Here is a 54,344-nt window from a genome sequence, read left to right as displayed (position 1 = left end):
ATTGAAGCCGGGCGGCTGCGTCTTGTGCTGTATGCCTATTGTTGTAGATCGCCGATTTAGCCGTTAAATGGCGTAGTTTTTGGCGAAATTTGGCGTTTATGACGGCCGATGTTGTGCTCATGATCGGGTTTTGGCCCCGCTTTGCCTAGTCGGGTGAACCCGACAATGTTGCGCTGCGGTGAGGTGAGATCGGGCGGTGGTCGCGGTATGCTTTCAAGCCCGAACCGGAGCGAGATGAAGAACGTGCAGGCCTTGTTGAATGAAGATCAGTGGTTGCCACGACTGGTAATCACCGTGGTGATGGTATTGCTGTTTGTGATTGGCCGCCGCCTGGCGACCCGTTACATGCGTGGCGGTGCCGAGGTGCTGGACGCCTCGCGTCGGCGCCGGGTGTTTTACGCGCGCAGCGCCTTCAACCTGGGCCTGGCCGTGGCCTTGCTGGTGATCTGGCTGGGGCATTTGCAAGACATCATGCTGTCGTTGACCGCGGTCATCGTCGCGGTGGTGCTGGCCACCAAGGAAATCATCATGTGCGTGAGCGGCTTCGCGCTGCGCACCGGCACCGGGTTGTATTCGGTGGGCGACTGGATTGAAGTTAACGGCGTACGCGGCGAGGTCAGCGACTACAACCTGTTATCGACCACCTTGCTCGAGCTCGCACCGCCAAAGCGCGGACACGGCTACACCGGCAACCTGATCGTCATCCCGAACAGCCTGTTTCTGACCCATTCGGTCCGTAACGAACGCCTCAGCCGTCACTACGTGCTGCATCCCTTCGTTGTGACGGTGGAGCCCGTGTTGAATGTGGGTGAGGCGCTGGCCTGGTGGACGACGCAGGCGGCGTCGGCCTGTGCCGATTTTGCGGAGGAGGCCGAGCGGGTGAGCATGGCGGTGGATCGCGCCTTGTCGGCCGATGTGCAAGGGCCGGCGCCGCTGGTGCATGTCGGCACCTCGGATACCGCGCGGGTCAATTTTCAGATCCAGCTGTTTTGCCCTGCCGCGCGCGCTCACGCGCTGGAGGTTTCCCTCACCAGCGATTTTCTGAGCGCGGTGGCGGCCGGGCAGTTCAGCCCGGCGACGCCTGAAAATGCGCTTGGCTGATTACTCGCACTGTGCCACGCAGGGGCCATCGGCCGGGCAGGTGCCTTCAGCCGGCACGGTGCACTTGGTGCGCGAACGCTGCACAAAATACGTGCCATTGGAGTAGTCGCAACGCAGCATCGTGATGCCCTTCTTCTGGCTCACGCTGATGCTCACCGGCTTGGCCTTGGCCATCTCGTCCTTGGGCATGTCGCAGGACAGGTAGTTGGCAAATTGGCCATCGGTCGATTCCCACAGCGCAATGTCTTTGAGCTTGCGGTAGCTTTCAAAGCTCTCGCAGGTCGTGTCCAGTGGGCTGTAGAGCCGGGCGTTGCTACCGCAGTAGCCGTCAAAGGTGTACTGAAGCTCTTCGGTCGTCGGGCAGGCATTGACTTGTTTGACGGTGGCCGCATCCGGACAGGCCACCGGCTCGGCAATGGCGCTCAGGGGGATGGCAAGGGCGAGGGCAGCGAACAGCAAACGCATGAAAGTCTCCGAGTCGGTGAAAAACAGAGCGCAGTGTGCCAACGCACGGCGGGCGCTGCTCTGATCCAGCGCAGGAAAATCGCGTATCGCGGGGGGAGTCGTTGCCGATGCCGGGTGAACGTCCTATTCCGTCTGCGGTGTGCGCACCTCAAGCTGCAACCAGCGCACAAAATCGCGAATCCACGCCTGGTTGGCCGCCGCCGGTGGCAGCACGGCGTAAAAGCCCAGGCCGGGCACGGACACATCGAAGGGCGCCACCAGCGTGCCCGCTGCCAGATAGCTGCGTGCCAGCAGCCCCACGCTCAGCGCCACGCCACTGCCGGCGGCTGCCGCCTCGAGCATCATCATTGCGTCATCAAACTCCGGCCCGCTCTCCGGTGCCGGCCAGTCCAGCCCCGCGGCCGCAAACCACGGCTGCCAGGGCAGCAGCGGATGGCGTAGCAGGCGCACGCCGGCGAGATCGGCGGGTGTTTTCAGTGTCGCCGCCAGCGCCGGAGTGCATAGCGGCGTCACCGTCTCATCGCTCAGTTTGAAGGCGGACAGCCCCGGCCACGGCGGGCGGCCATAGCGCAAGCCGAGGTCGGCCGTGCCATCGAGCATCGGGTCCAGCCGGGTCGAGGCTGACAGCGCAAACTCCAGCGCCGGATGCGTCTGCTGATACCCCGCCAGCCGCCCCACCAGCCACTTCGCCCCGAAAGCCGGCGCCACGCTGATACGCAGCGTCTGCCCCGCCTGCCGCCGCAACTGCCGCGACGCCGCCTCGATGCGCTCCAGCGCCGGCCGAACCTCGGCCAGATACGCCGCCCCCGCCGCGGTCAGCTCGATCTTCCGGCTGACCCGCAAAAACAGCGCCTGCCCCAGCCAGTCCTCCAGCGCCTTGATCCGATGACTCACCGCCGACGGCGTGATGCACAGCTCTTCGCCCGCACGCAGAAAGCTGCCGTGGCGGGCGGCCGCTTCGAAGGCGATCAGGGTGTGGGGTGGGGGGAGGGTGAGCATGGTTTGGGTCGTGATGATATTGCGCCATGGTATCGCGGTGAAATGGCGAAATGCAGTGGTCCCAGTAGGCATCAGACCTGCGATGCCAAGCGTTATGCGTAGGTGATCAGGAATGGAAATGCGACGACGGCCAGCATTGTCATCACTTTGGGCCAGCTTGTTACAAAGTGAGGGCCGCATATTCGTACGTAAAAGACAAATGCCAAGAGCGGCCAAAAGCCGAAAAGCGCCGTGTGTCGTGCGGCCTTTTCGCTCCAGAAGATGCTCGTAGCCGGCAGAGTCTGTGTAGCGACAGCCATTGTTATTGAGGCCGCCGTGCCAACAATGAGTACGTGACCTTCGATTGATTTTGCGATTTGATCACGAAAAAAGGGGCTAACTGATTCGCCGGCCCATCCTTCGGCCAAGCGCTCCGATGAATCGAGGCTGCGGGATATTTGAGCGCCTCGCCACAGCATGTTGGCGAAGAGGCCGAGCATACCGATCATGAGTAGCATCAAGCCAATACCTTTGAGGTCGCCCGCCTGTATGGAGATGACGATGCCAAAGATTGCAATGGCCAGCAGAGCAAGGATTCCGATGAAGCCGATCAAGCGCATGTGCGATTTTGGGCCCGCAAGAAGGCGCGGTTGTATGTGTTGGTTGCGCGTCGGCGCGACGATGGGATCGTCGGCCGGTCAGTGTTTTCCGTTGGCATGATGGCAGATCATTTGCTGGCCTGCATGCGAGTTGGGTTTGTCTGGCATCGTGCGGCAAGATGGCACCGATGTCGCGAAGCAGTTTCTCAGCACGCCCCATCACACCTCGGTCCGATCACCCCGGTCGCCGGTCGTTGGAGGCGCTGCCATAGGTGTTGCAGCGAGACGGTCAGCGGCCGCCGCTGCGGCGGGGCGATGAGCGACAGCGTGCTGTCCGTGTCGGCCTGGATGACGACTTTGCCGGGGTCAGGGAGGGTGAGGCGCATGCCGGGCGTGAGCCAGATGTCCTGGGCGTGGCCTTCGGCGGTGATCCACAAGCGGCCGCGCAGGCAGTGCACGGTGCCGCCCTGGAAATGGTCGATTGAGCGCACTGAGTTGGCGGCGAGTTTGTCGGGGTGCTGTGTTAGTGTGGCTTGCATTGGTATTCTCCGGCGGCGCTAACGATATGTCCTGAATGGCTTTAAGCATGGCCTTCTCGTGGCTTTTCCGGAAACGATCATTTCTTGCCCCTGTGTGAATAAAACTCGCCTATGGAAGCGCCTGGAAAACTCCCCCCCTTGCCGGCCTTGCGCACCTTCGAAGCGGCGGCGCGGCATTTGAGCTTTACGCGTGCGGCGGAAGAACTGCATGTGACCCACAGCGCGGTGAGCCATCAGATTCGTGCGTTGGAGGCGTGGCTTGAGTTCCCGCTGTTTTCACGTCAGGGGCGGGCGGTGGTGCTGACTCGCGCGGGCGAAGAGTTGCTGGCGGTGAGCAACGAGGCGCTGCGTCAGGTGTCGGATACGGTGGGGGTGTTGCGCCGGCGGATCAATGTGAACCGGCTGTCGATCAGCGTGATGCCGTCTTTTGCGGGGCGCTGGCTGGCGCCGCGGATTGCAGGCTTTATCGAGGCGAATCCGGGTTGTGAAGTGAATGTGGTGTCCACCACCGAGCGGTCGGATTTTGTGCGCGATGGCGTGGATGTGGCGATCCGTTGGGGCTTTGGCGGCTACACCGGGGTGCGCAGCGAATTGCTGATGGCCGATGTGTTGTTTCCGGTGGTCGGCGCGCGCTTTGCCGGTCGGCTGCCGCGCACGCCGGCGGAGCTGGCCGGCTTGCCGCTGCTGCGTTCGGACGGTGAGGACTGGGTGCCATGGTTTCGCGCGGTCGGGCTGGACTGGCCGGAGCCGAGTGCTGGCCTGATGCAAAATGATTCGGGGCTGGTGGTGCAGGCGGCCATCGAGGGGCAGGGCGTGGCGCTGGCGCGCGGATCGCTGGCGGCGCTGGCCTTGCGCAACGGCCAGCTCACGCGACTGTTCGATGTCGAGGTGCCGGTGATGTACCGCGAGGGGCAGGATGTGTCGGCCGAGCACGGCTTTGATGCGGATGGCCTGCCGCGGCGCTGGGCCTACTGGCTGGTGTTGCCGCAGCGTGGCGGCGAAACCCCGCTGCGTCAGGCCTTTGTCGACTGGCTGCGGGCCGAGATGGCGGCCGACGCGGCGGCGGGCTTCGGGCCGGAGCCAGCGTGAATGAAACTTGTGGGACTGTGAAAAAGACGCGTTTGTCCTGCGCGGCGATACGCGTGATGATGCGGTTGACCTGCCTCACAAGGATCGTCCGATGACTGCTCCCGCCATGCAACTGGCCCAACTCAATGTCGCGCGTCTGCTCGCGCCCATCGATTCGCCGCAACTGGCGGACTTCGTGGCGCGGCTCGACGAGATCAACGCCTTGGCGGAGCGCAGCCCCGGCTTTGTGTGGCGTTTCGAAGGTGATTCGCGCGAGGGCAGCTCCTCGGCGCCAGACGACGCCGACATGATCATCAACCTGTCGGTGTGGGCGAGTAGCGAGGCCTTGTTCGACTATGTGTATCGCTCGGCGCACAAGTCGGTGATGACGCGTCGGCGTGAGTGGTTTGCCAAGGCGGCCGACATGCATATGGTGTTGTGGTGGGTGCCGGCCGGGCACCGGCCCGACATGGCCGAGGCGATGGCGCGGTTGGCCGAGTTGAACGCGAATGGCGCCTCGCCGACGGCCTTCAGTTTCCGAGAGGCGTTTGATGCCGACGGGCAGCCGCTCGGGCGCAGGGCGCTGACGGCGGCCGACTGAAGCGACGGTGCTGGCCCGGTCTTACTCGGCCGGATTGTCTCTTTGAGAAATGGCGCGCGGCGCGCAGGGTAAGCTTTTACCGATTGCCGCTCTTGCGGCTGCGAGCGCCCCATGTCGAAAACACACGATTTCCTGTCCGACGACCACGCCCAGACCGACGCGCTGTTGCGCGAGGTGTGCGCGCAGGCGAGCCAGTTTCTGGCCAAGCTGCCGACCCAGCCGGTGGCCGGTGGCTCGCCTCCCGCTGCGCCGTTCGCCGAGCGCGGCGGTGCTCGCGCTGCGCTGAGCGAATTCCTGACCCGGTTCTCGCCCGGCCTTGCGGCCAGCGCGGGGCCACGTTACTTTGGGTTCGTCACCGGAGGCGCTACGCCCGCCGCGCTGGTCGGCGACTGGCTGGCCAGTGCGATCGACCAGAACGCCACCGGCTCGGCCGACTCCAACGCCGGTGCGCTGGAGCTTGAAACCCTCGCGCTGTTTCGCGACATGCTCGGCCTACCCGAATGCTTCAATGGGGCTTTCGTGTCGGGCGCGACCATGGCCAATTTTGTGGGCTTGGCGACGGGGCGTCAGTGGCTGGGTACGCAGGCGGGGGTGGATGTGGCCGAGGCCGGGCTGGCCGCGCTGGGGCCGGTTCGAGTCTTGAGTGCCGGCGCGCATTCGAGCACGATCAAGAGTCTGGCCATGCTCGGTCTGGGGCGGCAGAGCCTGCACCGGGTGGCCGCGCTGCCGGGGCGCGAGGCGGTTGATGTGGCGGCGCTCGCCGAGGCGCTGGCGGACGCGCCGGGGCCGTGCATCGTGGTGGCGAATGCGGGCACGGTGAACACCTGTGACTTCGATGATCTGGCCGCCATCGCCGCGTTGAAAACACGCTTCGATTTCTGGCTGCATGTGGACGCGGCCTTCGCCGGCATCGCCGCAGCGAGCGCCCGTTACCGGCCGCGCCTGGCGGGCTGGGCGGCGGCCGACTCGATCACCGTCGATTGCCATAAATGGCTCAACGTGCCCTACGACTCGGCGGTCGCGCTGACCCGCCATTTACCGCTGCAGGCCGAGGTGTTTCGCAACCACGCGGCCTACCTGCGCGGCGAGGTCGAGCCGGGCAACTTCTTGCAACTGACGCCTGAAAACTCCCGCCGGTTTCGCGCCTTGCCCGCGTGGTTTACGCTGCGCGCCTACGGACAGGCGGGCTACGCCGAGGTCGTGGAGCGCAATTGCGACCAAGCGCGCTGGCTGGGTGAGCAGATCGCCGCCGAGCCACGGCTGCGCCTGCTCGCGCCAGTGACGCTGAACGGCTTCTGTTTTGCGCCGGTTGAGGGCGACGCGGCCGCGCTGCTCGCACGGATCAACGCGACCGGCGAGGTTTTCATGACGCCGACGGTGCTCTTCGGGCAAAGCGCGATTCGCGGTGCGATCAGCCATTGGGCGACGACGCAGGCGGATATGGAACGGGTGTGGGCGGCGATTCAATCCGTCTTGCCGGACTGAGCCGTTTCAGCGCAGGATCGACGCATCTCGACTCGGAGTGATCCCATGCTGCTCACGCATCTCGGCCATGCGCCCACCATCGACCCCGACGCCTGGGTGGCGCCGACCGCCACCGTGTGCGGCAATGTGCACATCGGCCCCGGTTGCCGGGTGATGCATGGTGCACAGATCATCGCCGAGGGCAGTCGTATCGACCTCGGTGAGTGCGTGATCGTGCTCGAGAACGCGGTGCTGCGCAGCACGGCAGACCATGCGCTGACGATCGGCAGGCACTGCCTGGTCGGGCCCGGCGCGCATGTGGTCGGTTGCACGGTGGCGGATGATGTATTCATCGCCACCGGTGCGTCGGTGTTTCACGGGGCGCGGCTGGGGCAGGGCTGCGAGGTGCGCATCAACGCGGTGGTGCATCTGCGCACCACGTTGCCAGCGGGCGAGACCGTGCCGATTGGCTGGGTGGCGGTGGGCGATCCGCTGCGCATCTTGCCGCCCGACCAGCACGAAGCCATCTGGGCCGCGCAGGCGCCGCTGGATTTCCCCAAATTTGTGTATGGCTTTGAGCGGGCCGAGGTGAGCATGGCGAAGATCACGCGCAAGCTCTCGGCCAGTCTCGGCAGCCACCGCGAGGACGCGCCGGTTAGCCCGCCCGAGTGAGGGTGACTCGCGCCCGCAAGCCACCGCCGTCAGCGTTTTCAAGCACCACTTCGCCGCCTTGCGCACGCAGCAGATTGCGGGTGATCGCCAGCCCTAAGCCGGTGCCGCCGGTGTCGCGGTTGCGTGAGGCTTCGCGGCGGTAGAAGGGTTCGAACACCGACTCGCGTTCGGACTCGGGCAGGCCGGGGCCGTGGTCGCGGATGTCGATCTGCCAGCCGGTGTCGGTTTCGGTGACGGTGATGTCGACCCGTTCGCCGTATTTCACCCCGTTGTCGATCAGGTTCCACAGTGCGCGGCGCAGGCCTTGCAGGCGGCCGGTGTAGGGCTGGCTGGCGCGGCCGTCGAGGGTGACCGGCATGGCCATTTCGTCGGCTTCGAGGCGCAGGGTGTCGAGCAGGGCGTTGAGGTCGATGCTTCGGCTGGCCTCGTTCGAGTCGAGGCTGCGTGCGTAGTCGAGGCCCTCGCGCACCAGCGCTTGCATGGCGTCGAGGTCGGCGTTGAAGCGGGTCTGGGTGGCGGCGTCGTCGAGCAGTTCGCTGCGCAGGCGCAATCGGGTGATGGGGGTTTGCAGATCGTGCGAGATGGCGGCGAGGATCTGCGTGCGCTCGGCCATGTGGCTGCGGATGCGGGTCTGCATCTGGTTGAAGGCGCGGGCGGCGTCGCGCACTTCGCGCGGGCCGGTGTCTTCGGGCAGGGGATCGCGCTCGGGGTTGTCGCCGAGGGCGCGGGCGGCGTCGGCCAGACGTGAGATGGGCCGGGTGGCGAGGCGCACGGCCAGCCAGGTGAGCGCCATCACACCGAGCACGAGCAGCGCGCCGGCGGCGAATAGCCGGCCGCGTGGCATAAAGCCGGCGGGCGAGGTGAGGGTGACGCTGAAGGGCGTGCCGTCGGTCAGCGTGAGGCCGAGATACAGGGCGGGCCGGCCGGCGGGGCTTTTCCATTCGCCGCGGATGGTGAAGGGGCGGTCGCCGAGGGCGTCGCGTAGTAAGTCGAGCGCGGCTTCGTCTTCAAGGTGCTCGCCGCTGTAACCACGCTCGGGTGGCGGGGCGAGGGCGAAGCGGTAGTAGGGGCGGTCGAGCGAGGTGAGCCAGTCGGCGCGTTCGGCGGGCGGCAGGTAGTCCATCAGGCGCGCGGCGGAGGCGATGTCGTGCGCCATTTGGGTATACAGCTGGTCGCGCAGGGCGCGGCCGCTGGCGCCAAGCGAGAGGCCAAGGCTGACGGCGATGACCACAGCCAGGCCGAGCAGCCAGATCAGCATCAGCCGGCGGAACAGGCTGTGGCCGCGGCGGTGTTTGGGTCCGCTCATTCGGCCGCTCCGGCGACGGTGGCGGCCAGCACATAGCCTTCGCCGCGGACGGTTTTGAGCACGGCCGGCTCGCGGGCGTCGTCACGCAGCCGGGCGCGCAGGCGGCTGACCAGCAAGTCGATGGAGCGGTCGAAGGCGTCGGCTTCACGGCCCTGGGTGAGTTCAAGCAGTTGGTCGCGATTGAGCACGCGCTGCGGGTGGCTGAGGAAGACCTGCAGCAGCCGGTACTCGCCGCCGGTGAGCGGCACGGTGACGCCGTCGGGGGCGATCAGGTGGCGCTCGGCGGTGTCGAGCCGCCACTGGGCAAAGTCGAGGTAGCGGGTGTGGGCGCTGGCTTGCGCGGCCAGATTGGGCGGCAGGGCGCGGGTGCGGCGCAGCACGGCGCTGATGCGGGCGAGCAGTTCGCGCGGGACGAAGGGCTTGGCGAGGTAGTCATCGGCGCCCATCTCCAGCCCGAGGATGCGGTCCATGTCGTCGCCGCGGGCGGTGAGCATGAGGATGGGCACTTGCGAGTCGACGCGCAGTTTGCGGCACAGGCTCAGGCCGTCTTCGCCGGGCAGCATGACATCAAGCACGATGAGGTCGAAGCGGTGCTTGTCGAGCGCGGCCTGCATCTGGCGACCGTCGGCCACGGCGGTGCAGCGCAGGCCCTGGCGTTCGAGGTAGTCGCTCAGCAGGCTGCGGATCTCGCGGTCGTCGTCGACGATGAGGATGTGGTCGGGGGATTCGGTCATTGGATGCTCCGGTGTGGGCTGTTTATACCGCAGCCCGCCAGCGGCTTTGTATGCCAATGTATCAAGTCCGCCGGCCGATACACAGTCTTGCGTAAGGGGGCCCAGCCAGACAAATGCGGCTTACATGGGCTGCGCATACTGGCGCTGTCGTCACCGCTTGGGTGACTCCCGAAGGAGCAGGACATGAAACGCAAAACCTTGATTATCGGCACCGTGGGTGTACTGACGCTGGCCGGGCTGGGTGCCACGGCTGTGGTGGCTCGCGGCGGTGAGTGGTGCGAGAACCCGCCCATCGTGCGCAAGGCCGAGGCCAAGCTGAATGCGCTGGAGAGCGCGCTCAAGATCACGCCGCAGCAGCAGGCAGCCTGGGATGGCTTTGAGTCGGCACTGACCGCCAAGGCTGGTGACGTCGAAAAAGCCGTGGCTGACTTCCGCGGCGGCGGCATGCCGGCCACCGCGCTGGGCCGGCTCGACAAGCTCCAGCAAGGGCTGGACCAGGGGCAGGCGCTGGTGACGACGGTGACTGACGCGACGAAGGCGCTGTACCCGGTGCTCGACGCCGAGCAGCAGGCGGTGTTTGATCGAGAGTTCCGCTTCCGGCCGGGGCATCGTCGTGGCAGGCATGGTGGGGAAAGCTGAGCATGCGTCCGAGAATCTTCCCTTTCATCCTGATCGGGGTCGGCACGGTGGCTTTGCTGGCGAACCTCGGCGTGCTGCCGGCCGAGGTGATCCGCGAGGCGGTGTCGATGGGGTGGCCGCTGGTGCTGATTGCGGTGGGCGTGGTGGCGCTGTTTGGCCGCCACGGTCATTGCCACCGGCACCGCGATGCGCGGCGCTGTGCTCAGTCGTCGGTTTCTGACGTGGCGCCTGAGACAGTGGCCAAGTAGGCGTCAATCTCGGCGTCCAGCCACTGGCTGAAGTGTTCCACCCGGGCCCGTCCGGCGCTGCGGACGGGCCACACCAGCCAGTAGGGGTTGGGGTAGGGCACGCTCACCTCGGTGAGCTGCACCAGTTGCCCGTCTTGCAGCATGCCGTGCACCAGCGACAGTCGCGACAGCGCCACGCCCTGGCCGCGGCGGGCCGCTTCGATTACCAGATTGGAATCATTGAAGTGGATACCCTGTAGCGCGTCGGCGGGCAGTCCGGCGGCGTCCTGCCAGGGCCGCCAGTTTTCGATCGACAGCAGCAAGGGCGCGGCCACCACTTCGGCCGGCGTGCGCGGCAGGCGACCGCCGCGGAAGTGCGGCGCGGCGACGGCGACCAGCTGGTCGGCGAACAGCTCGCGCTGCTGCACCTTGTCCCAGCCCCCATGCCCCATGCGGATCGCCACATCAATGCCTTCGGCGTCGAGATCGGCCACCTGCAGGCCGGCGCGCAGTGTGATCTTGAGTTCGGGGTGGGCGGAAGTGAAGTGCGGCAGGCGCGGGATGAGCCAGTGCGCGCCAAAGGACGGAATGGTGCCGATCACCAGCTCGTCTTCGCGCGGCTGCGCCACCACCGTGCCGGTCGCGCGCGAGAGGTCAGACAGCGCGTGGCGCACCTGCATCGCATAGACCCGACCGTTTTCGTTCACCGACAGGCGTTTGCCCTGGCGGTCAAACAGGGGCTGCCCGAGCAGGTCTTCGAGCGCGCGCAGTTGATGGCTGATGGCGCTGTGGGTGAGGTGTAGCTCGCTCGCCGCCTTGACCACGCTGCCCAGCCGGGCGACGGCCTCGAAGGCGCGCAGGGCGGGGAGGGGTGGGATGCGCTGCATGTGAATTTCCTTCACATTAATGTCGAATCCTTATCGATGTACGCCCGTGGATCGGTGCGATACAGTGACTCGACGCGTGTTGAATGAAACAACGGTCACATTGTAGCGGAGAGTGATATGACAATCTGGTTGGCGATTCCGGGCCTGGGCGGCTCCGGGCCGGCGCACTGGCAGAGCCATTGGTCGCGGGCCTTGCCGCAGGTGCGCCGGGTGGTGCAGCGCGACTGGGATGCGCCGAGCCGTCGTGACTGGATCAGCACGCTGGACGCGGCGGTGCGTGGCGCGCATGACGAGGTGATACTAGTGGCGCACAGTCTGGGCTGCGCGCTGGTCGCGCATTGGGCGCGGCAACACGCTGGCCGGGTGCGCGGGGCTTTGCTGGTGGCACCGGCCGATGTGGAGTCACCGGCGCATACGCCCGCTTCGGTGCGCGGCTTCGCGCCGATGCCCTTGCAGGCGCTGCCCTTTCAGTCGGTCGTGGTGGCCAGCGAAGACGACCCCTATGTGTCGGTGGCGCGGGCGCGGCAATTTGCCGAGGCCTGGGGCAGCCGCTTTGAAAGCATCGGTGCAGCCGGCCATATCAACGCCGACTCGGGGCTGGGCAACTGGCCGGACGGTCTGGCACTGCTTGAATCGCTGCACGCACCTATTCATGACGAACGTGTTGTAAACACGCTTTGACCCCCCCAAGGAGACTTCGATGTACGCGCTCTATTTTGGTAACAAGAACTACTCGTCATGGTCGCTGCGACCGTGGGTGCTGATGAAGCACTTCGGCATCCCGTTTGAAGCGCATCAGGTGGAAGTGAGCGGCAAGGGCGCGCATGCCGGGCACCGCGCCTATTCCGCCAACGGGCTGGTGCCCTGCCTGCATGTGGATGGTTTTCAGGTGTGGGATACGTTGGCGATTGCGGAGTTTCTGGCTGAGCGCCATCCGGGGCTGTGGCCGGCCGATCCGCTGGCGCGGGCGCGCGCACGCAGCGTGGCCTGCGAGATGCACTCGGGCTTTGGCGCGGTGCGCAGCGCGATGCCGATGAACATCAAGCTGCGGCTCAAGGGCAAGCCGCCCAGCGCCGAGGTGCAGGCGGATATCGACCGTATTGTCGAGGTCTGGACGCAGGCGCGCAGCGAGTTTGCGGGCGACGCCGGGCCGTATCTGTTTGGCGCGTTTTCGGTCGCTGACGCGATGTTTGCGCCGGTGGTGATGCGCTTTGTGACCTACAACGTGAGCTTGCCCCCGGTGGCGGCCGCGTATCGTGACGCAATGCTGGCCCATCCGGCGATGGTCGAATGGGCGGACGCGGCGCGGGCGGAGACGGTGGCTTTGCCGGCTTATGACGCGGTGGCCGAGGCCTATGGGGGCGTTCGCTAGTGTGAGCCAGTGCGGTGGCGTCTATTCCGTGGGCTTTTTCGCCGCCGCGCGGTATCGCTGCCGCAGCACCTCGGCACTTAAGGGGCGGTCGAACAGATAGCCTTGGCCGCGCGCGCATCCATGGTCAAGCAGGAAGCGGCGGTGCGCTTCGAGTTCCACGCCTTCGGCGATGACGTCGAGTCCGAGGTCGCCGGCCAGTGCAATGACGGAGCGCACGATGGCTTCGTCATTGGTGTCGGTGGTCAGGTCGGCGACGAAGCTCTTGTCGATCTTGAGCGTTCGGATCGGCAGTTTTTTGAGATAACTGAGCGACGAATAGCCGGTGCCGAAGTCGTCGACGGAGATCGGCACGCCCAGCGCGGCGAGCCGGTGGATGGCGGCGACGCCGTCGTGGTCGGCAATGGCGGACTCGGTGATTTCCAGTTCCAGCCGCGCCGCGGGCAGGCGGGCGCGGTCGAGCGCGCGCTGCACTTGATTGGGCAGGTCGGGCTGGCGCAGTTGGCGCACCGAGACATTGACCGCCATGCGCGGTGGTGACCAGCCTTGGGCGTCCCAGTCGCTCAGTTGCTGGCAGGCGGTGTTGAGCACCCAGGCGCCAATCTCGTCGATCAGGCCGGACTCTTCGGCGATCGGAATGAAAACGTCGGGCGGGATCGAGCCCATCTCGGGGTGGGTCCAGCGCAGCAGGGCTTCAACGCCGATCAGCGCGCCGGTTTCCAGATCGACCTGCGGTTGATAGGCCAGCGTGAGCTGTTGATGCAGGGCCGCTTCGCGCAGCGCGGATTCGATGCGCAGGCGTTTGACCGCACCATCGGTGAGAGACTGGGTGTAGAAGCGGAAACGGTTTTTACCCAGTTGCTTGGCATCGTACATGGCGGAGTCGGCATGCTGGATGAGTGTGCCGGCGTCGGTGCCGTCTTGCGGGAAGAGGCTGATGCCGATGCTGCCGCTCAGATACAACTGGTGGCCGGCGATATTGCGCGGCTCGCGCAGGACGCTGAGCAGCTTGTTGACGATGTGCTCGACGCTGGCGGGGGTGTCGATGGTGTCGACGAGCAGCACAAACTCGTCGCCACCGATGCGTGACAAGGTGTCTTCACTGCGGATATGGCGAAGCAGTTCGGTGGCGATGGCCTTGAGCAGTTCGTCGCCCACATGGTGGCCGAGGCTGTCGTTCACATGTTTGAAGTTGTCGAGGTCGAGAAAGCACACCGCCAGGCTGTGTTGATGGCGCCGCGCGCGCTCGATGCTGTGGCCGAGCCGGTCGTGCAGCAGCATGCGGTTGGGCAGGCCGGTGAGTGCGTCGTGGTGGGCCAGGTGCGCCAGGCGGGCTTCGGAGCGCTTGATGTCGCTGATGTCGGAGAACACGCCGGCGAAATGGGTGAGGGTGCCGGTGGGGTCGCGAACGGCGTTGATGGTCAGCCATTGCGGGTAGACCTCCCCATTCTTGCGACGATTCCAGATCTCGCCCTGCCAGCGATCGCTTGCCTCCATGGTGGCTCGCAGCGTGTTGTAGAAGGCAGCGTCATGGCGGCCTGAGCTGAGCAGGCGCGGTGTCTGGCCGATCGCCTCGTGGTCGGCGTAGCCCGTAATTTCGCTGAATGCCCGGTTGACCGCAACGATCCGGTGCTGGGGGTCGGTGATCATCACCCCTTCGCTGGAGCATTCGAACACCTTGGCCCACAGGCGTAGCTGGGCCTCCATCTCGTGTTGCGCGGTGGTGTCGCGGCTATAGGCGAGGAGGCCGTTGATCTGGCCGTGAGCGTCGCGCAGCGGGCGTTTGTAGGTGTCGAGAATCCGCTCACGTCCGGCCTTGTCGCGAATATGCTCGGTGCGCAGGTGAATGCTCTTGCCGGTCAGTACCTTGTCGTCGCTGTTGTCGTCACGGTGCTGCGCTGTGGCGATGCCGGGGGCCGGCGCCGCCTGGCCGATCATGTCCTTGGGGGACTGCCCCAATGCGCTGGCCATGGCCTGGTTGACCAGGATGTAGCGTTGCTCGCGGTCCTTGGCGCAGATCCAGTCGGGTGAGGTGTCGATGATGGTGTGGAGCAGGTCGTGTGCGCTGCGCACCGCCGCTTCGGCGTTGCGGGCGTCGGTTACGTCGAGACCGGAAGCCAGAATGCCGGTGATGCGTCCGTCCGGGTTGCGCAGCAAGGTGTTGGCCCAGGCAATGGTGCGCTCCTGGCCATTGGCGGTCAGGATGGGATTTTCGTAGCGGCTGACGTCGTTGCGCTCGCCGCCGACGAGTCTGCCAAAGGCGGCTTGAACATCAGCATGCATGCGCGGGGGAAGACAAAGTTCGAACCAGTTTCCGCCCACGAGCTCCGCCTCGCCGCGGCCGACAATTTCGCAGCCGATGCGGTTGATGAGCTGGATCCGGCCGGTTGGGCTGAGGACCAGCATGATCGCCCCGGCGACATCCAGATAGCGCTGGAGGGTGGCCTTTTCGCGGGCGAGTTCTTCGGTGCGTTGGTCCACTTCGATTTCAAGCCGCTGGCGGCGGGAGTCGACCTGTGCCGCCATGTGGTTGAAGCTGCGCGCCAGACGCGCAAGCTCTTCGGTGTGCTCGGTCATGGATGGCGGCATGCGCACCGAGGCCTCGCCAGCGGCGATGCGCTCCGAGGTGTCGATCAGCGCGCGCAAGGGGCGGGTGAGCTGCCGGGCGAAGAGACGGACGAGCACGATGGAGAGGGCGGCAACCACGAGACTGAGCAGGAGCACGCGGTTGCGGCGATCGACGATGTATTCGAAGGCTTCGTCCTTGTCGCGTCGGACCACCAGCGTCCAGCCATCGTCGGCGCCGACCTGAAGGTAGCGGTAGGTGGCAATGTCGGTGCGGCCGTCGGGGCGGGGTTCGAGAAAGCTGCCTTCGATGCCTCGGCTTTTCGCCGACGGGGGTGGGAGCGTGGTACTTCGCGTGGCGTTACGGGGGGTTTGATGGGCCAAGTGCGTGCCGGCGCCGTCGATCAGATCGATTCGCCCGCTGGGCCCCAGCAGGACTTCGTCGGCCCGTGCGAGGGGGGCCAGCAGGTCGCCGGGCGGCATGCGCAGCACCAGCGTGCCGAGCGTCCCGCCGGTGGGCGAGCGTATCTGGCGGGCCAGGATCAGTAAAAGCGCATCCGTTGCTGCGTCGCGATTGAGCATCACGGTTTCGCTGGCGCCCGGGGTCAGGACCTTGTCCAGCCAGTGTGCGCTGGCCGGCGGGGGCTGAGCGGTTGCGGCGGGTGCGGTGAGAAGGCGTCGGCCATCGGCGCTGATCAGCACCAGGCTGGCGTAGCGATCGGGATAGGCCCAGGCGAGATGCGTAAAGGCGTTCTCCAGCGCCTGCTGAAGTGCCGCCGGGTCGAGTGGCTGCGCGCCGAGCAGGACGTCGAACACCGGCGCGCTGGCGAGAACCTGGAGATTGCCGCGACGTTCGCGCAAGTCGTTTGCGAGTTGGCGGATGCGGGCGTCGGCCTGGATGGACTGGGTGGCGATGATGTCGCTGATGCGTTGATCGCGCGCGCCTTTGAGGCTCAGCGGCGCGAACCCGTAATACCAGATGGCCACCATCGTCACGATGACGACGAGGATGCTCCCGCCGAAGACCAGACTGATCTTGGTGCTGAGGTTGGAGATGGCAAAAAGACGCGACCGCATAGTGCGGTTAACGGTCGTAATCGAAATTGTTTAAGCGGTATTTGGCCGGATCGGTCAGCACGTCGTGGAGACCGGCGTAGGAAAACGCGCGCTCGATCTGGTCGCTGTTGATGGTGTTGGGCACTTTGCCGAGCCGCTGCAGCAAGGTGAGCTTTCCGCCCAGTCCGTGCATACCGCGCGCCGAGGCGGGGATCATCGGGATCGCGGGCACGTCCAGCAGTTCTGCCCGTGTAATGTCGACCGCTTGCGCAACCGATGCAGGGGTGGGGCGTCCGGTCAGCTTTGCGCTGTCGGCCATGGCCCATCGGGCCGCGGTTTCGATGTTGGTGCGACTGAGCTGCATCCAGCGGATCGCGCGCACCAGTGCCGCGATCAGCTCACGCGCGGCTTGCGGGTGGGCGGCGTCAAATGCGCGCGAGAGCAGCAGGTAATCGGTGCTGCGCCCGCGGAACACGATCCGGTGGTTAGCTTGTTGTGATAGCGCGATGCTGGGCGCCGGCTCCCAGGCAGCAAAGGCCGAGACCGCACCCGAGTGCAGTGCGGCGGGCATGTCGTTGACGTCCATCGGCACGAGGGTAACGTCCGCCTCGCTCAGCCCGGCGCTGGAGAGGCCTTCGAGCAAGGTGTGATGCGCGCTGGAGCCCTCGGCGTAGGCAATGCGCCGGCCGCGCAGGCTTTCCACCAACCCCGCTTCTCGCGACACGATGGATGAACTCGAGAGCTTGACGACGCCGGCAACCAGCGTGTCGCCCCCGGCAATGGCGGCGATGGTCGGCATGTCGCCGACGAGTCCGGCCTCCAGGCGCTGGCCGCCCAGGCGTTCGACGATGTCGGGTCCGCGCCGGAACGCAAAGGTGTGCAGGTCATGGCCCAGGGGATTGAGCGCGCGACGCAGAATGCGATCTCGCCCCATGGCGGCACCCACCAGTCCGGTCGGATAGCCCAGGGGTTGGACGCCGATATCGACGCCTTGGTCGCGCGGCGTCAGATCGTACCCATCGTAGACCACGTCCTCGTGACCGGCGGCCACGCCGGTGCAGCACACCAGGGCAAGTGCGCACAGCAGTGCAGCCATCTGTGTCATGCAGACCCTCCGCAAGCGGCGTTCATGCGCATGGTAGCCCAAGACAGCGCTCAGGCGTGGCGGGGCGCCACGCTCAATGTTTGTTGCCGAATGCCGATAAGAACGCAAAATATAAATCAGCTCTGGAGACAATACGATGATGACGCAGCGCACACCTCGGCCGGACCCGCTGGATTCGGCGGTCGCCGACCAGAGCTTTGCGATTGCCTTGATGCAGCATCTGGTGGTGCCAACCTTTGTGCTCGATGCGGAGGGAAAGGTGTCAATCTGGAACCGCGCCTGTGAACGACTGACGGGGGTGCCGGCGAGCGAGGTGCTCGGGACGCAGGACCATGGGTTTGCCTTCTACGACGACCCCCGGCCCTGCCTGGCTGACCTGATCGCGCAGGGGCGCACAGCCGAAATCGAGGGCTTCTACGCGGCCTATGACGCCGACTCCAGCAGTCAGCTTGGTTTTCATGTCGAGAACTGGTGCCGCATGCCTCGTGCCGGAACCCGGCTTTACCTGGCGGTGGATGCCGGCCCGATCTATGACGAAGCGGGCCACCTGGTGGCCGTCGTCGAGACGCTGCGTGACATGACCGTGCAGAAAGAGGCACAGATTCAGCTCGAGCAGCTGGCCTCGAAAGATTCCCTGACTGGTCTGGCCAATCGTCGCGCCTTTGACGAGCGGCTGGCGGCCGAGTGGCGGCGTTGCCAGCGGGGTGGGCAGATGCTGTCCATCATCATGATGGATGTCGATCACTTCAAAGCCTACAACGACACTTATGGGCACCCGCAGGGCGATGCCTGTCTGCGCAGCGTGGGTTCGGTGCTCGCCGGTGTGGCGGCGCGGACCGGCGATCTGGCCGCGCGCTATGGCGGAGAAGAGTTCGTGGTGGTGCTGCCCGGCACCAATGCGGCCGGCGCGCGGGTGGTGGCCGAGCGGATTCGCACCGCGATTTCGGCGCTGGACATTCCGCATGTGGGGTCATCGGTGGCGGAGCATGTGACGGTGAGCTTGGGCACCGCGAGCGCAGATCCCTCGAAACTGGCCGCCAATGCTCTGATGATGGCGGCTGATCAGGCCTTGTACTCGGCCAAGACCGCGGGGCGAAATCGCGTCGAGACAGCGTCCGACTTGGCCTGCGGCGGCTGACACGGCAGGGTGTTGCAATACAAAAGGGGCTGTTCGCATTCGCGAACGGCCCCTTTTGCGTGATGCACTGAGCCTTTCGGATCAGTGCAGACACCAACAGCTTAGTGGAACTGCTCTTCTTCGGTCGAGCCGGTCAGCGCCTTGACGCTGGACGAGCCACCCTGGATCACGGTGGTGACATCGTCGAAGTAGCCGGCACCGACTTCCTGCTGGTGCGACACGAAGGTGTAACCCTTGTCGCGCGCGGCAAATTCCTGCTCCTGCACCATCTCGGTGTAGTGCTTCATGCCTTCGCCCTGTGCGTAGGCGTGGGCAAACTGGAAGGTGTTGTACCAGTTGATGTGGATACCGGCCAGGGTGATGAACTGGTACTTATAGCCCATGGCGGCCAGCTCGTCCTGGAACTTGGCGATGGTCGCGTCGTCCAGGTTCTTCTTCCAGTTGAAGGAGGGCGAGCAGTTGTAGGACAGCAGCTTGCCCGGGCAAGCGGCATGCACGGCTTGCGCGAATTCGCGGGCAAAGCCCAGATCCGGCGTGCCGGTTTCGCACCACACGAGGTCGGCGTACGGGGCGTAGGCGACGCCACGGCTGATGGCCTGCTCGAGACCGTTCTTGACGCGGTAGAAGCCTTCCTGGGTGCGCTCACCGGTGAGGAAGGGCTTGTCGTTGGCGTCGTAGTCGCTGGTGATCAGGTTGGCGGCTTCGGCATCGGTACGGGCCAGGATCAGGGTCGGCACGTTCATCACGTCGGCAGCGAAACGGGCAGCGGTCAGCTTCTCGACGGCTTCGCGGGTCGGCACGAGCACCTTGCCACCCATGTGGCCGCACTTCTTCACGGCAGCCAGCTGGTCTTCGAAGTGAACACCGGCGGCACCGGCGGCGATCATGTTCTTCATCAGTTCGAAGGCGTTCAGCACACCACCGAAACCGGCTTCTGCGTCGGCGACGATCGGCAGGAAGTAGTCGACGAAGTCCTTGTCACCCGGGTTGATGTCACGCGACCACTGGATTTCGTCAGCGCGCTTGAAGGTGTTGTTGATACGACGCACCATGGTCGGCACGGAGTCGTAGGCGTACAGCGACTGGTCCGGGTACATGGTTTCAGAGGTGTTGCCGTCGGCGGCGACTTGCCAGCCAGACAGATACACGGCTTCGAGGCCGGCTTTGGCCTGCTGCATTGCCTGGCCGGCGGTGATGGCGCCGAAGGCATTGACGTAACCTTTCTTGGCGCCGCCGTTGACCTTGTCCCACAGCTTCTCGGCACCACGCTGAGCCAGCGTGTACTCGGGCTGCAGGCTGCCGCGCAGACGCACGACGTCTTCTGCGCTGTAACCGCGCTTGACGCTCTTCCAGCGGGGGTTTTCTGCCCAGTCTTTTTTCAGGGCGGCGATTTGCTGTTCACGGGATTGGGACATGATGGTTTCCTTGTGTTGCGATGAAAACAGGGAGGGAGCCTGTCATTGAGCTTGCTATCTCGCAGCGCGCTGTATCGGCTTTGATCTCAACAATACAGCGCATCCGGCAGTGAGAAAATTATAGGCGTCTTTTTGCACAGCAGCAATATGTCTTATATAAGATATAAGAAAAACATTTTGCTTATTTATCAATGACTTGCCGCCTATATCTCATATTGCGGAAAGCGTTTCAGCTTTATGAAAAAAATTTTGGTGCTGGCGCACCTGGCGCTGCCGCCACTGCCGTGGTTTAAATCAGTGCGCGGCTCGCTACGATCACGCCGTCTTCGTCGGCATACAGCATTTCGCCGGGCGTAAAGGTGACGCCACCGAAGGTCACCGGGATGTCCGCATCGCCTGCGCCTTTTTTGACGCTCTTGCGCGGATGCGTGCCCAGCGCAAACACCCCGACCGGCATGTTTGAAATCGCTTTGGCGTCGCGAATGCAGCCATAGACCACGATCCCTGCCCAGCCGTTGTTGACCGCCAGCACGGCGAGCTGGTCACCGACCATCGCGCAGCGCATCGAGCCGCCGCCATCGATGACCAGTACGCGCCCGTTGCCGGCGCCTTCGAGCGCAGTGCGAACCAGACTGTTGTCCTCGAAAACCTTGAGTGTGGTGATCGGGCCTGAAAATGCGGGCTTGCCGCCAAAGCTGTGGAACATCGGCGCGACGACACGGACTTCGGCGTCGAACTGGTCGCACAAATCGGCATTTTGAAAACTCATGGTGACATCTCCTCGGCGAGTGAAGTGGCCGGCAGTGTAGCAATCGCGGGCAAAAAAAGGGCGGCTCAGCGAGCCGCCCGATACCGTGTGACACGGAGTTCAGTGGGTTGGGGCCAGGGCTTCATCCAGTGACAGCACCACTTTTTCTTCGTCGTCCAGATCAATGGTCACCCGGCCGCCATTGGCCAGTCGGCCAAACAGCAACTCGTCGGCCAGGGCCGAGCGGATGGTGTCCTGGATCAGACGCGCCATGGGCCGTGCGCCCATCAGCGGATCGAAGCCCTCGGCCGCCAGCCAGGTGCGCAGCTTGTCGGTGAATGTGGCTTCGACTTTTTTCTCGTGCAGTTGCGCTTCGAGCTGGGTGAGGAACTTGTCGACCACCCGCAGGATGACGGTGTTGTCCAGCGCCCGGAACGAGATGGATGCATCCAGGCGATTGCGGAACTCCGGCGAGAACATGCGCTTGATGTCTGCCATCTCGTCGCCCGACTCTCGTTTGGCGGCGAAGCCCATGACGGTCTTTTGCATCGCCTCGGCGCCCGCGTTGGTGGTCATGATGATGATCACGTTGCGGAAGTCGGTCTGGCGGCCATTGTTGTCGGTGAGCGTGCCGTGGTCCATCACCTGCAGCAGGATATTGAAGATGTCCGGATGCGCCTTTTCGATCTCGTCGAGCAACAACACGCAGTGCGGCTTCTTGGTGATGGCTTCGGTGAGCAAGCCGCCCTGATCGAAGCCGACATAGCCCGGGGGCGCACCGATGAGCCGGCTGACCGCATGGCGCTCCATGTACTCGGACATGTCGAAGCGTTCGAGCTCGATGCCCAGCGTGTAGGCCAGCTGGCGCGCCACTTCGGTCTTGCCGACGCCGGTCGGGCCGCTGAACAGGAAGCTGCCGATCGGCCGGCCCGGGCTGCCAAGCCCCGAGCGTGACATCTTGATGGCTTTTGCCAATGCGTCGATCGCCGGATCCTGTCCGAAGACGACGTTCTTCAGGTCGCGGTCGAGTGTCTTGAGCGCGGCCTTGTCGTCGTTGGACACGGTGCGCGGCGGGATGCGGGCGATCTTCGCCACGATCTCTTCAACTTCGCCCTTGCCGATGGTCTTGCGCTGCTTGGACTTGGGCAGGATGCGTTGCGCGGCGCCGGCCTCGTCGATCACGTCGATGGCTTTGTCGGGCAAATGGCGGTCGTTGATGTACTTGGCCGACAGCTCGGCCGCCGAGGCCAGCGCGGCTGCCGAGTAGCGCACTTTGTGATGCTCTTCAAAGCGGCTCTTGAGCCCTTTGAGAATCTCGACGGTTTCGGCAATCGACGGCTCGGGCACATCGATCTTCTGGAAGCGCCGCGACAGCGCATGGTCCTTCTCGAAAATCTGGCGGAACTCGCTGTAGGTGGTCGCGCCGATGCACTTGAGCTGGCCGCTGGAGAGCGCCGGCTTGAGCAGGTTCGACGCGTCGAGCGTGCCGCCCGAGGCCGCGCCGGCACCGATCAAGGTGTGGATCTCGTCGATGAACAGAATCGAGTGCTCGTTTTCGAGCAGCTGCTTGAGAACGGCCTTCAAGCGTTGCTCGAAGTCGCCGCGATACTTGGTGCCAGCGAGCAGGGCGCCCATGTCGAGTGCGTAAACCTGGGCGTCGATCAGCACGTCCGGAATCCGTCCCTCGACCACGCGACGTGCCAAGCCCTCGGCGATGGCCGTTTTGCCGACGCCGGCCTCACCGACCAGCAGCGGATTGTTCTTGCGGCGGCGGCAGAGTGTCTGGATGACGCGCTCGACTTCCTTGTCGCGACCGATCAAGGGGTCGATCTTGCCCATCAGCGCTTGCTGGTTGAGGTTCTGGGTAAAGCTCTCGAGCGCGCCGCCAGGCTGGGCGCTTTCGCCCTCGGGCGATTCTGGCTCTGCATCATGGCCCTTGGGTGCCTCGGGCGCATTGCCGTGGCCGCCCTTGGCGATGCCGTGCGAGATGAAGTTCACCACGTCCAGTCGCGATACCTCCTGGCGTTGCAGGAAATACACCGCATGCGATTCCTTCTCGCCGAAGATGGCCACGAGCACATTCGCGCCAGTGACCTCCTTCTTGCCCGATGACTGGACGTGCAGGATGGCGCGCTGGATGACGCGTTGAAAACCCAGGGTTGGCTGGGTGTCGATGTCCTCGTCGCCCTCCACGGTGGGCGTGTGCTCACTGATGAAATCGGTGAGTTCGCGCCGCAGGGTCTCGATGTTGGCCGAGCAGGCCCGGAGCACCTCAGCGGCTGATGGGTTGTCGAGCAAGGCGAGGAGCAGATGCTCCACGGTAATGAATTCGTGCCGTTTCTGGCGCGCCTCGACGAAGGCCATGTGAAGGCTGACTTCCAGTTCTTGCGCAATCATTCTCAGTTCTCCTCCATCACACAGGCCAACGGATGTTGGTGTTGCCGGGCATGAGCGATGACTTGCTCAACCTTGGTTGCAGCGATGTCTTTCGGAAACGTTCCGCACACGCCACGCCCCTCCGTATGTACTTGGAGCATGACACGAGTCGCGCGTTCGCGGTCTAGCGCAAAAAAACGTTGCAGCACACTGACGACAAAATCCATGGGCGTGAAGTCGTCGTTCAGCAAAAGCACTTTGTACATGCGTGGCGGACCGACTCGCGTCTTTTCCGCCTCTAGCAAAGAATCGTCTTGTTTCTTGACTGCCATGAGAGCCATTCTAATGGAGCGTTGGGGGATGGCAAGCCGGCGTGATGCCGGGCCGTGATGTATGTTCTGTGGCAAAAATAACGCATTTTTTTTGCTGCGGTGCAAATTTGCTGCGCTGTACGACTTTATTGTTATAAAACAGATAGTAATGCGTGTTTTTTGTGCTTTATGGTGTGGCGTTGAGTTGATATTGCCGTGTTGCGCAAAAAATGTCCGCAGGAAGTTCTTGACGGCAAAAGCCTATGCCGGTAAAAGCTGAGGCGTACCTTTCGCGTCGATTGGCGGTTTCAGAACACCGACCCTTCGATTGACCAGAGGGATCGGCTCGATTCTCGGGCGTATCATTGATGTAATCGCGAGGAAATAGGCAACATGGCAACTGGTACTGTTAAGTGGTTCAACGACGCCAAAGGTTTTGGTTTTATTACTCCTGATGACGGCAGCGAAGATCTGTTCGCGCACTTCTCCGCCATCAACATGAACGGTTTCAAATCGCTCAAAGAAGGTGACAAAGTCACTTTCGAAGTGACGCAGGGTCCGAAGGGCAAACAAGCCTCGAACATCCAGCGTGGCTAATTCTGCTTAGGCAGAATGCGTTAGAAAAAGCTGCCTTCGGGCAGCTTTTTTTTCGCCCGCTCCCTGCGTTTTGCCCGACCGCTACGCCCGTTTCCGCTCTTTTTTGTGCAATGCTCGTTGAGCGGCAAAGGCGGGGTGGCAAAAGCAAAGGCCCGCTATGAGCGGGCCTTCGATCGAAACCGGCTGGGCGAACCCGGCAGCTGAAATAATTACTTCAGCTTGGTTTCCTTGTACATCACGTGCTTGCGAACCACCGGATCGAATTTCTTCAATTCCAGCTTTTCGGGCATCGTGCGCTTGTTCTTGTTGGTGGTGTAAAAGTGTCCCGTGCCAGCACTGGACTCGAGCTTGATTTTTTCGCGACCGCCTTTGGCCATGTCAGTCTCCGTCTAGTGAAGGGGGTTAGATTTTTGCGCCAGCGGCGCGCAGATCGGCCACGACCACATCGACGCCTTTCTTGTCGATAGTGCGCAGGCCGGCGCTCGAAACGCGCATGCGAATCCAGCGGTTTTCAGCTTCGCTCCAGAACTTGCGGTACTGCAAGTTCGGCAGAAAACGACGCTTAGACTTGTTTTGGGCGTGGGAAACATTGTTACCCACCATCGGTGCCTTACCGGTCACTTGGCAAACGCGAGCCATGGTTGTGCTCCAGGGAAATCGGTTTTCGAAAAGCCGCCGAGTGTACAACACTCAGGGCTGAGAATTCAAGGACTTGTTTTCAAAAAGAGAAAACTACAGCAGTCCGCTTTCAGCAAACGACGTGATCTGTGCTTGTGTGACGACAAAATGATCGAGCACACGGACGTCGATCAAAGCCAGTGCGCTGCGCAAGTCGCGTGTCAGCGACTGGTCTGCGGCACTGGGCATGGCATTGCCGGAGGGGTGGTTGTGGGCCAGGATCACCGCCGCGGCATTGTGCGTCAGCGCGAATTTTACGACTTCTCGCGGATACACGCTTGTTTGTGTGAGTGTGCCGCGGAAAAGTGTCTCGGAAAGGATGAGCCGGTTCTGCGCGTCGAGCAGTAAAACCATGAAAACTTCATGGGGTAGGGCGCCGAGATGGAGGCGCAGCCAGCGTTTGACGGCCTCGGGGGCGCCCAGGATGTCGCCTTCGCCGATGTCTTCGGCCAGCGCGCGGCGGGCGATCTCCATGATGGCCTGAAGTTGAGCGTATTTGGCCAGACCCATGCCGGGGAAGGCCGCGAAGGCGTCACGCGTGGCGTGGCACAGCCCGGAGAGGGTGCCGAAGTGGGCGATCAGGTCGCGTGCTAGGTCGACTGCGCTTTTACCCCGCACGCCAACGCGCAAGAAAATGGCCAGGAGTTCAGCGTCCGACAGGGCCGCCGGGCCGCGCTCGATGAGCTTTTCCCGCGGGCGCTCGCCGGCGGGCCAATCGGTGATGGCCATGCAGTACAATCCTTGATCAGGCTGAAATCAGCGCTCAGTATATGTGAATGTCATGATCGAACTGAAGGGCAGGAAAATTATTCTCGGCGTGACCGGGGGCGTGGCGGCCTACAAGGCGGCGGAATTGACGCGCTTGATGGTCAAGGCGGGGGCCAGCGTGCACGTGGTGCTCAGTGAAGGCGGGGCGCATTTCGTGACGCCGGTGACCTTTCAGGCGCTCAGCGGGCATCCGGTGTGGACGGATCTGTGGGATCCGCGCATGGGCAACAACATGGCGCATATTGATCTGACCCGCGACGCCGACGGCATCATCGTGGCGCCGGCGACGGCGGACTTCATGGCCCGACTGGCGCAGGGGCGCTGCGACGACTTGCTGACCACGCTGTGCCTGGCGCGGGATTGCGACCTGATGGTGGCGCCGGCGATGAACCGTCAGATGTGGCAACACCCGGCCACGCAGCGCAACGCCAGGCAGTTGTTCGACGACGGTGTGGTGGTGCTGGGGCCGGACGAGGGCGAACAGGCCTGCGGTGAAACCGGTCTGGGCCGCATGCTCGAGCCTGAGGTTTTGTGTGAAGCGGTGATCAGCCATTTCGAAGCCAAGCGACTGACGGGGCGTAAAGTGGTGCTGACCGCGGGCCCGACCTTCGAAGCCATCGACCCGGTGCGCGGTATCACCAATAGCAGCTCGGGCAAGATGGGCTACGCGCTGGCGCGCGCCTGTGCCCAGGCGGGCGCCGAGGTGGTGCTGGTGAGTGGGCCGGTCGCCTTGCCGGTGCCTTATGGTGTGACGCGGATCAGCGTGCAGTCTGCGCTGGCGATGCGTGAGGCGGTGACGGCGGCGATTGATGATGCCGACGTGTTCATTGGTGTGGCGGCGGTGGCAGATTACCGGCCGGCGACGCCAGCGGAGCACAAGATCAAGAAGTCCGGCGATGCGATGAGTATCGCGCTGACGCCGAATCCCGATATCTTGGCCGAGGTGGCCGCGCGGCCTAACCCGCCGTTTTGCGTCGGCTTTGCCGCCGAGAGCCGTGATCTGGACACCTACGCCGAGGGTAAGCGACGCAACAAGCGGCTGCCGATGGTGGTGGGCAATCTGGTGCAGGACGGGCTCGGTCAGGACGACAACCAGGTGGTGATTTACGACGAGGCGGGCCGCCACCCGGTGCCGCGCGCCGCCAAGGATAATCTCGCCCGCAGCATCGTCAAGCATCTGGCTGACCTGCTGTCGGCACGCTGACATTCAAGGAAGGACCATGCACCCGATCGACGTCATCCTGCTCGATGAGCGCCTCAAGACCCATCCGCCGGCCTACGCTACGCCGGGGGCGGCCGGGCTGGATCTGCGCGCCTGTCTCGACGCACCCTTGAACCTGTTGCCGGGCGATACCGTGCTGGTACCCACCGGCATGGCGATTCATCTGGATGATCCGGGGCTGGCCGCGATGATTCTGCCGCGCTCGGGGCTGGGCCATAAACATGGCATCGTGCTGGGCAACCTCGTCGGGCTGATCGATTCGGACTACCAGGGGCAGATCTTCGTGTCGGTCTGGAACCGCGGCAAGGTCGCGTTCAAGATCGAACCGATGGAGCGGATCGCGCAGCTGGTGGTGGTGCCGGTGGTGCAGGCGACCTTCAATGTGGTGGACCAGTTCGAGGCGTCGACGCGCGGCGCGGGCGGCTTCGGCAGTACCGGCTCGAAATGACTGTCGCGGTGGCGGGCATCCCCACCGGGGTGCATGTAATCCTGCCGCAAGCCGGCGCGGTGCTGCTGATGCGTCGGGCCAACACGGGCTTTTTCGATGGCTTGTTCAGCTTGCCGGGTGGGCATGTGGAAGCGGGCGAGTCGATTCGCATGGCCGCGATCCGCGAGATGGCCGAAGAGCTGGATGTATGTCTGACGGTGGCCGATCTGGATCTGGTTGGCGTGGTGCACCGACTCTCGGACACCAATCGCATCGATTTCTTTTTGCGCGCTCGCCGCTGGCAGGGCGAGCCACGCCGGGCCGAGCCCGACAAATGCGACGCGCTGGGCTGGTATTCGCCCGCCGCCTTGCCCGCGAACACCGTCGCCTATATTCGCGAGGCACTCGGCTACACGCGCGCGGAGCCGTGGGTGATGGAGTTGGGCTGGCTTGCGCCGGCGGCGGACGAAGCCGTGCGTCCAGCGGCGTCCGCCCAAATCCCCTAACGCAGCATATCGGCCCAGATGTTGTGCGCCCAGGCCTGCGCGGCCGTGGCTTCGGCGGGGCTGGCGACGGCGGACAGACCACCGGCACCTTCGACCGGTAGAAAAGTGTGTTCCGCCGTGTCGAAGCGATGCACCGAGGCCACATGCATGGCGCTGTCGCCACCGACGTAGCTGTAGCAGGTGTTCATCACCACCGGCGCGGGGTTGGGCGGCAGATCGGCGAGCAGATGCAAGATGGCCGCCGCCGCGACCTTGGCCTGCTGGTTGGCCATGGTGCCGGACTTGGGCATGCGCGGCGCCGACAGGGTTGCGTCACCGATGACGTGCACATTGGGCACATCGCGCACCTCGGTGCTCAGCCAGTCCACCGACACCCAGCGATCATTGACCAGCCGGCTGCCGATGAGCTCGACGACCTTGCCCGCGCGCTGCGGCGGGATCACGTTGAGCACATCGGCTTTGACGTCGTCGAACTCCAGCTTCGCGGTGCGTGTGCGGGCGTCGACGCCGAGCAGCTGGTTGTTTGGCCGGTATTCGATCATGCCCCGGTATCGGTCGCCCCAGGCCGCCAGAAACAGCCCTTTCTTGGACTGGATGTCGGCGTTGGCGTCGAGCACCAGCACCTTGGCGCGCGGCTTGTGGCGACGGCAGTAGTCGGCCACCAGGCTGGCGCGCTCGTAGGGTCCGGGCGGGCAGCGGAAGGGCGCCTTGGGAATGTGAATGGCAAACACGCCACCGTCGGGCATGGCGGCGAGTTGGCGCTGCAAAATGGTGGTTTGCGGGCCGGCCTTCCAGGCGTGGGGGATCTCGTCTTCGTGTCCGGCCAGGCCGTCGATGCGCTCGGGCATGAAATCGATGCCGGGCGAGAGCAGCAGACGGTCGTAGTGCAGGCGCTCACCGCTGGCCAGACGCAGTTCGCGCGCGGCCGGGTCGATGGCAGTGACGGTATCCTGGACCACGCGCACGCCGTGATGATCGCGCAGGCCGGTGTAATCGTGAGTGATCTGCGCCATGGTCTGCATGCCACCGATGACGAGGTTCGACATCGGGCAGGAGACAAACCGGGCATTGCGCTCGATCAGCGTGACCCTGACATTGGCGTCGCTCCACAGCCGCAGATATTTGGCCGCGGTGGCACCGCCGAAGCCGCCACCGACCACCACCACATGGGCGCTGCGGGCGGACTTGCCGATCTGAGCGCATCCGGCCAGGGCGGCAGCGCCGACGGCGGCGAGGAAATGGCGTCGATTGGTCATGGCCTCAGTGTCCTGTGCGGGCGCGTTGGGCGGCAAAATGCTCGGCGATCAGCGTGAGTTGTTCTGGCGTGTAGCCCTCGGCGATCTGATGCATGATGGTGGCGGGCTTCTCGCCGCGGCTGAAGGCGGACAGCTTGCGCAGCAGCGTGTCGCGCGGGACGCCGGCGAGGCTTTCGGTGCCGCCGACGCTGTGGCCGTCCGTGCCGTGGCAATTGGCGCAGGTGGCGGCCAGCGTGCGACCCTTGTCGATAGGCATGCCGCCCGCGTGAATGCTTGGCGCCAAGGCGGCTAGCCAGATCAAAGTCAGTGGCCGTATCAGCTTCAAGTCGGTCTCCCGAGTCAGGAACGAATGGCCGTCATGATACCGGTTGACGCTGCGGCGACGCGGGCTATGGCACGATACGCGGCGAATGGACAGCAATTTTGCGCAGGAGAGGGTATGGATCGGTCACGGCGGTTGGCGCTGAAAACAGGCGGGCGCGCGGGCGTGCTCGCCTGGCTGGTTGCCGCCGGCGTGCTGCCGGTGTCGGCGGCGACGGCGGCATCGGTGTTTTCGATTCATGGCGTCGACGCGGTGATGGAAGCACTGGGTGCGGCCGGGGGGCGCGCGAGCGATGCGATCGAGATCGTCGCGGCGGAGATCGTCGAGAACGGTGCGATGGTGTCGGTCGAGGTGATCTCCCGCCTGCCGGGCACGCGGCAAATCGCGCTGCTCGTCGATCAGAACCCGACCACCTTGGCGGCGGTGTTTGCGTTGCCCGAAGGCACCTTGCCGCGTTTGCAGACCCGGATCAAGATGGCGCAAACCAGTCATGTGATTGCGGTGGTTGAGGCCGATGGTGGTTTTGCGCTGGCGCGGCGCGAGATCAAGATTGTGCAGGGCGGTTGCGGCTGACCGCAATGAGGACAGAACAATGAGCGATCCCGTACGGATCCGGGCGACGGTGGCAGAAGGCGTGACGCAAGTGCGTCTGATGGCGGCACACCCGATGGAAACCGGGCGGCGGCGCCTGCCCGAGGGCGCGCTGGTGGCGGCGCATTACATCACCGACCTGACGGTGTTGCACGACGCCCGTGTGGTCTTGCAGGCGCGCTTCGGGCCGTCGGTGTCGCGCGACCCGTATCTGGTGTTTTCGTTTGCCGGCGGCGCGCCGGGCGAGACGGTGAGCGTGTCATGGCGCGACAACCGGGGCGATACTCGTAGCGACACTGTCACGATTCGCTGAGCGAAGTGGGCCGAAGCCCGATGTCGATCCGCACGGCAAACGCCGCTTCATTTTGGTGCATGGTTGGCAGAAAATGCCCCCAGTGATAACCGGCGGTCAGTCATCTATATGATTGCCAGCGAGACGTAAGGATCCGGCATTATAATTACGCCTTCGCCTTGACTTGCCTGAATGCGAATACGGAGCGCTTAGGGCAAACTAGGCTGGTTGCGGTATCCGGTTGGCTTTGCGCCACGATATAAAACAAGGGAGAAATGCATGACTACGAAGCGTCCGACGATCATCTACACCCTCACCGATGAGGCGCCCTTGTTGGCGACGTGCTCCCTGCTGCCGATTATCCGGACGTTCGCCGCGCCGGCTGGCATCGACGTGACGACGAGCGATATCTCGGTGGCAGCGCGGGTGCTGGCTGAATTCTCCGAATTCCTGACCGACGAGCAGAAGGTGCCGGATACGCTCGCCGAGCTGGGCCGTCTGACCCAGGAGCCGGACACCAACATCATCAAATTGCCGAACATCAGCGCCTCGGTGTCGCAGCTGATGGCCTGCGTCAAGGAATTGCAGTCCAAGGGCTACGCGATCCCTGACTACCCGGAAGCGCCGAAAACCGAGGAAGACAAAGCGATCAAGGTCCGTTACGGCAAGTGCCTGGGCTCCGCCGTCAACCCGGTGCTGCGCGAAGGCAACTCCGACCGCCGTGCGCCGGCTGCCGTCAAGAACTACGCCAAGAAACACCCGCACTCGATGGGCAAGTGGAGCCAGGCCTCGCGTACCCATGTCTCACACATGAAGCATGGCGACTTCTACCACGGCGAAAAGTCGATGACGCTCGACCGTGCGCGTAAGGTCAAGATGGAGCTGATCACCAAGGAAGGTGAAGCCATCGTGCTCAAGCCCGAGGTGGCGTTGCTCGACGGCGAGATCATCGACTCGATGTTCATGAGCAAGAAAGCGCTGTGCGACTTCTACGAAGAGCAGATCGAAGACGCGCGCCAGTCCGGCGTGATGTTCTCGCTGCACGTGAAGGCGACGATGATGAAGGTGTCGCACCCCATCGTCTTCGGCCACTGCGTCCGGATCTTCTACAAGGACGCCTTCAAGAAGCACGCCGCGCTGTTCCGTGAGCTGGGTGTCAACGTCAACAACGGCATGGTCAACCTGTACGACAAGATCGCCAATCTGCCGCGCTCGCAGCGCGAGGAGATCATCGAAGACCTGCACGCCTGCCACGAGCACCGCCCCGAACTGGCGATGGTCGATTCGGCCAAGGGCATCACCAACTTCCACTCGCCCAACGACATCATCGTTGACGCCTCCATGCCGGCGATGATCCGCTCGGGCGGCAAGATGTGGGGTGCCGATGGTCGCCAGAAAGACGCCAAGGCCGTGATGCCGGAGTCGACCTTTGCCCGTATCTACCAGGAGATGATCAACTTCTGCAAAACCAACGGCAACTTCGATCCTAAGACCATGGGCACCGTGCCCAACGTCGGTCTGATGGCGCAGAAGGCCGAGGAATACGGCTCGCACGACAAGACCTTCGAGATCCCCAAGGCCGGCGTCGCCAACATCACCGATCTGGACACCGGCGAAGTGCTGCTATCGCAGAACGTCGAAGAGGGCGACATCTGGCGCATGTGCCAGGTCAAGGACGCCCCGATCCGCGACTGGGTCAAACTCGCCGTCACCCGCGCGCGCAACTCCGGCATGCCGGCCGTGTTCTGGCTCGACCCCTACCGTCCGCACGAGAACGAGCTGATCAAGAAGGTCGAGCTCTACCTGAAGGATCACGACACCACCGGTCTCGACATCCAGCACATGTCGCAAGTGCGCGCCATGCGTTACACCCTGGAGCGCGTGGTTCGCGGCCAGGACACCATTTCGGTCACCGGCAACATCCTGCGCGACTATCTGACCGACCTGTTCCCGATCATGGAACTGGGCACCTCGGCCAAGATGCTGTCCATCGTTCCGCTGATGGCTGGCGGTGGCATGTACGAAACCGGTGCCGGCGGCTCCGCGCCCAAGCACGTGCAGCAGCTGGTTGAAGAAAACCACCTGCGTTGGGACTCGCTCGGCGAGTTCCTCGCGCTGGCCGTGTCGCTTGAAGACCTCGGCATCAAGGAAGGCAACGCCAAGGCCAAGCTGCTCGCCAAGACGCTGGACGAAGCCACGGGCAAGCTGCTCGACAACGACAAATCGCCATCGCGCAAGACCGGCGAGCTCGACAACCGCGGCAGCCACTTCTACCTGGCCATGTACTGGGCGCAGGCCCTGGCGGCACAGGACGAAGACGCCGAGTTGAAAGCGTACTTCACCCCGCTGGCCAAGTCGCTGGCCGACAACGAGGCGAAGATTCTTGCCGAACTCAGCGCCGTGCAGGGCAAGCCGGTCGATATCGGTGGCTATTACATGGCCGACGCCGAGAAGACCAAGACGGTAATGCGCCCGAGCACGACGCTGAACGCTGCGCTTGCTGCCACGCGCGGCTGAACCGCCCGCTGACGCGAACCAGCGGGTTCGTGTCTGTTGTAAAACAAATGCCAGAGACGCGTCTCTGGCATTTGTTTTTCTGCGCACGGGCGGGGCGGCGCTCTTTCGCTGATCGTTGGCATAGCGATAAATTACTGTTTGTCATATGGAAATGACATTTGTTGGCGTGTATGATGCGAGCCCAGCTGGAGTATTCCAGGAGGCGCTGGCCGTGGGCTGTTGAATCCCCGGTGTCGCAAGCGCGGACCCCTATATTCACTCGTCACGAGGTTCTTTCCATGAAGTCGTCCTTGATCGCCATTGCGCTGAGCGCATGTTTGTTGTCCGCTTGCGCAACCGCCCCCCAGTCGTCCGGAGAGCCGGCAGCACCGGCTGCCGCACCGCGGGCTGAGCCCGGAAAGACGCCCATGCAGTTGTTGTCGGCGGAGGCGGACGGGCTGAAAGATGTCGGACTTGGCGTCGAAGCATTGGGTGATGGCTTGCGCGTGACGCTGCCCGGTGCGATGAGCTTCAAGTCGGGGCGCAGCGAATTGAATGCCGACGCTGCCGATGCGCTTGATCGTCTCGCCGGCGCACTCAATACGGTGCCGCAGGTGCATGCGCGGGTGGTCGGGCATACCGACAGCGCCGGGGATGGCGCCTACAATCAGACGCTGTCCGAGGCGCGCGCCGCCGTGGTGGCGCGTGCTTTGATCGAGCGGGGTGTCGCCGAGGAGCGCCTGTCTTCAGAAGGGCGTGGCGAAGACGAGCCGGTGGCTGACAACGGCTCGCGGGAAGGCCGTGCAAGCAATCGTCGGGTCGAGCTCGTGATCGGCGCGAAGTGAGTCTGTCATCCAAAACAACAACGCCGGCACATGCCGGCGTTGTTGTTTGGTCGCTCGGCGGATCAGGTCAGGCCGTCGAACAACTGAACGTCGACCGCGTCACCTGCGGCCACATCGGCACGGGACTCGGGCAGCACGATGAAGCAGTTGGCATCTGACATCGAGCGCAACACGCCGGAGCCCTGGGCACCGGTGGGCGATACCTCCCAGCCATCGGCGCTCGCGCGGACGATGGCCCGGACGAATTCCCGTCGGCCGGGGCGCTTGCGGATCTCGATGGTGCAGCGCGCGGCCAGCGTGGGCCGTGTTGGCAGGGGGCTGACGCCCATCAGCGCCAGCAGGGCGTCCTGCACAAACTGGTAGAAGGTGACCATCACGGCGACCGGGTTGCCCGGCAGGCCGAACAGCCAGGTGGTGTCGAGCTTGCCAAAGGCCATCGGCCGGCCCGGTTTGATGTTTATCTTCCAGAAGGCGACTTCGCCCAGTCGATTGACCATTTCCTTGATGAAGTCCGCCTCGCCAACCGACACACCGCCGGAGGTGAGGATCACGTCGGCGGCGGTGGCCGCATCGTGAAAGGCCGCTTCGAGCGCTTCGGGACGGTCGGGAATGACCCCCATGTCGAGGATGTCGCAGCCGAGCCGGGTCAGTACGCCATAGAGCGTGTAGCGGTTGCTGTCGTAGATCTGGCCGGGGGCGAGCGGTTTGCCGATCGAGGCGACTTCATCGCCGGTCGAGAAAAACGCGACGCGCAGCCTGCGATAGACGAGAACTTCGGCAATGCCCAGCGAGGCGATCAGGCCGAGTTCGGCCGGGCCGATACGCTTGCCGGCAGACAGGGCCGGCTCGCCCAGGGCGAGGTCTTCGCCGGCGCGGCGGACATTCTGGCCGGGTTTGCGGCCGGCCGGAATCTGAACCTTGGTCTTGTCGGCCTGGACGTCTTCTTGTGGCACGATACAGTCGGCGCCGCGCGGCACCATCGCGCCGGTCATGATGCGCACCGCCTGACCCGGTCCGACGATGCCGGAGAAGGCGTTTCCCGCGAAGGCGGTACCGACGATGTTCAGCGACGCGCCGGCGTGGCAGTCGTCGGTACGAATGGCGTAGCCGTCCATGGCGGAGTTGTCATGAGCGGGGACATTGTGCGGCGCAATAACGTCTTGGGCGAGGACGCGGCCGAGTGCGTCGCGGATGGCGACTTGCTCCCACCCTTGTACTGGCGCCAGCCCGGCATGGATGAGTGCGCGTGCTTCCTCAACATCGAGCGCGGTTCGCGCAGCAGCAGGGGCGTCGGTTGGGCGTGTCATGATCTGGTCTCATTTTTTTGAACGTAAACTGCATAGGCAAACGTGCTGCACTGCGTCCAGATGAATAGTAGGCAATCGAGTCTGAAAGCGCCATCCGGCGCGGTTTTCGGTGCGTTGACAATCAAGTCCGTGGGCGTATGCTGAGAATTCGATCGCGTCGTGCTGAGCAGGCGCGTGAGGGAGAATAATAAACGGGCGCATGCAGGAATGTCCCGCAGCTGACTGCACTGCGAGGATTATTGTTTGGTCCGCCAGAGACCACCCGCCCGATCTCAACCTGTCAGGAGGAGTCGGCCGATGTTGAAGTCTCTTCACATTGACCCCGCCAAATGCACGGGCTGTCTGCAATGCGAGATGGCCTGTTCGTATGAGCACCATGGGGTCTTCAATCCGTCCAAGTCGCGGATCAAGGTATTCAATTTCGAAGCAGAGGGCAAAAAGGTGCCCTACACCTGTACCCAGTGCGCCGAAGCCTGGTGCATGAACGCCTGTCCGGTTGATGCCATCCGGCTCGATGCGGCAACGGGCGCCAAGGTTGTCCATGAGGATATCTGCGTCGGGTGCAAGGTATGCACCATCGCCTGTCCCTTCGGCACCATCAACTACGAGCAGGATTCGGGCAAGGTCCAGAAATGTGACCTGTGCGATGACAACCCGGCCTGTGCTGCGGCCTGTCCGACCAGCGCGATCACGTATATCGACGCCGACTGGACCGGGCTCGACAAGATGCGACAGTGGGCGGCCAAGGCCAACACTGCCACGCCGGCAACGTGAGGAGGACGGAACCATGGGCTGGGCTAGAAAAATCCTGCGCGTGAACCTCACTCAGGGCACGTGCACCCCCGAGCCGCTGAACATGCAGTGGGCCGACGAATATCTCGGCTCACGCGGGTTGGCGAGCAAATATCTCATCAGCGAAATCGACCCGAAGGTCGATCCTTTATCGCCGGACAACAAAATGATCATGTCCACCGGTCCCTTGACCGGCACCATGGCATCGACCGGCGGGCGTTACACCATTGTGACCAAGGGGCCGCTCACTGGCGCCATCGCCTGTTCGAACTCCGGTGGCTTCTTTGGCGCCGAAATGAAGTTCGCCGGCTGGGACATGATCATCTTTGAGGGCAAGTCGCCAAAACCGGTGTATTTGTACGTCGAAAATGACCGGGCCGAGCTGCGCGATGCCAGCGGTTTGTGGGGCAAGTCCTGCTGGGAAACCGAAGAGACCATCAAGAAGCAGCATCAGGACCCGCAGATCCGCGTGTCCTCGATTGGCCGGGCGGGCGAAAATCAAGTGCTGTATGCCTGTGTGGTCAATGATCTGCACCGGGCCGCCGGCCGCTCCGGCGTGGGCGCGGTGATGGGCTCCAAGAACCTGAAAGCCGTGGCGTTGCGCGGCACGAAGGGTGTTGGCGGCATCAAGGACTTCAAGGGTTTCATGGCCGCAACCACCGCGGCCAAGAAAGTACTCGCCGACAACGCGGTGACGGGCGAGGGCCTGCCCAAGTACGGAACCCAGGTGTTGATGAACGTGATCAACGAGATGGGCTCGCTACCGACGCGCAACCACAAAGATGTGCAGTTTGAGGATGCAGCCAAGATTTCGGCCGAAGCCATGCACGAGAAGCGTGCGTCGGACGGCAAGTCGCAACTGGTGACCAATGCAGCCTGTTTCGGGTGCACCATCGCCTGCGGGCGGATATCCGAGATCGACAAGGGCCATTTCACTGTCGTCAACAAGCCCGAATACTGGGGCGCGTCGGGCGGTCTGGAGTACGAAGCCGCCTGGGCGCTGGGTGCCGCCAACGGCGTGGGCGATATCGAAGCCTTGCAGTACGCCAACCTGCTTTGCAACGAGCAAGGTATGGACCCGATCTCCTTCGGCGCCACCGTCGGTGCGGTAATGGAGCTCTACGAAATGGGCGTGCTGACCAATGAGCAGATCGGCGTCGACGCGCCTTTTGGTTCGGCGGAGGCGCTGGCACGGTTCACCGAGATGACCGCGCTGGGTGAAGGCTTTGGCGTGGAAATCGGCCAGGGCTCCAAGCGGCTGTGCGAAAAATACGGCCACCCCGAGCTGTCGATGACGGTCAAAGGGCAGGAGTTTCCGGCCTATGACGCGCGCGGCATCCAGGGTATGGGTCTGACTTACGCCACCTCCAATCGCGGTGCCTGCCATTTGCGCAGCTACACCGTGGCCTCCGAGGTGCTGGGCATTCCGGTCAAGACCGATCCGCTCGTTACCGAAGGCAAACCGGAGTTGGTCAAGGCGTTCCAGGACGCGACGGCGATCTTCGACTCGGCGGGCATCTGCGTGTTCACGTCTTTTGCCTGGACACTGGCCGATGTGCAACCGCAGCTGCAGGCGGCCTGCGACGGTGATTGGTCCATGGAGAAACTCAACCTGGTTGGTGAGCGCATCTGGAACATGGAGCGGCAGTTCAACACGGCCGCAGGTTTCACCCGCAAGGATGACGACTTGCCGCCACGCTTGAAGACCGAGCCTGCCCAGACGGGCCCGGCCAAGGGCTTGGTGAGCGGCATCGACAAGATGATTCCGGAGTATTACCAGATACGCGGCTGGACGCCGGACGGCGTGGTCACCGAGGAAACAGCCGGCCGACTCGGGCTCTGATTCCTGTCTTGACCTGAGTGCCGGTCGCGGTGAAGGCCGCGACCGGTTCCGCTTGCTGTCGGCTCGTCTTGCCTTTGGGGCGGGCGGGCCGATCCTGCGTATGAGGAGTTCTTCATGAAATATCTGATTCTGGGCAATGGACCCACCGGGGTGATTGCCGCTGAAACCCTGCGCCAGGCCGATCCGGCTGGCCAGATCGTGATGGCTGGCAGTGAAGACGCGCCGCCGTATTCGCGCATGGCCATCCCGTATCTGCTCGAAGGTAACATCAACGAGTCCGGCACCTACCTGCGCAAACGCACCGGGCATTTCGAATCGCTGGGCATTCGCTTGAAGCCGGGCCGTGCGGTGTCGGTCGACCGTGAGCAACAGCGCGTGTTGTTTCACGACGGCAGCCACGAAGACTACGATCGCCTGCTGATCGCCACCGGATCGCACCCCGTGCGTCCGCCCATCCCCGGCATTGACCGCCCGCAAACCCAGACTTGCTGGACGCTTGAAGACGCGCGCGCCATCGCCGCGCTGACCAAGCCCGGCAGCCGGGTGCTGCAGCTCGGCGCGGGTTTCATCGGCTGCATCATCATGGAAGCGTTGGCCAAACGGGGCGTGGAACTGACCGTGGTCGAAATGGGTGACCGCATGGTGCCGCGCATGATGACCCCGACCGCTGGCGGCATGATCAAGCGCTGGGTGGAATCCAAGGGCATCGCCGTTCGCACCTCGGCGGGCGTTGAGCGTATCGACACCGGCACCGGCGATGCACCCCTGAATGTGCAGCTGTCCACTGGCGAGCATCTGCCTTGCGACGTGGTGATTGTCGCCGCCGGCGTGGCGCCGAATGTCGGCTTTCTGGAAGCGACCGGGGTGCACGTGGCCAAGGGCGTGATCGTCGATTCGCGCATGGAAACGTCGGTGCCGGGCATCTACGCGGCCGGGGACGTGGCCGAGGCGCCGGATCTGTTTACCGGTGCGCATCTGGTGTCGGCCATCCAGCCCAATGCGGCCGACCAGGCACGCATTGCCGCGATCAACATGGCGGGCGGTGAGGCGCAGCTGCCGGGCGTTTTAGCCATCAACGTGCTCGACACGCTCGGACTGATCTCGACGTCTTTCGGTCAATGGTGGGGCGACAAGGACGGGCAGAGCGTCGAGCAATGCGACGAGGCGGGGTATCGCTACATCAGCCTGCAGTTCAAGGACGATGTGCTGATTGGTGCGACCGCCATCGGGCTTACCGATCACGTGGGGGCGCTGCGGGGGTTGATCCAGGGGCAGCTGCATCTCGGGCTCTGGAAAGAGCGCCTGCTTCACAATCCACACGCGTTCTTTGAGGCCTACGTGGCGGTGACGCAATCCACCGCCTTGAATCGAGCGGTGGCATGAAGCTGAAGTTCAAGTTGTTTGCGTCATTGACCGATTACCTGCCGGCCGATCGAAAAGGCAATATCGTCGATCTGGATCTGCCGGCAGGCACCACGATTCAGACGGTCATTGATCAGTACCGGGTGCCTGAAAAAAGCGCGCATCTGGTGCTGGTCAATGGGCGTTTCATTCCACCGGCCGCGCGGGCGAGCCATGTGCTGGAAGAAAACGATGAACTGGCCATCTGGCCGCCAGTGGCCGGAGGCTGATCTTGGCGTTTACCCCCCCGTCACTGGAGACATTCTCGCGCGAAGTCGGGGCCAGCGCGCAGGAGTTTGAGCGGAGTCTGCATGCGGCATTGCCCGGCGGCGTCGAGTCGCTGGGAGCGGGGCGCTTTCGCGTGAGCGCGGGCGAGGTGCGCCTGGAGATCACCGCGGTACCGCAGTCGGCACGGCGGATCGGTCTGTTTGCGTTGCCGGTGCTGGCGACCCGATTTGAGTTTTTGGCGGGCGAATTGCCGGCGCGCGCGGCCCTGATCGCGCGGCTGGATCGCGCCATGCAACGCGGCGGAGGCTGAGGCGCTTTGGGCGGATTTTCACAGGCGTTTGCCGACGCGTTTTCGCTGTTGTGGGACTTCGACGCGCGCGTGTTCGAGATCGTCCTGCTCTCACTTCAGGTGAGCGGCCTGGCCGTCTTGATCGGCACGTTTATCGGACTGCCGCTGGGCGCGTGCCTGGCCGTTGGGAGCTTCCCCGGCAAGCAGACGGCGGCCGTCATCGTTAACGGCTTCATGGGGCTGCCCTCGGTGGTCGTGGGGGTGGTGGTCTATCTCGTGTTGTCGCGCTCCGGGCCAATGGGCGACTTCGGCCTGTTGTATACGCCATCGGCCATGGTGATTGCTCAGGTGGTGCTGGTGGTGCCGCTGATGGCGGCGATCGCCCGGCAAGTGGTCGAAGATACTTGGCGGCAGTACCGTGAAGAGCTGGCCGCGCTGCGCTTTGGCTGGCGCGACACAGTGCGGGTGCTGCTGCACGATTGCCGGTTTTCGCTATCGGTGGCGGTGCTGGCCGGTCTGGGCCGCGCGATGTCGGAAGTGGGGGCGGTGATGATCGTCGGCGGCAATATCGACCGCAGTACCCGCGTCATGACCACCGCCATTGCGCTCGAAACCAGCAAGGGTGATCTCCCGCTGGCGATTGCGCTGGGCATGGTTTTGCTGGCGCTGATCCTGTTTCTCAACGCCGGGGCCTTCGCCTTGCGCACCTCGGTGATGCGTCGATTCGAATGAGCCTGTTCCCGTTGCGGCTTCGTGATGTGGTGTTTCGACCCAATGGTCGGGCTGTCCTCGATGGGGTGGATCTGACCCTGTCGGGCGAGGGTATCACCGTGGTGCTCGGGCCCAATGGTGCGGGCAAGAGCGTGCTGCTGCGGACCATCTGCGGTCTGTTGCCGTCCACGGGAGGGGTGATCGATTGGGGCGGCGGCAGCTTTGATCCGCTGGCGGTCGGCATGGTCTTCCAGCATCCGGTCATGCTGCGCAGTTCGGTGATCGACAACATCGCCTTGGGGCTGGTACCGCGCGGGGTCGGCGCACGCGAGCGACGCATGGCGGCAATGGCCATGCTCGAGCAGATCGGGCTGGCTGATCGGGCCAACGATAACGCCAGGCAATTGTCGGGCGGTGAGCAGCAACGTCTGGCGCTGGGCCGGGTGTGGCTGACCCGGCCGCGCCTGCTTTTGCTGGATGAGCCGACCTCCAGTCTCGACCCCTCGGCGGTCGAAGCGGTGGAGCGCATCGTGCGGCAGATCCGCACGGAAGGTACAAAAATATTAATGACAACGCATAATCTCGGTCAGGCGACGCGTCTGGCCGATGACATCGTGTTTCTGGCCGGGGGCCGGGTACGTGAACATGTGTCGGTGCGTCGCTTCTTTTCCCAGCCGTCCTCGGTGGAGGCGCGGCAGTTCATTCAAGGAGAACTCCCATGGCATCTGGCTTTTTGAAACGTCTGCTTCCAGCGCTGATTCTGAGTGCGACGGCCATGACGGTGCAGGCCGGCGAATCCATTACGTTGGCTTCGACGACGTCCACTGAAAACTCGGGCTTGTTCGGCTACATTCTGCCGATCTTCGAGAAGGCCACCGGCATTCAGGTAAAGGTCGTTGCACTGGGCACCGGTCAGGCGCTCGATGTCGGCAAGCGCGGCGACGCAGACGCGCTGCTGGTGCATGACCGCGCCAAAGAAGAAGCCTTTGTCGCCGAGGGCTTCGGGGCGTATCGCAAGGACGTGATGTACAACGACTTCGTCGTGGTTGGTCCGGCGGCCGATCCTGCGGGCATTGCTGCCGCAAAGAGTACTGACGATGCGTTTGGCAAGATCGCTGACAGCGGCAATGCCTTCGCTTCGCGCGCTGACCGCAGTGGCACCCACTCGGCGGAAATGCGTTTCTGGAAAGCGGCGGGCAAGAATCCGGAAGGACAGGCCTGGTACAAGGCCTCGGGCTCGGGCATGGGCGCGACGCTCAATATGGCAGCGGGCGTGGGGGCTTATACCTTGAGCGACCGCGGCTCCTGGGCCAACTTCAAGAACCGCCAGGATCTGAAGATTCTGTTCCAGGGTGACCCGACACTCTACAACCCCTACGGCGTGATTCTGATCAACCCGGTGAAGCATCCGCATGTCAAAAAGGCCGCGGCGGAGACTTTCATCAACTGGATCACCTCCGATGCCGGACATCAGGCTATCGCCGATTACAAGTTGCACGGCGAACAGCTGTTTTTCCCGCTCAAGGCGAAGTAAAGCCCGGTTCTGCAGTAGCGCTTCGGACGCCCGGCCAGTGCCGGGCGTTTTGCATTGTCGGACGCGTCACAACCAACTGCCTGGCTGGTGCTGGGGTGCGTCTGATGGTCGGGTAGGTGGCCACGCCAACACGACGGCCGACGCTCGGTGGGCTTCAGTGCCAGTTTGTCGGCACGCCAAAAAACAAACCCCCGCCGAGGCAGGGGTTTGTTCTGTTCGAGTGCTCAGACTTACTGGATGATGACTTCCGGGCCCATCATCAGCGTCGGCAGCCAGGTCGAGACCCAGGGTACGTAGGTGACGATGATCAGGAAGAGCATCATGATCGCGACCCAGGGCAGGGCCGCCTTGACCACGTTCATCACCGACATCTGGGCGACGCCCGCGGTGACGAACAGGTTCAGGCCAACAGGTGGTGTGATCATGCCGATTTCCATGTTCACCACCATGATGATGCCCAGGTGGATCGGGTCGATGCCCAACTGGATGGCGATCGGGAAGACCAGCGGTGCCACAATGATCAGCAGGCCCGACGGCTCCATGAACTGACCGCCGATGAGCAGGATGATGTTGACCACGATGAGGAAGGCAATCGGGCCAAAGCCGGCCGAGAGCATGGCCTCGGTGATGGCCTGGGGGATGCGCTCCTCGGTCAGCACATGCTTCAGGATGATCGCGTTGGCGATCACGAACATCAGCATGATGGTCAGCTTGCCCGCTTCGAACAGGGTCTTCTTGGTGTCCTGGTGCCAGAACACTTCCAGCACTTTGAACAGCGGATTGCGATGGTTGTTTTCATCTGCAAACGGCCCCATGTCGCGGTAGACATAGTTGGCGATCAGGAAGGCGTAGATTGCTGCTACCGCAGCCGCTTCGGTCGGTGTGAAGATGCCGCCGTAGATACCGCCAAGAATGATCACGATCAGGAACAGGCCCCAACCGGCGTCGCGCGCTGCTGTAAACACCTCGCCCCAGCCGGGGAAGGGCTGTTTGGGCAGGTTCTTGATGCGCGCCGCAATGTAGATCGCGATGATCAGCATGAAGCCGGCGAGCAAGCCCGGAACGACGCCCGCGAGGAACATTCGGCCAACCGACACGTCGGTGGCGGCGGAATAGACCACCATCACGATCGACGGCGGAATCAGAATGCCCAGCGTGCCCGCGTTACAGATCAAACCTGCGGCAAACTCCTTTTTGTAACCCGCCTGCACCATGCCTGCGATGACGATCGAGCCGATGGCGACCACGGTGGCAGGCGAGGAGCCCGACAGCGCGGCGAACATCATGCAAGCGACCACCGATGCGATGCCCAGACCGCCACGAATCGAGCCGACCATGGCGATGGCGAAGCGGATGATGCGGTTTGCCACCCCACCCGTCGACATGAAGCTCGAGGCGAGGATGAAGAACGGGATCGCCAGCAGCGTGTAGTGGCCGTCAAACGTGGTGAAGAGCGTTTGCGCCACCGAGCCGAGCGAGGCGTCTGAGTGAAACATCAGGAACAGAATGCTCGACAGACCGAGCGAGATGGCGATGGGCACGCCGATCAGCATGAAGCCGATGACCATGCCGAAGAGAATTGCGAGATCCATCGGTCAGTGCTCCTTTTTGTTGGTCTGAGCGCCCGCATTCATCTTGGCGATGGCGCGGTCCGAGTTGTGATGGTGACCGTCTGCGTGGGCATCCACCGCGTCTTCGATCATGTCTTCAACTTCGTGCGCGGCAATGATCGAGTCACGCTGATTGGTCAGTACGTGATAGCCCGCCTGCAGCAAACGCAGCACCAACAGGGCCATGCCCAGCGGCAGTGCGAAGTAGGGCACGAATCGCGGCATCTTCTCGTAAGCTTCGCCCTCGTTGATGATCGGGCCAATCCAGGCCAGGAAACCCGGCATCGGGATATCGTCGGTTTCCATCCAGATACGGTCGGAGGCAAACGGATACCAGTATTCCCAAGCGCCTTTGAGCAGCAGCACGGCGAAGAGCAGGCTCGCGCCGACGGCCAGCAAGGCAAACACCTTTTTCACCGGCGGAGGCAGCAGGTTGATGATGACATCCACGCCGATGTGGAATGTGCGTTTGACGCCGTAGGCGGCGCCGACGAGCACCAGCCAGGCGAACAGGACGACCGTGACTTCCAGCCCCCACAAAATATTGCTGTTGAAGACATAGCGCGCAACCACGTTGGCGAACGTGATCAGCGTCATGAATCCCAGAGTGACCGCGATGAATGTCTCTTCAGCGCTTTCCACTGCCTGGGAAAATCGGCTCGGTTCTCCAGTCATCTCCCTCTCCGTTTTATCAAAGGTTGGGCCAAAAATATGCGCGGGGAGCCAGGCTCGCCGCGCATACGGATGGCGCAGATGGGACGCCCTCGCGCCCCACGGGCTTAGCCCTTGTTAGCCTTCTGAGCGGCTTCCATCAGGTCAGCCCCGATGTCGCCCTCAAACTTCTTCCACACCGGCTTCATCGCCTCGACCCACGCCTGGCGCTGTTCAGCAGTCAGCGTACGCACGGTCGAACCGGCTTCGATGACTTTCTGGCGGTTGTCTTCGTCGACTTTCTTGACGGCGGCGTTACGCTCGGTGGTGACTTCGCCGAGGATCTTCAGGAACTGGTCACGCACTTCCGGCTTCTGGCTCTTGAGCCATTCGGTCGAGGTGACAACCAGGTAGTCCAGCACGCCGTGGTTGGTTTCGGTAATGCCGTCCTGAACTTCGAAGAACTTCTGGCCGTAGATGTTGGACCAGGGGTTCTCGCAGCCGTCGATGGTCTTGGTCTGCAGCGCGCCGTACACTTCGCTGAAGGCCATTTTCTGCGGGTTGGCACCGAGTTGCTCGAACTGAGCGACCAGCACGTCAGAGGCTTGCACGCGGAACTTCAAACCCTTGGCATCTTCCGGCGTGACCAGCGGCTTGTTGGCCGACAGCTGCTTCATGCCGTTGTGCCAGAAGGACAGACCCGTCAGACCACGGCGGCTCATCGATTCCTTCAGCTTCTGGCCGTCGGCCGAGTTTTGGAAGCGATCAACCGCATCAATATCGGTGAACAGGAAGGGCAGATCGAAGAGACGGAATTTCTTGGTGAATTTCTCGAACTTCGACAGCGACGGGGCAGCCAGCTGCACGTCGCCGCTGAGCATCGCTTCGAGCACCTTGTCGTCGTTGTACAGGCTGGAGTTCGGATACACCTGCATGCAGGCCTTGCCGTTCATTTCTTCGTTGACCCGCTTGGCCAGCAACTCCGCAGCGATCCCCTTCGGGTGCTTGTCGGTGTTGGTCACGTGGGCGAACTTGATGACCACCTCACCGTCATCGCACGCGCCTTCGGCTTGAGCGACACCGATTTGGCCTGCCAGGACTGCAGCTGCTGCGATCGCGATTACATGTTTGCGCATTTGGACTCCTCCACAACGTTATATAGGTCATGCCCGAATCGTTTTGTCCGGACCTGCCACTGTAGGCTCGTAACCTCCTCTGGTTACTTTGAGCCCGCTTTGAAGCATTGGGCACAAGCATAGTGTCTCAAAGCGCTCCGTAACGGAATACGTAATGTCACTTATCCAGTCTGCGGGCGGCGTGCTTCGGGCCGGAAGTCGTTTTGTTGTGCTTCTGTCCGCCTTGATGCAGGCCAGGTCAGGCTGTCAGTTTTTCGAATGATGCTGTAGCGCTTCACATGAAGCCGGTTGCGCAGCCGACGATGATTAAGGCGCAGAACATCATCTTGTCATCTTGCCGAAGCGGGCCATGCCACGCTCGGCCAGAGCACGGCTGAGGGAGTACATCGGGCCGCCAGAAACCACGCCGGAAGGCAGCACCGTAGGGTATTTAACGCCTAGCGTGCACTCGGCGAACTTGGAGGCCATGGCGAACAAGCCGACCATGATCATCCAGAACGCCGGGGCCGCCAATGGCCAGGGCCGCGCCCACGCCGGCAATATTGCCGAGACCGACGGTGCCTGGCGGGGCCGTGGCCAGTGCCTGGAAGTGCGACAGCTCGCCGTCATGCTTGTGGCTGGGGTCGGTGTACTTACCGCTGACGATGTCGACCGCGAGCTTGAACTTGCGGAACTGAAGGAAGCCGAAGTACAGCGTGACCACAAGGGCGGCGATCAGCAGCCAGTCGGCGATCAGCGGGAAGCTGGTGTCACCGACCGGAACGGAGGTAAAGATCAGGCTGGCAAACCAGCCGAGGTAGTCATTGAAGAAGGTGTCGCAGCGGCATCAATGTCTTCGGCGAACGCGGAAATGCTGAACAGACCGAGCAGCACGGACATGGCGACGTACTTGGTGTGTCCTGGGACTGAGCGCATGGAGTGTCTCCAGTTGTATTACGAAAATCGATCTGTCGGCTGTCGTCGGTGCTGCGACAGATCGTTTGCTACCAGGGTCTTTGCCCTGCTTTTCAAAACGCGACTGGCGCCTTCATGGGCGCCATAGGGGTTCGCTTCGGCGTGGTTCGCGCGAACCACCAATCCCCGAAGCCGGCCAACTTTTTGATGGCTCAGGGGGCTGTGAGCGAAACGGTGCTGCAGGTAAAACGGTGCGTTGCGCTACCGGCTTTGGCATGCGCGGAGGAGGGCGTGTTTGTCTCGAGTAAGTGCTTTATGCAGCGATTATTTGTTACGCAGATGATCTGGCGCGATTGGTGCGCACTGTATCGATCAACCCCAAGTGGAAATCCCGCAAATCGCGTTTTTAATAGGGAAAATCACTTTTTTGGCGACGGTCGTCTCGCGAGGTGCACGCCTGCCATCATGCAACGCACCGATCCGCCCGCCATTTCGATTGTGGGGACGTCGAGCGGAACCAGTTCAACGCTGTTGGAGAGCAATGCGCGCTGCTCCGCCGTCAAGGCGCTGTGTGCTCGGGCAGAGAGGGCGAGGAGACGCCCGTTCTTGCCCTGCAGCTCGATGGCGTTGCCAGCGAAATGTGCGATCTGCGCATTGGTGAGGGGGACCACGACGCGGTCAGACGCGGTGAAGCGTTCGACGATCTCTTCGCGTCGTGCAGGGTCGGAGATCATGTCCAGCCCGATCATGACGAAATCGGTCGCGATGCACATCAGGACATTGGTGTGATACACCGGCACGCCGCCCGCGTCATGCGCTGCAAACACCATGGGCTCGTAGCCGAAGTGCGAGCAGAAGCGCTCCAGCGCGACGGGGTCGGCGCGGTTGGATTGGACGGCGTAAGCGATGCGCTCGATATGGTCGAGCACCATCGCGCCAGTGCCTTCCAGAAACAGACGGTCTGGCTCCAGCCCGGAGTAGTCGACGACCTCCTGCACGCGATAGTCGCGCTTCAGCATCTCGATGACGTCCGCGCGCCGCTCGCGCCGGCGGTTGGGGGCGAACATGGGGTAGATCGCGACATGGCCGCCCGGATGGGTGGAGAACCAGTTGTTGGGAAACACCGAGTCGGGCGTGTCGCGGGTGGTGTCGTCGAAAATATGTACCTGCACGCCGTGCGCTTCCATGATCTCGGCGGCGCGCGTCATTTCGTCATAGGCGTCGCGCGCGATGGCCTCAGGGTCGCGCCCGTCTGCTGGCTGCTGGAAGGCGTTGTCTGCCGCCGTCTCTGCGTTCGGCCAGAAGTGGTGCGGCCGGATCATGATGATGGCCGAAGGGGCTTGGGCGCTGCGTCTTTGCACTGAGGTGTCTCCCGGGGCGGTCAATGGATGATCCGCCGGTGCTTTTGGCTCGTCGGCGGATTCGGGCAGGGGGTGTGGGCTTATGCCGCTTTTGAGGCGGTCTTGGCAGCGCGCATGACCATGCCCCACAAGTCGCGAGGCTCGTTGGGGTCGGCGATCATGTCGAGGCGTTCGAAGTGGCCGGTCGCTTCAAGCTGTGCGTGCAGATAGCGCAGGGCCGAGAAGTCTTCGATGGCGAAGCCGACACCGTCGAAAACGGTAATCTGCTCGGCATGAGTGCGCCCCGGGGCGTCGCCAGTCATCACCGTCCACAACTCGGTAACGGGATGATCTGCCGGCAGTTGCTGGATGTCGCCCTCGATACGCGTCTGCGGGGTGTATTCGACAAAGATGTCCGAGCGCAGCAGGATCTCGCGCTGCAACTCCGTTTTGCCCGGGCAGTCGCCGCCAATGGCGTTGATGTGCACGCCGGCACCCACCATGTCATCGGTGAGGATCGTGGCGTATTGCTTGTCGGCGGTGCAGGTCGTGATGATCTGCGCGCCCTCGGTTGCTTCCTTTGCTGAAGCGCATTTGATGATCTGAAAGCCGCGGTTCGCAAGATTGGCTGCGCACTTGTCGGTGGCATACGAGTCAATGTCGTACAGGCGCAGGGTGTCGATACCGAGCAGCGTCTTGAAGGCCATGGCCTGAAATTCGGATTGCGCGCCGTTGCCGATCATCGCCATGCAGCGCGCGCCGGCCGGTGCCAGAACCTTTGCGGCCATGGCCGAGGTGGCGGCGGTGCGGATCGCGGTGAGAATCGTCATCTCGGACAACAGCACCGGGTAGCCTGTGCCGACGTCGGACAGCACGCCAAACGCGGTGACCGTCTGCAGCCCTTCCTTCATGTTCTTGGGGTGGCCGTTGACGTACTTGAAGGCGTAAACCTCGCCATCGCTGGTCGGCATCAGTTCAATCACGCCGTGGTCCGAGTGCGCTGCGAGTCGCGGCGTTTTGTCGAACAGCGCCCAGCGCCGAAAGTCGTGTTCAATCTGCGCGGCAACGCCGGCAATGGTTTTTTCGACGCCGATCTCCAAGACGATTTTCATCATGTCGTCCACGCTCACGAAATGGATCAGGTTCAGCGATTTGGCATTCTTGGACTGCATCTTTCTCTCCTCGTCTTTGATCGCCACGGTTTGCTTGGTGTGGCATGTCGGAGAGTTTAGGCAGTTGCGATTTCAATAAAAATCACAAACACTTGTAAGTAGTGATGTAATTTTGTAAAAATCGTCAGTAGGAAATGATCAACAACGCAATCTGAGGTCAGGAAGGCCGATGAACGAAACCAGACAGGTACTCGATTCACTCGATCATGAACTGATCGCGCTCTTGCGTGCCGATGGCCGGGCGCCGCTATCCAAGCTCGCGGATATTCTCAAAGTGTCTCGCGGCACCGTGCAGAACCGGCTGGATCGTTTGCTCGCATCGGGCGCGATTTTGGGCTTTACGATTCGCGCGGGTCGCGACTACCCCGACAGCGCGGTGCGCGCCCTGATGATGATCGAGATTGCCGGCAAATCGACTGCGCAGGTCATCCGCCGCCTGCGCGGCATGCCCGAGCTGCACACGCTGCACACCACCAATGGCACGTGGGACCTGATTGCCGAAATCCAGACCGTCAGCCTGCCCGAATTCGACCGCGTGCTGCGCGAGGTGCGCATGATTGATGGCGTGCTCAATAGTGAGACGAGTCTGTTGCTGAGTTCGGTTTGAGTGCGGCGGTGTCGTTTCGGCGCGCTGGCGCGCCTCGTCCTGAATTCTTTCCCTGAAAGTTCTCAGGCCGCCGCGCGCAGCTGCGAGGCCGCCAGCGCGTGTTCAATGTCGGCGATCAGATCTTCGATATCCTCCAGCCCGGCAGAGAGCCGCACCAACCCCTCGGGGATGCCAGCCGCTGCGCGCTCTTCGGGCGTGTAAGTCGAGTGCGTCATGCTGGCCGGGTGCTGGGCGAGCGATTCGGCGTCGCCCAGGCTGACCGCGCGGGTGATCAGGCTCAGATGGTTCATGAAGCTCCGGCCGGCGTCCAGGCCGCCCTTGAGTTCGAAGGCGATCATGCCGCCGAAGCGCTTCATCTGGCGGCTGGCGAGCGCGTGGAAGGGGTCGCTCTCGAGCCCCGGGAAGTACACTTTGTCGACGGCCGGATGCGAGGCCAGCGTGCGCGCAATCGCTTCGGCGTTTTCGCAGTGGCGGTCCATGCGCAGCGCCAGCGTTTTCAGGCCGCGCATGATGAGGTGGGCGTCGTTGGGCGAGAGCACGGCGCCGGTCATGTCCTTGAGGCCTTCGAGGCGCACCCGCATGGCCAGCTCGGCGTTGCAGGCGACGATGCCGGCGGTGACATCGCCATGGCCGTTGAGGTATTTGGTGGCCGAATGTACCACTACGTCGGCGCCCAGCGAGAGCGGTTGTTGAAGGTAAGGCGTGCAGTAGGTGTTGTCGACCACCACCAGCGCGCCGTGGCGATGGGCGATGGCGCTGCCGGCGGCGATGTCGACCAGGCGCATGTTGGGATTGGCTGGGGTCTCGAAATACACCAGGCGGGTCTTGCTGGAGATGGCATCAGCCAGCGCCTGCGGGTCGGTCATGTCGATGCGCGTGACCTTGACGCCAAAGCGTTGCAGGCCGTGCATGAAGAACGAATGGGTGCAGCCATACAGCGTGGTGTCGGTGATCAGTTCATCGCCCGGTTGCAGCAGTGTCCAGCAGGTGGCGGTGATCGCGCCCATGCCCGAGCCAAAGGCCACGGCCGCCTCGGCGCCTTCCAACGTGGCCATGCGTTGCTCGAGCAGGGCGAGCGTGGGGTTGGAGATGCGGGTGTAGAAATGGCCTTTTTCCTCGCCGGCGAAACAGGCCGCGCCGTACTCGGCACTGCCGAAGGCGAAGGTGGAGGTCTGGTAGATCGGGGGCACCAGTGCGCCCTGGTGGTCGAGCGGATCGTAGCCGTGGTGGATGGCGCGGGTGGCGAAACCTTGGGGGCGGGACGCGTGTGACATGGGGCTTCCTTGTTGGGGGGTGACCTGCTGGCCAATGCGTCTACTTTAGTGATCCATGCTTGTTAAAAATTGCCGAAATCATGCGCGATATGCTTTCATTGGCGCATGAAAAGCAAAGCAAATGGCTTTGTGTTGGGAGGATTTGCCCATGGACAAGATCGACAAGAAAATTCTGATAAGTTTGCAGAACGACGCGCGGGTCACCGTCGCTGATCTGTCGGAGCAGGTGTCGCTGACCTCGTCGCCTTGCTGGCGGCGGGTTAAGGCGCTTGAAGAGTCCGGCGTGATCCGGGGCTACCACGCCGAACTCGACCCGCGCCGCCTCGGCTATGACGTGACCGCTTTCGTGAGCGTGATGCTGGAGAACCACCGCATTGATGTGGGGGATTCTTTCGAGGTCGCGGTGCAAGGCATCCCGCAGGTGGTGGCCTGCCACAACGTGTCGGGGCGCTACGACTTCATGCTCGAAGTGGTGGCCACCGATCTCGAAGCCTTCGGCGAATTCGCCCGCAACGTGTTGCGCACGCTGCCGGGGGTGAAGGAGATCTATTCGAGCTTCTCGCTCAAGTCGATCAAGCACCAGCGGCGGCTGCCGCTGCCTTGAGCTGACGGCGCAAAAAACGGCGACCCGTGGGTCGCCGTTATTGTGATGCAGGGGGGCGCTTACTCGGTATCGAAGCCCAGCAAGCGTCCGTCCATGATGCGTTGCGCGACCGATTCGGGCACATCTTCTTCCCAGTCGCCCCGGCCGCTGCGCAGCCCGGCGAGCACCTCGGTCACGTCGATGTGCAGATGGCTTTCGTCGAGCGGTTGCACGGCCAGCAGCTTGTCGTTTTCCTTGAGGTAGGCGAGCAGGTGGCGCAGCTTGGCGGGCACCTCGACATTATCCAGCGTCACCAGATCGGTCGGCTCGCCACCGCGCGGCCGCGAGGGGTACACGTACACATGCGTGTTGTCCGGAAAGAGCTTGCCGAAAGCCTCCAGAATGCCGCCCTCCATGCCTTCGTAGTATTGCTCGTCAAACAGGAAGGCGAAGTCGCGCACCGACAGCACGATGCCGATCGGCTTCTGCGTGTAGCGGCGCAGGTAGGCGCGCAGGCGGAAGAAGCGCAGGTAGTCGGAGATCATCACCGTGTAGCCCTGCGAGGCCAGCAGGTCAATGCGGGCGAGGAAGTCCGCCCCATCCACGTTGTCGCCCGAGGCCAGCGAATTCATGGTGATCTCGGCCAGCGACACTACCTCTTTCTCATCCACCGCTGCCAGCTGGCTGAACTGCTTCTGGCCGGCGAGCATCATGTCCACGTTCACCAGCGTCAAAGGCTTGAAGCTGCCGCGCATCACCATCACCGGCTTGCGGTACAGCAGCTCGCCCGGCACCACCACCTCACCGGCCGGGTTGAAAACCACCGCCCGGGTCAGCCAGCTGCGGATCAGGTGCAGGTTCATCAACCGGTTTTCGACCTCCTCAAAATAGGGGCCGGAGAAGTGGATCACGTCCACCTCGATGCGGTCCGAACCCAGCCCGTCGGCCAGCGACTCGACCACCCATTCGGGGTTCTGATAATGATGGAAGGCGCCGTGGATCAGGTTCACACCCAGAATGCCCAGTGCCTCGGCCTGTAGCGCGTTGTCGTTGTCGAGCATGCGTACATGCATGATCACATCACTCGGCTCGGCGCCCGGATGCAGCTGCACCCGCAAGCCCACCCAGCCGTGACACTCGTTTGCCTGCTTGAAGCTGCGCGCCGTCACCGTCGCCGCGTACGCAAAAAAGGTCGTGTTCTTCGCCCGCACATGCGCCAGCCGCTCCACCACCTGGCTGAACTCCTTGTCCAGCATCTGCAGCAGCCGCGCCCGGCTCACATAGCGATCCACATGCCCGTAAATATCGTCGCTCACCGCCATGTCGTAGGCCGACATGGTCTTGGCAATCGTTCCCGCCGCCGCACCCACCGAAAAAAACCGCCGCGCCACCTCCTGACCCGCCCCGATCTCCACGATGGAGCCGTACTTCAACTTGTCGAGGTTGATGGCGAGCGCTTTCTGGTCAGTGGAGAGCGTGGTGTCGCGTTTGCGCATGTCGGGGGTCTCGGCAGTGTCGGGTGAAGCCCCGAGTTTACACCGACAGCCGTGTAGGGCGGATAAGCGCAGCGTCATCCGCCGGTTTTGCGGTGCCGGGAGTCATTGGCGTCGGAAGGCGCTGCGCTTTTTTGACCCGCGAGGGCTCAATGTCAATCGCTTATGGACGAACCAGAATTATTCCGTGAGAATGAGGCTTGTCGCGCGCCGCGGGTTTGAATAAGAAAGGGGGATGTATGGGAATTAGATTCAGGAGGCGGATAAAGCTCGCGCCCGGAGTGCATCTCAATGCTAGCGGAAGTGGATTGAGTGTGTCCGCTGGTCCGCGTGGTGCGTCGATGACCTTTGGTGGGCGGCGGGGTACGTATATGAACATGGGTGTCCCCGGAACCGGCCTCTATGCTAGGGAGCGCGTCGGAGTGGGTTCGCTTCATGGCGCCTCAGGTGGACGTGAAAGAGGATCTGCCGAGATGTCGGTTTCGGTGTCCGTGGAGGATGACGGAACCGTCATTTTTAAGGATGCGGATGGCAATCCCCTTAGTGAGCAGCTCGTAAAGCAGACGAAGGAGCAAGGCAAGGACGAAATTCGGACGTTACTGCAGACAGCTTGCGATGAAATCAATGAAAGGATTTCCTCGCTTGAAGAGATCCACCTCTCGACCCCGTCACCGTTCGAACCGCCGATGTACACGTCAATACCGTTTCAAAGCCCTAAACCAGTTGATCCGGTGACTGTTAGGTACGGTCTATTAGCCAAATTGTTCAAGTCCAAACGAAAAGAAGTTGATGAGTTGAACGAGAAGTCTCGATCTGCATATCAATGCGAACTTGAAAGTTGGACGGAGCGGTTGCGTGAACACAATGCCCGGGAGCGAGTGCGAAAGGCTTTATTCGAAGAGAAGGTGCATTTCGATTTGGCAGCCATGGAGATTGTTCTCGAGGACACCCTAATGGATATTGTTTGGCCGAGGGAGACGTTGTTGTCGTCAGAAATTAGAGACGACGGCAGCTTGGTCATGATCGATGTTGATCTGCCTGAGATCGAAAATCTTCCTAGCAAGACCGCTACGGTCCCGTCCCGGGGATACAAACTATCTATTAAGGAACTGTCGGCAACTCGCCAACAACAGTTGTACATGCGCCATGTCCATGGCATTGCATTCCGGATCATCGGTGAAGTTTTTTGTATTCTTCCAAAGGTCGAGGAAGTCGTTTTGTCTGGCTACACGCAGCGGCCAGATGCCTCGACTGGTGAGATCCAAGATCAGTATCTTTACTCGGTGTCGGTCAAGCGGGACGAGTGGTCCGGAATCAACTTCGCGTGTCTGAAAGACGTTGATCCGACAGAGGCTTTAGGGCGCTTTGCGATCCGGCGAGAGGTGAGTAAGGCTGGGAAATTTAGGGCGATTGAGCCATATATGTGCGGAGCGAACGCAAGCTGAAGTAGAGAAAGGAGACGGCGACCCGCAGGTCGCCGTTTCTCTTTAGTGCCGCCCCGATTGAGGCGGCGCCGTTGCTTCCTTACTTCTTCTTCCGTGCCGGCGGCACATCCGTACAACTGCCGTGGGCGATTTCAGCGGCCATGCCGATACTCTCGCCGAGGGTCGGGTGCGGGTGGATTGTCTTGCCGATATCCACGGCATCCGCGCCCATTTCGATGGCCAGACACACTTCGCCGATCATGTCGCCGGCCGAGGGGCCGACGATGGTGCCGCCGATGACGCGGTGGGTTTCCGCATCAAAGATCAGCTTGGTGAAGCCGTAGTCGGCGCCGTTGGCGATGGCCCGGCCCGATGCCGCCCAGGGGAACTTGGCGGTTTCGACCTTCTTGCCTTCGGCTTTGGCCTGGGCTTCGGTGTAGCCGACCCATGCCACTTCCGGGTGCGTGTAGGCCACGCCCGGAATCACGGTGACGTCGAAGGCGGACTTTTCGCCGGCGGCCACTTCGGCGGCCACGTGGGCTTCATGCACCGCCTTGTGGGCGAGCATGGGCTGTCCGACGATGTCGCCGATGGCGAAGATGTGCGGCACGTTGGTGCGCATCTGCGCATCGACCGGGATGAAGCCGCGATCGGTGACGATCACGCCGGCCTTGTCGGCGCCGACCTTCTTG

The 54,344-nt window shown here is 63.0% G+C and carries 57 protein-coding genes and 1 pseudogene; 29 read left to right on the top strand and 29 right to left on the bottom strand.

Features of this window, described 5'->3' with window-relative positions; genetic code table 11:
• Positions 1-234: 234 nt before the first annotated feature.
• Complete coding sequence (locus tag FHP89_RS10945; protein ID WP_186300424.1) at positions 235-1,101, top strand: mechanosensitive ion channel family protein; 867 nt, start codon at positions 235-237, stop codon at positions 1,099-1,101.
• Here FHP89_RS10945 and FHP89_RS10940 read toward each other — a convergent pair whose 3' ends face one another.
• From FHP89_RS10940 to FHP89_RS10925, 4 genes are all read right to left on the bottom strand, one after another.
• Positions 1,102-1,566, bottom strand: a complete 465-nt coding sequence (locus FHP89_RS10940) for a hypothetical protein (protein ID WP_144179873.1) — start codon at positions 1,564-1,566, stop codon at positions 1,102-1,104.
• Positions 1,567-1,689: 123 nt separating this feature from the next.
• Positions 1,690-2,565 carry a LysR substrate-binding domain-containing protein gene (locus FHP89_RS10935; RefSeq protein ID WP_144179871.1) on the bottom strand — a complete coding sequence of 292 codons (876 nt, stop codon included), beginning with the start codon at positions 2,563-2,565 and terminating at the stop codon, positions 1,690-1,692.
• Positions 2,566-2,657: 92 nt separating this feature from the next.
• The gene (locus FHP89_RS10930) at positions 2,658-3,164 is read right to left on the bottom strand and encodes a hypothetical protein (protein WP_144179869.1); all 507 of its coding nucleotides are present in this window, start codon (positions 3,162-3,164) and stop codon (positions 2,658-2,660) included.
• 185 nt (positions 3,165-3,349) lie between these two features.
• Complete coding sequence (locus FHP89_RS10925) at positions 3,350-3,682, bottom strand: DUF2917 domain-containing protein (RefSeq protein ID WP_144179867.1); 333 nt, start codon at positions 3,680-3,682, stop codon at positions 3,350-3,352.
• Positions 3,683-3,793: 111 nt separating this feature from the next.
• Here FHP89_RS10925 and gcvA (FHP89_RS10920) point away from each other — a divergent pair, with 111 nt between their 5' ends.
• The 4 genes from gcvA (FHP89_RS10920) to FHP89_RS10905 all read left to right on the top strand — a co-directional run bounded on the left by gcvA (FHP89_RS10920) (position 3,794) and on the right by FHP89_RS10905 (position 7,487).
• Entirely contained in the window at positions 3,794-4,771 is a 978-nt protein-coding gene (gene gcvA, locus FHP89_RS10920) for a transcriptional regulator GcvA (RefSeq protein WP_144179865.1), read from the top strand.
• Positions 4,772-4,862: 91 nt separating this feature from the next.
• The gene (locus FHP89_RS10915) at positions 4,863-5,351 is read left to right on the top strand and encodes a DUF3291 domain-containing protein (protein ID WP_260851560.1); all 489 of its coding nucleotides are present in this window, start codon (positions 4,863-4,865) and stop codon (positions 5,349-5,351) included.
• A gap of 111 nt (positions 5,352-5,462) precedes the next feature.
• Positions 5,463-6,836 carry a pyridoxal phosphate-dependent decarboxylase family protein gene (locus FHP89_RS10910; RefSeq protein WP_144179863.1) on the top strand — a complete coding sequence of 458 codons (1,374 nt, stop codon included), beginning with the start codon at positions 5,463-5,465 and terminating at the stop codon, positions 6,834-6,836.
• A gap of 45 nt (positions 6,837-6,881) precedes the next feature.
• Positions 6,882-7,487: a gamma carbonic anhydrase family protein gene (locus tag FHP89_RS10905; protein ID WP_144179861.1), complete on the top strand. Its 606-nt coding sequence runs from the start codon at positions 6,882-6,884 to the stop codon at positions 7,485-7,487.
• Here the strand turns inward: FHP89_RS10905 and FHP89_RS10900 are convergent.
• Both FHP89_RS10900 and FHP89_RS10895 read right to left on the bottom strand, forming a co-directional pair.
• A complete protein-coding gene (locus FHP89_RS10900) occupies positions 7,471-8,793 on the bottom strand; it encodes an ATP-binding protein (protein WP_144179859.1) in 1,323 nt (440 codons plus the stop codon). The genes FHP89_RS10905 and FHP89_RS10900 overlap by 17 nt on opposite strands.
• The gene (locus tag FHP89_RS10895) at positions 8,790-9,527 is read right to left on the bottom strand and encodes a response regulator (protein WP_144179857.1); all 738 of its coding nucleotides are present in this window, start codon (positions 9,525-9,527) and stop codon (positions 8,790-8,792) included. Before FHP89_RS10895 ends, FHP89_RS10900 begins: the two co-directional genes overlap by 4 nt.
• A gap of 183 nt (positions 9,528-9,710) precedes the next feature.
• Here FHP89_RS10895 and FHP89_RS10890 point away from each other — a divergent pair, with 183 nt between their 5' ends.
• Positions 9,711-10,166, top strand: coding sequence for a Spy/CpxP family protein refolding chaperone (locus tag FHP89_RS10890; protein ID WP_144179855.1), 456 nt, complete (start codon positions 9,711-9,713; stop codon positions 10,164-10,166).
• A 2-nt stretch (positions 10,167-10,168) separates the two neighbouring features.
• Complete coding sequence (locus FHP89_RS20940; RefSeq protein WP_186300423.1) at positions 10,169-10,414, top strand: LiaI-LiaF-like domain-containing protein; 246 nt, start codon at positions 10,169-10,171, stop codon at positions 10,412-10,414.
• On the opposite strand, the gene gcvA (FHP89_RS10880) is transcribed toward FHP89_RS20940, so the two are convergent.
• Complete coding sequence (gene gcvA, locus FHP89_RS10880) at positions 10,369-11,280, bottom strand: transcriptional regulator GcvA (RefSeq protein ID WP_144179854.1); 912 nt, start codon at positions 11,278-11,280, stop codon at positions 10,369-10,371. The two genes, FHP89_RS20940 and gcvA (FHP89_RS10880), sit on opposite strands and share 46 nt — an antisense overlap.
• 117 nt (positions 11,281-11,397) lie before the next feature.
• Between gcvA (FHP89_RS10880) and FHP89_RS10875 the strand changes: the two genes are divergently transcribed.
• Complete coding sequence (locus FHP89_RS10875) at positions 11,398-11,961, top strand: RBBP9/YdeN family alpha/beta hydrolase (RefSeq protein WP_144179852.1); 564 nt, start codon at positions 11,398-11,400, stop codon at positions 11,959-11,961.
• A gap of 19 nt (positions 11,962-11,980) precedes the next feature.
• Positions 11,981-12,652, top strand: coding sequence for a glutathione S-transferase family protein (locus FHP89_RS10870; protein ID WP_144179851.1), 672 nt, complete (start codon positions 11,981-11,983; stop codon positions 12,650-12,652).
• 21 nt (positions 12,653-12,673) lie between these two features.
• On the opposite strand, the gene FHP89_RS10865 is transcribed toward FHP89_RS10870, so the two are convergent.
• Positions 12,674-16,291, bottom strand: a complete 3,618-nt coding sequence (locus tag FHP89_RS10865) for a bifunctional diguanylate cyclase/phosphodiesterase (RefSeq protein WP_144179848.1) — start codon at positions 16,289-16,291, stop codon at positions 12,674-12,676.
• A gap of 7 nt (positions 16,292-16,298) precedes the next feature.
• Entirely contained in the window at positions 16,299-17,375 is a 1,077-nt protein-coding gene (locus FHP89_RS10860) for an ABC transporter substrate-binding protein (RefSeq protein ID WP_144179846.1), read from the bottom strand.
• Between the two features lie 136 nt (positions 17,376-17,511).
• On the opposite strand from FHP89_RS10860, the gene FHP89_RS10855 reads away from it, so the two are divergent.
• Positions 17,512-18,513 (top strand): sensor domain-containing diguanylate cyclase, encoded by a 1,002-nt coding sequence (locus FHP89_RS10855; protein ID WP_260851559.1) that lies wholly within the window; start codon positions 17,512-17,514, stop codon positions 18,511-18,513.
• Between the two features lie 101 nt (positions 18,514-18,614).
• Here FHP89_RS10855 and aceA read toward each other — a convergent pair whose 3' ends face one another.
• The 4 genes from aceA to clpS all read right to left on the bottom strand — a co-directional run bounded on the left by aceA (position 18,615) and on the right by clpS (position 23,384).
• Entirely contained in the window at positions 18,615-19,928 is a 1,314-nt protein-coding gene (aceA, locus tag FHP89_RS10850; protein WP_144179844.1) for an isocitrate lyase, read from the bottom strand.
• A gap of 289 nt (positions 19,929-20,217) precedes the next feature.
• Complete coding sequence (rraA, locus tag FHP89_RS10845; protein ID WP_144179842.1) at positions 20,218-20,697, bottom strand: ribonuclease E activity regulator RraA; 480 nt, start codon at positions 20,695-20,697, stop codon at positions 20,218-20,220.
• Positions 20,698-20,796: 99 nt separating this feature from the next.
• Positions 20,797-23,073 carry an ATP-dependent Clp protease ATP-binding subunit ClpA gene (clpA, locus tag FHP89_RS10840; RefSeq protein ID WP_144179840.1) on the bottom strand — a complete coding sequence of 759 codons (2,277 nt, stop codon included), beginning with the start codon at positions 23,071-23,073 and terminating at the stop codon, positions 20,797-20,799.
• 2 nt (positions 23,074-23,075) lie between these two features.
• Positions 23,076-23,384, bottom strand: coding sequence for an ATP-dependent Clp protease adapter ClpS (gene clpS, locus FHP89_RS10835; RefSeq protein WP_144179838.1), 309 nt, complete (start codon positions 23,382-23,384; stop codon positions 23,076-23,078).
• Between the two features lie 372 nt (positions 23,385-23,756).
• Between clpS and FHP89_RS10830 the strand changes: the two genes are divergently transcribed.
• Positions 23,757-23,960, top strand: a complete 204-nt coding sequence (locus FHP89_RS10830; RefSeq protein ID WP_144179836.1) for a cold-shock protein — start codon at positions 23,757-23,759, stop codon at positions 23,958-23,960.
• A 209-nt stretch (positions 23,961-24,169) separates the two neighbouring features.
• Here the strand turns inward: FHP89_RS10830 and rpmG are convergent, their stop codons facing one another.
• The 3 genes from rpmG to radC form a co-directional block, all read right to left on the bottom strand.
• Entirely contained in the window at positions 24,170-24,337 is a 168-nt protein-coding gene (rpmG, locus tag FHP89_RS10825) for a 50S ribosomal protein L33 (protein ID WP_144179834.1), read from the bottom strand.
• A gap of 25 nt (positions 24,338-24,362) precedes the next feature.
• Positions 24,363-24,599, bottom strand: a complete 237-nt coding sequence (rpmB, locus tag FHP89_RS10820; protein ID WP_144179832.1) for a 50S ribosomal protein L28 — start codon at positions 24,597-24,599, stop codon at positions 24,363-24,365.
• A gap of 93 nt (positions 24,600-24,692) precedes the next feature.
• Positions 24,693-25,367 carry a RadC family protein gene (gene radC / locus FHP89_RS10815; protein ID WP_144179830.1) on the bottom strand — a complete coding sequence of 225 codons (675 nt, stop codon included), beginning with the start codon at positions 25,365-25,367 and terminating at the stop codon, positions 24,693-24,695.
• A gap of 52 nt (positions 25,368-25,419) precedes the next feature.
• On the opposite strand from radC, the gene coaBC reads away from it, so the two are divergent.
• From coaBC to FHP89_RS10800, 3 genes are read left to right on the top strand one after another with little or no spacing between them, the layout of a single operon-like run.
• A complete protein-coding gene (coaBC, locus tag FHP89_RS10810; protein WP_144179828.1) occupies positions 25,420-26,610 on the top strand; it encodes a bifunctional phosphopantothenoylcysteine decarboxylase/phosphopantothenate--cysteine ligase CoaBC in 1,191 nt (396 codons plus the stop codon).
• A gap of 16 nt (positions 26,611-26,626) precedes the next feature.
• Positions 26,627-27,076, top strand: coding sequence for a dUTP diphosphatase (dut, locus tag FHP89_RS10805; protein WP_144179826.1), 450 nt, complete (start codon positions 26,627-26,629; stop codon positions 27,074-27,076).
• Entirely contained in the window at positions 27,073-27,561 is a 489-nt protein-coding gene (locus tag FHP89_RS10800) for an NUDIX hydrolase (RefSeq protein WP_144179824.1), read from the top strand. The genes dut and FHP89_RS10800 overlap by 4 nt, the downstream gene beginning before the upstream one ends.
• On the opposite strand, the gene FHP89_RS10795 is transcribed toward FHP89_RS10800, so the two are convergent.
• Together FHP89_RS10795 and FHP89_RS10790 are read right to left on the bottom strand one after the other, a co-directional pair.
• Positions 27,558-28,817 carry an NAD(P)/FAD-dependent oxidoreductase gene (locus FHP89_RS10795; protein WP_144179822.1) on the bottom strand — a complete coding sequence of 420 codons (1,260 nt, stop codon included), beginning with the start codon at positions 28,815-28,817 and terminating at the stop codon, positions 27,558-27,560. The genes FHP89_RS10800 and FHP89_RS10795 overlap by 4 nt on opposite strands.
• 4 nt (positions 28,818-28,821) lie before the next feature.
• Positions 28,822-29,073 (bottom strand): c-type cytochrome, encoded by a 252-nt coding sequence (locus FHP89_RS10790; protein ID WP_222105368.1) that lies wholly within the window; start codon positions 29,071-29,073, stop codon positions 28,822-28,824.
• A gap of 183 nt (positions 29,074-29,256) precedes the next feature.
• On the opposite strand from FHP89_RS10790, the gene FHP89_RS10785 reads away from it, so the two are divergent.
• The 4 genes from FHP89_RS10785 to FHP89_RS20935 all read left to right on the top strand — a co-directional run bounded on the left by FHP89_RS10785 (position 29,257) and on the right by FHP89_RS20935 (position 33,363).
• Entirely contained in the window at positions 29,257-29,712 is a 456-nt protein-coding gene (locus FHP89_RS10785; protein WP_186300422.1) for a thiosulfate oxidation carrier protein SoxY, read from the top strand.
• A gap of 19 nt (positions 29,713-29,731) precedes the next feature.
• Positions 29,732-30,043 (top strand): thiosulfate oxidation carrier complex protein SoxZ, encoded by a 312-nt coding sequence (gene soxZ / locus FHP89_RS10780; RefSeq protein ID WP_144179818.1) that lies wholly within the window; start codon positions 29,732-29,734, stop codon positions 30,041-30,043.
• Between the two features lie 258 nt (positions 30,044-30,301).
• A complete protein-coding gene (locus FHP89_RS10775) occupies positions 30,302-32,539 on the top strand; it encodes an NADP-dependent isocitrate dehydrogenase (RefSeq protein ID WP_144179816.1) in 2,238 nt (745 codons plus the stop codon).
• Between the two features lie 407 nt (positions 32,540-32,946).
• The gene (locus FHP89_RS20935; RefSeq protein WP_186300421.1) at positions 32,947-33,363 is read left to right on the top strand and encodes an OmpA family protein; all 417 of its coding nucleotides are present in this window, start codon (positions 32,947-32,949) and stop codon (positions 33,361-33,363) included.
• A gap of 62 nt (positions 33,364-33,425) precedes the next feature.
• Here FHP89_RS20935 and moeA read toward each other — a convergent pair whose 3' ends face one another.
• Positions 33,426-34,670, bottom strand: coding sequence for a molybdopterin molybdotransferase MoeA (gene moeA, locus FHP89_RS10765; RefSeq protein WP_144179812.1), 1,245 nt, complete (start codon positions 34,668-34,670; stop codon positions 33,426-33,428).
• A gap of 297 nt (positions 34,671-34,967) precedes the next feature.
• Here moeA and FHP89_RS10760 point away from each other — a divergent pair, with 297 nt between their 5' ends.
• The 8 genes from FHP89_RS10760 to FHP89_RS10725 all read left to right on the top strand — a co-directional run bounded on the left by FHP89_RS10760 (position 34,968) and on the right by FHP89_RS10725 (position 41,468).
• Positions 34,968-35,444, top strand: coding sequence for a 4Fe-4S dicluster domain-containing protein (locus FHP89_RS10760; protein ID WP_144179810.1), 477 nt, complete (start codon positions 34,968-34,970; stop codon positions 35,442-35,444).
• Positions 35,445-35,457: 13 nt separating this feature from the next.
• Complete coding sequence (locus FHP89_RS10755; RefSeq protein WP_144179808.1) at positions 35,458-37,305, top strand: aldehyde ferredoxin oxidoreductase family protein; 1,848 nt, start codon at positions 35,458-35,460, stop codon at positions 37,303-37,305.
• Between the two features lie 114 nt (positions 37,306-37,419).
• Complete coding sequence (locus FHP89_RS10750) at positions 37,420-38,688, top strand: NAD(P)/FAD-dependent oxidoreductase (protein ID WP_144179807.1); 1,269 nt, start codon at positions 37,420-37,422, stop codon at positions 38,686-38,688.
• The gene (locus FHP89_RS10745) at positions 38,685-38,936 is read left to right on the top strand and encodes a MoaD/ThiS family protein (RefSeq protein ID WP_144179806.1); all 252 of its coding nucleotides are present in this window, start codon (positions 38,685-38,687) and stop codon (positions 38,934-38,936) included. Before FHP89_RS10750 ends, FHP89_RS10745 begins: the two co-directional genes overlap by 4 nt.
• 2 nt (positions 38,937-38,938) lie before the next feature.
• Complete coding sequence (locus FHP89_RS10740) at positions 38,939-39,244, top strand: hypothetical protein (RefSeq protein WP_246116192.1); 306 nt, start codon at positions 38,939-38,941, stop codon at positions 39,242-39,244.
• Between the two features lie 6 nt (positions 39,245-39,250).
• Positions 39,251-39,955 (top strand): ABC transporter permease, encoded by a 705-nt coding sequence (locus FHP89_RS10735; protein ID WP_144179804.1) that lies wholly within the window; start codon positions 39,251-39,253, stop codon positions 39,953-39,955.
• The gene (locus tag FHP89_RS10730) at positions 39,952-40,671 is read left to right on the top strand and encodes an ATP-binding cassette domain-containing protein (RefSeq protein WP_144179803.1); all 720 of its coding nucleotides are present in this window, start codon (positions 39,952-39,954) and stop codon (positions 40,669-40,671) included. The genes FHP89_RS10735 and FHP89_RS10730 overlap by 4 nt, the downstream gene beginning before the upstream one ends.
• Positions 40,653-41,468 carry a substrate-binding domain-containing protein gene (locus FHP89_RS10725; RefSeq protein WP_144179802.1) on the top strand — a complete coding sequence of 272 codons (816 nt, stop codon included), beginning with the start codon at positions 40,653-40,655 and terminating at the stop codon, positions 41,466-41,468. The genes FHP89_RS10730 and FHP89_RS10725 overlap by 19 nt, the downstream gene beginning before the upstream one ends.
• 230 nt (positions 41,469-41,698) lie before the next feature.
• On the opposite strand, the gene FHP89_RS10720 is transcribed toward FHP89_RS10725, so the two are convergent.
• The 7 genes and pseudogenes from FHP89_RS10720 to FHP89_RS10695 form a co-directional block, all read right to left on the bottom strand.
• Positions 41,699-43,060 carry a TRAP transporter large permease gene (locus FHP89_RS10720; protein WP_144179801.1) on the bottom strand — a complete coding sequence of 454 codons (1,362 nt, stop codon included), beginning with the start codon at positions 43,058-43,060 and terminating at the stop codon, positions 41,699-41,701.
• Between the two features lie 3 nt (positions 43,061-43,063).
• On the bottom strand, positions 43,064-43,753 hold the full coding sequence (locus FHP89_RS10715; protein ID WP_144179800.1) for a TRAP transporter small permease: 690 nt from the start codon (positions 43,751-43,753) through the stop codon (positions 43,064-43,066).
• 104 nt (positions 43,754-43,857) lie between these two features.
• The gene (locus FHP89_RS10710; protein WP_144179799.1) at positions 43,858-44,865 is read right to left on the bottom strand and encodes a TRAP transporter substrate-binding protein; all 1,008 of its coding nucleotides are present in this window, start codon (positions 44,863-44,865) and stop codon (positions 43,858-43,860) included.
• Positions 44,866-45,186: 321 nt separating this feature from the next.
• A pseudogene (locus FHP89_RS10705) lies at positions 45,187-45,568 on the bottom strand (alanine:cation symporter family protein).
• 71 nt (positions 45,569-45,639) lie between these two features.
• Positions 45,640-45,780 carry a hypothetical protein gene (locus FHP89_RS20930; protein ID WP_186300420.1) on the bottom strand — a complete coding sequence of 47 codons (141 nt, stop codon included), beginning with the start codon at positions 45,778-45,780 and terminating at the stop codon, positions 45,640-45,642.
• 398 nt (positions 45,781-46,178) lie between these two features.
• Entirely contained in the window at positions 46,179-47,081 is a 903-nt protein-coding gene (gene ctlX / locus FHP89_RS10700) for a citrulline utilization hydrolase CtlX (protein WP_144179798.1), read from the bottom strand.
• Between the two features lie 119 nt (positions 47,082-47,200).
• Complete coding sequence (locus FHP89_RS10695) at positions 47,201-48,271, bottom strand: ornithine cyclodeaminase (RefSeq protein ID WP_144179797.1); 1,071 nt, start codon at positions 48,269-48,271, stop codon at positions 47,201-47,203.
• A 169-nt stretch (positions 48,272-48,440) separates the two neighbouring features.
• Between FHP89_RS10695 and FHP89_RS10690 the strand changes: the two genes are divergently transcribed.
• Positions 48,441-48,878, top strand: coding sequence for an Lrp/AsnC family transcriptional regulator (locus FHP89_RS10690; RefSeq protein WP_144179796.1), 438 nt, complete (start codon positions 48,441-48,443; stop codon positions 48,876-48,878).
• A gap of 62 nt (positions 48,879-48,940) precedes the next feature.
• On the opposite strand, the gene FHP89_RS10685 is transcribed toward FHP89_RS10690, so the two are convergent.
• Positions 48,941-50,152: a methionine gamma-lyase gene (locus tag FHP89_RS10685; protein ID WP_144179795.1), complete on the bottom strand. Its 1,212-nt coding sequence runs from the start codon at positions 50,150-50,152 to the stop codon at positions 48,941-48,943.
• Between the two features lie 148 nt (positions 50,153-50,300).
• On the opposite strand from FHP89_RS10685, the gene FHP89_RS10680 reads away from it, so the two are divergent.
• Positions 50,301-50,756: an Lrp/AsnC family transcriptional regulator gene (locus FHP89_RS10680; RefSeq protein ID WP_222105367.1), complete on the top strand. Its 456-nt coding sequence runs from the start codon at positions 50,301-50,303 to the stop codon at positions 50,754-50,756.
• Between the two features lie 59 nt (positions 50,757-50,815).
• Here the strand turns inward: FHP89_RS10680 and FHP89_RS10675 are convergent, their stop codons facing one another.
• Positions 50,816-52,231, bottom strand: a complete 1,416-nt coding sequence (locus tag FHP89_RS10675) for a TonB-dependent receptor (protein ID WP_144179793.1) — start codon at positions 52,229-52,231, stop codon at positions 50,816-50,818.
• Positions 52,232-52,467: 236 nt separating this feature from the next.
• Here FHP89_RS10675 and FHP89_RS10670 point away from each other — a divergent pair, with 236 nt between their 5' ends.
• Positions 52,468-53,673 (top strand): DUF4236 domain-containing protein, encoded by a 1,206-nt coding sequence (locus tag FHP89_RS10670; protein WP_144179792.1) that lies wholly within the window; start codon positions 52,468-52,470, stop codon positions 53,671-53,673.
• Positions 53,674-53,752: 79 nt separating this feature from the next.
• On the opposite strand, the gene FHP89_RS10665 is transcribed toward FHP89_RS10670, so the two are convergent.
• Positions 53,753-54,344: FAD-dependent oxidoreductase (locus tag FHP89_RS10665; protein ID WP_186300418.1), on the bottom strand; the 592-nt coding region annotated here is incomplete at its 5' end.

The sequence above is a fragment of the Denitromonas ohlonensis genome, assembly GCF_007625205.1.
Lineage (GTDB): Bacteria > Pseudomonadota > Gammaproteobacteria > Burkholderiales > Rhodocyclaceae > Nitrogeniibacter > Nitrogeniibacter ohlonensis.
This window is presented reverse-complemented; position numbering and strand designations above follow the sequence as displayed.

Bases quoted from the DNA above. Each gene is read 5' to 3' on its own strand.
- FHP89_RS10900 (WP_144179859.1), bottom strand. From the start codon at position 8,793: ATGAGCGGACCCAAACACCGCCGCGGCCACAGCCTGTTCCGCCGGCTG.
- FHP89_RS10685 (WP_144179795.1), bottom strand. From the start codon at position 50,152: ATGTCACACGCGTCCCGCCCCCAAGGTTTCGCCACCCGCGCCATCCAC.
- FHP89_RS20940 (WP_186300423.1), top strand. From the start codon at position 10,169: ATGCGTCCGAGAATCTTCCCTTTCATCCTGATCGGGGTCGGCACGGTG.
- FHP89_RS10945 (WP_186300424.1), top strand. From the start codon at position 235: ATGAAGAACGTGCAGGCCTTGTTGAATGAAGATCAGTGGTTGCCACGA.
- FHP89_RS10785 (WP_186300422.1), top strand. From the start codon at position 29,257: ATGGATCGGTCACGGCGGTTGGCGCTGAAAACAGGCGGGCGCGCGGGC.
- FHP89_RS10695 (WP_144179797.1), bottom strand. From the start codon at position 48,271: ATGCAGTCCAAGAATGCCAAATCGCTGAACCTGATCCATTTCGTGAGC.
- FHP89_RS10940 (WP_144179873.1), bottom strand. From the start codon at position 1,566: ATGCGTTTGCTGTTCGCTGCCCTCGCCCTTGCCATCCCCCTGAGCGCC.
- FHP89_RS10675 (WP_144179793.1), bottom strand. From the start codon at position 52,231: ATGCGCAAACGCGACACCACGCTCTCCACTGACCAGAAAGCGCTCGCC.
- FHP89_RS10875 (WP_144179852.1), top strand. From the start codon at position 11,398: ATGACAATCTGGTTGGCGATTCCGGGCCTGGGCGGCTCCGGGCCGGCG.
- FHP89_RS10750 (WP_144179807.1), top strand. From the start codon at position 37,420: ATGAAATATCTGATTCTGGGCAATGGACCCACCGGGGTGATTGCCGCT.
- FHP89_RS10935 (WP_144179871.1), bottom strand. From the start codon at position 2,565: ATGCTCACCCTCCCCCCACCCCACACCCTGATCGCCTTCGAAGCGGCC.
- gcvA (WP_144179854.1), bottom strand. From the start codon at position 11,280: ATGCAGCGCATCCCACCCCTCCCCGCCCTGCGCGCCTTCGAGGCCGTC.
- FHP89_RS10730 (WP_144179803.1), top strand. From the start codon at position 39,952: ATGAGCCTGTTCCCGTTGCGGCTTCGTGATGTGGTGTTTCGACCCAAT.
- FHP89_RS20930 (WP_186300420.1), bottom strand. From the start codon at position 45,780: ATGCGCTCAGTCCCAGGACACACCAAGTACGTCGCCATGTCCGTGCTG.
- FHP89_RS10890 (WP_144179855.1), top strand. From the start codon at position 9,711: ATGAAACGCAAAACCTTGATTATCGGCACCGTGGGTGTACTGACGCTG.
- FHP89_RS10755 (WP_144179808.1), top strand. From the start codon at position 35,458: ATGGGCTGGGCTAGAAAAATCCTGCGCGTGAACCTCACTCAGGGCACG.
- aceA (WP_144179844.1), bottom strand. From the start codon at position 19,928: ATGTCCCAATCCCGTGAACAGCAAATCGCCGCCCTGAAAAAAGACTGG.
- FHP89_RS10670 (WP_144179792.1), top strand. From the start codon at position 52,468: ATGGGAATTAGATTCAGGAGGCGGATAAAGCTCGCGCCCGGAGTGCAT.
- soxZ (WP_144179818.1), top strand. From the start codon at position 29,732: ATGAGCGATCCCGTACGGATCCGGGCGACGGTGGCAGAAGGCGTGACG.
- moeA (WP_144179812.1), bottom strand. From the start codon at position 34,670: ATGACACGCCCAACCGACGCCCCTGCTGCTGCGCGAACCGCGCTCGAT.
- radC (WP_144179830.1), bottom strand. From the start codon at position 25,367: ATGGCCATCACCGATTGGCCCGCCGGCGAGCGCCCGCGGGAAAAGCTC.
- FHP89_RS10715 (WP_144179800.1), bottom strand. From the start codon at position 43,753: ATGACTGGAGAACCGAGCCGATTTTCCCAGGCAGTGGAAAGCGCTGAA.
- coaBC (WP_144179828.1), top strand. From the start codon at position 25,420: ATGATCGAACTGAAGGGCAGGAAAATTATTCTCGGCGTGACCGGGGGC.
- FHP89_RS10870 (WP_144179851.1), top strand. From the start codon at position 11,981: ATGTACGCGCTCTATTTTGGTAACAAGAACTACTCGTCATGGTCGCTG.
- dut (WP_144179826.1), top strand. From the start codon at position 26,627: ATGCACCCGATCGACGTCATCCTGCTCGATGAGCGCCTCAAGACCCAT.
- FHP89_RS10775 (WP_144179816.1), top strand. From the start codon at position 30,302: ATGACTACGAAGCGTCCGACGATCATCTACACCCTCACCGATGAGGCG.
- FHP89_RS10855 (WP_260851559.1), top strand. From the start codon at position 17,512: ATGATGACGCAGCGCACACCTCGGCCGGACCCGCTGGATTCGGCGGTC.
- FHP89_RS10725 (WP_144179802.1), top strand. From the start codon at position 40,653: ATGGCATCTGGCTTTTTGAAACGTCTGCTTCCAGCGCTGATTCTGAGT.
- FHP89_RS10690 (WP_144179796.1), top strand. From the start codon at position 48,441: ATGAACGAAACCAGACAGGTACTCGATTCACTCGATCATGAACTGATC.
- FHP89_RS10800 (WP_144179824.1), top strand. From the start codon at position 27,073: ATGACTGTCGCGGTGGCGGGCATCCCCACCGGGGTGCATGTAATCCTG.
- clpS (WP_144179838.1), bottom strand. From the start codon at position 23,384: ATGGCAGTCAAGAAACAAGACGATTCTTTGCTAGAGGCGGAAAAGACG.
- rraA (WP_144179842.1), bottom strand. From the start codon at position 20,697: ATGAGTTTTCAAAATGCCGATTTGTGCGACCAGTTCGACGCCGAAGTC.
- FHP89_RS10680 (WP_222105367.1), top strand. From the start codon at position 50,301: ATGGACAAGATCGACAAGAAAATTCTGATAAGTTTGCAGAACGACGCG.
- FHP89_RS10925 (WP_144179867.1), bottom strand. From the start codon at position 3,682: ATGCAAGCCACACTAACACAGCACCCCGACAAACTCGCCGCCAACTCA.
- FHP89_RS20935 (WP_186300421.1), top strand. From the start codon at position 32,947: ATGCAGTTGTTGTCGGCGGAGGCGGACGGGCTGAAAGATGTCGGACTT.
- FHP89_RS10830 (WP_144179836.1), top strand. From the start codon at position 23,757: ATGGCAACTGGTACTGTTAAGTGGTTCAACGACGCCAAAGGTTTTGGT.
- FHP89_RS10710 (WP_144179799.1), bottom strand. From the start codon at position 44,865: ATGCGCAAACATGTAATCGCGATCGCAGCAGCTGCAGTCCTGGCAGGC.
- FHP89_RS10930 (WP_144179869.1), bottom strand. From the start codon at position 3,164: ATGCGCTTGATCGGCTTCATCGGAATCCTTGCTCTGCTGGCCATTGCA.
- FHP89_RS10865 (WP_144179848.1), bottom strand. From the start codon at position 16,291: ATGCGGTCGCGTCTTTTTGCCATCTCCAACCTCAGCACCAAGATCAGT.
- FHP89_RS10720 (WP_144179801.1), bottom strand. From the start codon at position 43,060: ATGGATCTCGCAATTCTCTTCGGCATGGTCATCGGCTTCATGCTGATC.
- clpA (WP_144179840.1), bottom strand. From the start codon at position 23,073: ATGATTGCGCAAGAACTGGAAGTCAGCCTTCACATGGCCTTCGTCGAG.
- gcvA (WP_144179865.1), top strand. From the start codon at position 3,794: ATGGAAGCGCCTGGAAAACTCCCCCCCTTGCCGGCCTTGCGCACCTTC.
- FHP89_RS10860 (WP_144179846.1), bottom strand. From the start codon at position 17,375: ATGACACAGATGGCTGCACTGCTGTGCGCACTTGCCCTGGTGTGCTGC.
- FHP89_RS10905 (WP_144179861.1), top strand. From the start codon at position 6,882: ATGCTGCTCACGCATCTCGGCCATGCGCCCACCATCGACCCCGACGCC.
- FHP89_RS10760 (WP_144179810.1), top strand. From the start codon at position 34,968: ATGTTGAAGTCTCTTCACATTGACCCCGCCAAATGCACGGGCTGTCTG.
- FHP89_RS10745 (WP_144179806.1), top strand. From the start codon at position 38,685: ATGAAGCTGAAGTTCAAGTTGTTTGCGTCATTGACCGATTACCTGCCG.
- rpmG (WP_144179834.1), bottom strand. From the start codon at position 24,337: ATGGCCAAAGGCGGTCGCGAAAAAATCAAGCTCGAGTCCAGTGCTGGC.
- rpmB (WP_144179832.1), bottom strand. From the start codon at position 24,599: ATGGCTCGCGTTTGCCAAGTGACCGGTAAGGCACCGATGGTGGGTAAC.
- ctlX (WP_144179798.1), bottom strand. From the start codon at position 47,081: ATGATCCGGCCGCACCACTTCTGGCCGAACGCAGAGACGGCGGCAGAC.
- FHP89_RS10795 (WP_144179822.1), bottom strand. From the start codon at position 28,817: ATGACCAATCGACGCCATTTCCTCGCCGCCGTCGGCGCTGCCGCCCTG.
- FHP89_RS10790 (WP_222105368.1), bottom strand. From the start codon at position 29,073: ATGCCTATCGACAAGGGTCGCACGCTGGCCGCCACCTGCGCCAATTGC.
- FHP89_RS10895 (WP_144179857.1), bottom strand. From the start codon at position 9,527: ATGACCGAATCCCCCGACCACATCCTCATCGTCGACGACGACCGCGAG.
- FHP89_RS10910 (WP_144179863.1), top strand. From the start codon at position 5,463: ATGTCGAAAACACACGATTTCCTGTCCGACGACCACGCCCAGACCGAC.
- FHP89_RS10915 (WP_260851560.1), top strand. From the start codon at position 4,863: ATGACTGCTCCCGCCATGCAACTGGCCCAACTCAATGTCGCGCGTCTG.